This is a genomic window from Micromonospora sp. NPDC049645 (assembly GCF_040675155.1).
In the GTDB taxonomy this organism is placed as follows: domain Bacteria; phylum Actinomycetota; class Actinomycetes; order Mycobacteriales; family Micromonosporaceae; genus Micromonospora.
In genome coordinates this window covers 114,890-168,072 of sequence record NZ_JBFAOI010000013.1, presented here as the reverse complement: position 1 = coordinate 168,072, position 53,183 = coordinate 114,890, and the positions used below count along the sequence as shown (strand labels likewise).

General features: G+C 72.6%; 46 protein-coding genes (1 of these 46 cut by a window edge). 31 read left to right on the top strand and 15 right to left on the bottom strand.

Features of this window, described 5'->3' with window-relative positions; translation table 11 throughout:
- Nucleotides 1-705: 705 nt before the first annotated feature.
- Nucleotides 706-4,317, top strand: a complete 3,612-nt coding sequence (locus tag AB0J33_RS25435) for an ABC transporter ATP-binding protein (protein WP_363616613.1) — start codon at nt 706-708, stop codon at nt 4,315-4,317.
- A 64-nt stretch (nt 4,318-4,381) separates the two neighbouring features.
- Here AB0J33_RS25435 and AB0J33_RS25430 read toward each other — a convergent pair whose 3' ends face one another.
- The 4 genes from AB0J33_RS25430 to AB0J33_RS25415 form a co-directional block, all read right to left on the bottom strand.
- Complete coding sequence (locus tag AB0J33_RS25430) at nt 4,382-5,449, bottom strand: NADH:flavin oxidoreductase/NADH oxidase (protein ID WP_363616611.1); 1,068 nt, start codon at nt 5,447-5,449, stop codon at nt 4,382-4,384.
- A gap of 69 nt (nt 5,450-5,518) precedes the next feature.
- Nucleotides 5,519-6,811 (bottom strand): dicarboxylate/amino acid:cation symporter, encoded by a 1,293-nt coding sequence (locus AB0J33_RS25425; RefSeq protein ID WP_363616623.1) that lies wholly within the window; start codon nt 6,809-6,811, stop codon nt 5,519-5,521.
- Between the two features lie 168 nt (nt 6,812-6,979).
- Complete coding sequence (locus AB0J33_RS25420; protein ID WP_363616609.1) at nt 6,980-7,663, bottom strand: DUF998 domain-containing protein; 684 nt, start codon at nt 7,661-7,663, stop codon at nt 6,980-6,982.
- Nucleotides 7,656-8,621 carry a glutathione S-transferase C-terminal domain-containing protein gene (locus tag AB0J33_RS25415; RefSeq protein ID WP_363616607.1) on the bottom strand — a complete coding sequence of 322 codons (966 nt, stop codon included), beginning with the start codon at nt 8,619-8,621 and terminating at the stop codon, nt 7,656-7,658. Before AB0J33_RS25415 ends, AB0J33_RS25420 begins: the two co-directional genes overlap by 8 nt.
- Before the next feature lie 104 nt (nt 8,622-8,725).
- On the opposite strand from AB0J33_RS25415, the gene pcaF reads away from it, so the two are divergent.
- The 11 genes from pcaF to AB0J33_RS25360 all read left to right on the top strand — a co-directional run bounded on the left by pcaF (nt 8,726) and on the right by AB0J33_RS25360 (nt 24,486).
- Nucleotides 8,726-9,931, top strand: coding sequence for a 3-oxoadipyl-CoA thiolase (gene pcaF, locus AB0J33_RS25410; protein ID WP_363616605.1), 1,206 nt, complete (start codon nt 8,726-8,728; stop codon nt 9,929-9,931).
- Between the two features lie 110 nt (nt 9,932-10,041).
- Nucleotides 10,042-10,854 carry an SAM-dependent methyltransferase gene (locus tag AB0J33_RS25405; protein WP_363616603.1) on the top strand — a complete coding sequence of 271 codons (813 nt, stop codon included), beginning with the start codon at nt 10,042-10,044 and terminating at the stop codon, nt 10,852-10,854.
- Nucleotides 10,855-10,858: 4 nt separating this feature from the next.
- On the top strand, nt 10,859-13,021 hold the full coding sequence (locus tag AB0J33_RS25400) for an EAL domain-containing protein (protein WP_363616601.1): 2,163 nt from the start codon (nt 10,859-10,861) through the stop codon (nt 13,019-13,021).
- A 46-nt stretch (nt 13,022-13,067) separates the two neighbouring features.
- On the top strand, nt 13,068-13,568 hold the full coding sequence (locus AB0J33_RS25395) for a DUF456 domain-containing protein (protein WP_363616599.1): 501 nt from the start codon (nt 13,068-13,070) through the stop codon (nt 13,566-13,568).
- Between the two features lie 408 nt (nt 13,569-13,976).
- Entirely contained in the window at nt 13,977-15,560 is a 1,584-nt protein-coding gene (locus AB0J33_RS25390) for an amino acid permease (protein WP_363616597.1), read from the top strand.
- A 114-nt stretch (nt 15,561-15,674) separates the two neighbouring features.
- A complete protein-coding gene (locus tag AB0J33_RS25385; protein WP_363616595.1) occupies nt 15,675-17,039 on the top strand; it encodes a glutamine synthetase family protein in 1,365 nt (454 codons plus the stop codon).
- Between the two features lie 118 nt (nt 17,040-17,157).
- Nucleotides 17,158-18,513 carry an aldehyde dehydrogenase family protein gene (locus AB0J33_RS25380; protein ID WP_363616593.1) on the top strand — a complete coding sequence of 452 codons (1,356 nt, stop codon included), beginning with the start codon at nt 17,158-17,160 and terminating at the stop codon, nt 18,511-18,513.
- 5 nt (nt 18,514-18,518) lie between these two features.
- Nucleotides 18,519-19,286 (top strand): 3-oxoacyl-ACP reductase, encoded by a 768-nt coding sequence (locus AB0J33_RS25375; protein WP_363616591.1) that lies wholly within the window; start codon nt 18,519-18,521, stop codon nt 19,284-19,286.
- Nucleotides 19,287-19,351: 65 nt separating this feature from the next.
- Nucleotides 19,352-20,035, top strand: a complete 684-nt coding sequence (locus AB0J33_RS25370; RefSeq protein WP_363616589.1) for a gamma-glutamyl-gamma-aminobutyrate hydrolase family protein — start codon at nt 19,352-19,354, stop codon at nt 20,033-20,035.
- A gap of 47 nt (nt 20,036-20,082) precedes the next feature.
- On the top strand, nt 20,083-20,634 hold the full coding sequence (locus AB0J33_RS25365) for a pyridoxamine 5'-phosphate oxidase family protein (RefSeq protein WP_363616587.1): 552 nt from the start codon (nt 20,083-20,085) through the stop codon (nt 20,632-20,634).
- Between the two features lie 192 nt (nt 20,635-20,826).
- A complete protein-coding gene (locus AB0J33_RS25360; RefSeq protein WP_363616585.1) occupies nt 20,827-24,486 on the top strand; it encodes a SpoIIE family protein phosphatase in 3,660 nt (1,219 codons plus the stop codon).
- A gap of 28 nt (nt 24,487-24,514) precedes the next feature.
- Here AB0J33_RS25360 and AB0J33_RS25355 read toward each other — a convergent pair whose 3' ends face one another.
- A complete protein-coding gene (locus AB0J33_RS25355; RefSeq protein ID WP_363616583.1) occupies nt 24,515-24,829 on the bottom strand; it encodes an STAS domain-containing protein in 315 nt (104 codons plus the stop codon).
- 95 nt (nt 24,830-24,924) lie between these two features.
- Between AB0J33_RS25355 and map the strand changes: the two genes are divergently transcribed.
- Both map and AB0J33_RS25345 read left to right on the top strand, forming a co-directional pair.
- Nucleotides 24,925-25,782: a type I methionyl aminopeptidase gene (gene map, locus AB0J33_RS25350; protein WP_363616581.1), complete on the top strand. Its 858-nt coding sequence runs from the start codon at nt 24,925-24,927 to the stop codon at nt 25,780-25,782.
- 114 nt (nt 25,783-25,896) lie between these two features.
- Complete coding sequence (locus AB0J33_RS25345; protein ID WP_363616579.1) at nt 25,897-26,610, top strand: VIT1/CCC1 transporter family protein; 714 nt, start codon at nt 25,897-25,899, stop codon at nt 26,608-26,610.
- A gap of 6 nt (nt 26,611-26,616) precedes the next feature.
- Here AB0J33_RS25345 and AB0J33_RS25340 read toward each other — a convergent pair whose 3' ends face one another.
- The 7 genes from AB0J33_RS25340 to AB0J33_RS25310 form a co-directional block, all read right to left on the bottom strand.
- A complete protein-coding gene (locus AB0J33_RS25340) occupies nt 26,617-27,354 on the bottom strand; it encodes a nucleotidyltransferase domain-containing protein (protein ID WP_363616577.1) in 738 nt (245 codons plus the stop codon).
- 150 nt (nt 27,355-27,504) lie between these two features.
- A complete protein-coding gene (locus AB0J33_RS25335; protein WP_363616575.1) occupies nt 27,505-28,005 on the bottom strand; it encodes a nitroreductase/quinone reductase family protein in 501 nt (166 codons plus the stop codon).
- Nucleotides 28,006-28,109: 104 nt separating this feature from the next.
- Entirely contained in the window at nt 28,110-30,887 is a 2,778-nt protein-coding gene (locus tag AB0J33_RS25330) for an FtsX-like permease family protein (protein ID WP_363616573.1), read from the bottom strand.
- Nucleotides 30,884-31,642 carry an ABC transporter ATP-binding protein gene (locus AB0J33_RS25325; protein WP_363616571.1) on the bottom strand — a complete coding sequence of 253 codons (759 nt, stop codon included), beginning with the start codon at nt 31,640-31,642 and terminating at the stop codon, nt 30,884-30,886. The genes AB0J33_RS25330 and AB0J33_RS25325 overlap by 4 nt, the downstream gene beginning before the upstream one ends.
- The gene (locus tag AB0J33_RS25320; protein ID WP_363616569.1) at nt 31,615-32,217 is read right to left on the bottom strand and encodes a PadR family transcriptional regulator; all 603 of its coding nucleotides are present in this window, start codon (nt 32,215-32,217) and stop codon (nt 31,615-31,617) included. Before AB0J33_RS25320 ends, AB0J33_RS25325 begins: the two co-directional genes overlap by 28 nt.
- 52 nt (nt 32,218-32,269) lie before the next feature.
- The gene (locus AB0J33_RS25315) at nt 32,270-32,707 is read right to left on the bottom strand and encodes a ferritin-like domain-containing protein (RefSeq protein ID WP_363616567.1); all 438 of its coding nucleotides are present in this window, start codon (nt 32,705-32,707) and stop codon (nt 32,270-32,272) included.
- Nucleotides 32,704-33,228: a hypothetical protein gene (locus tag AB0J33_RS25310; protein WP_363616565.1), complete on the bottom strand. Its 525-nt coding sequence runs from the start codon at nt 33,226-33,228 to the stop codon at nt 32,704-32,706. Before AB0J33_RS25310 ends, AB0J33_RS25315 begins: the two co-directional genes overlap by 4 nt.
- Before the next feature lie 155 nt (nt 33,229-33,383).
- On the opposite strand from AB0J33_RS25310, the gene rimP reads away from it, so the two are divergent.
- The 10 genes from rimP (at nt 33,384) to AB0J33_RS25260 (ending at nt 43,169) form a co-directional block, all read left to right on the top strand.
- Nucleotides 33,384-34,073 (top strand): ribosome maturation factor RimP, encoded by a 690-nt coding sequence (gene rimP / locus AB0J33_RS25305; protein WP_363616563.1) that lies wholly within the window; start codon nt 33,384-33,386, stop codon nt 34,071-34,073.
- Nucleotides 34,070-35,113, top strand: a complete 1,044-nt coding sequence (gene nusA / locus AB0J33_RS25300; protein ID WP_363616561.1) for a transcription termination factor NusA — start codon at nt 34,070-34,072, stop codon at nt 35,111-35,113. The genes rimP and nusA overlap by 4 nt, the downstream gene beginning before the upstream one ends.
- A gap of 16 nt (nt 35,114-35,129) precedes the next feature.
- Nucleotides 35,130-35,462, top strand: a complete 333-nt coding sequence (locus AB0J33_RS25295) for a YlxR family protein (protein ID WP_081884157.1) — start codon at nt 35,130-35,132, stop codon at nt 35,460-35,462.
- 93 nt (nt 35,463-35,555) lie between these two features.
- Nucleotides 35,556-38,582, top strand: coding sequence for a translation initiation factor IF-2 (infB, locus tag AB0J33_RS25290; protein ID WP_363616559.1), 3,027 nt, complete (start codon nt 35,556-35,558; stop codon nt 38,580-38,582).
- Nucleotides 38,583-38,672: 90 nt separating this feature from the next.
- The gene (locus AB0J33_RS25285; RefSeq protein ID WP_363616557.1) at nt 38,673-38,969 is read left to right on the top strand and encodes a DUF503 domain-containing protein; all 297 of its coding nucleotides are present in this window, start codon (nt 38,673-38,675) and stop codon (nt 38,967-38,969) included.
- A gap of 125 nt (nt 38,970-39,094) precedes the next feature.
- Nucleotides 39,095-39,595: a 30S ribosome-binding factor RbfA gene (rbfA, locus tag AB0J33_RS25280; RefSeq protein WP_363616555.1), complete on the top strand. Its 501-nt coding sequence runs from the start codon at nt 39,095-39,097 to the stop codon at nt 39,593-39,595.
- Nucleotides 39,592-40,641, top strand: a complete 1,050-nt coding sequence (locus AB0J33_RS25275) for a bifunctional oligoribonuclease/PAP phosphatase NrnA (RefSeq protein WP_363616553.1) — start codon at nt 39,592-39,594, stop codon at nt 40,639-40,641. The genes rbfA and AB0J33_RS25275 overlap by 4 nt, the downstream gene beginning before the upstream one ends.
- Nucleotides 40,642-40,743: 102 nt before the next feature.
- Nucleotides 40,744-41,151, top strand: coding sequence for a hypothetical protein (locus AB0J33_RS25270; RefSeq protein WP_278137990.1), 408 nt, complete (start codon nt 40,744-40,746; stop codon nt 41,149-41,151).
- Nucleotides 41,151-41,360: a DUF6186 family protein gene (locus AB0J33_RS25265; RefSeq protein ID WP_363616621.1), complete on the top strand. Its 210-nt coding sequence runs from the start codon at nt 41,151-41,153 to the stop codon at nt 41,358-41,360. The genes AB0J33_RS25270 and AB0J33_RS25265 overlap by 1 nt, the downstream gene beginning before the upstream one ends.
- 483 nt (nt 41,361-41,843) lie before the next feature.
- Nucleotides 41,844-43,169 carry an MATE family efflux transporter gene (locus tag AB0J33_RS25260; protein WP_363616551.1) on the top strand — a complete coding sequence of 442 codons (1,326 nt, stop codon included), beginning with the start codon at nt 41,844-41,846 and terminating at the stop codon, nt 43,167-43,169.
- 26 nt (nt 43,170-43,195) lie between these two features.
- Here AB0J33_RS25260 and AB0J33_RS25255 read toward each other — a convergent pair whose 3' ends face one another.
- Nucleotides 43,196-44,185 carry a hypothetical protein gene (locus AB0J33_RS25255; protein ID WP_363616549.1) on the bottom strand — a complete coding sequence of 330 codons (990 nt, stop codon included), beginning with the start codon at nt 44,183-44,185 and terminating at the stop codon, nt 43,196-43,198.
- A 10-nt stretch (nt 44,186-44,195) separates the two neighbouring features.
- Complete coding sequence (locus AB0J33_RS25250) at nt 44,196-44,498, bottom strand: hypothetical protein (RefSeq protein ID WP_363616547.1); 303 nt, start codon at nt 44,496-44,498, stop codon at nt 44,196-44,198.
- A 189-nt stretch (nt 44,499-44,687) separates the two neighbouring features.
- Here AB0J33_RS25250 and truB point away from each other — a divergent pair, with 189 nt between their 5' ends.
- The 7 genes from truB to AB0J33_RS25215 all read left to right on the top strand — a co-directional run bounded on the left by truB (nt 44,688) and on the right by AB0J33_RS25215 (nt 52,526).
- On the top strand, nt 44,688-45,572 hold the full coding sequence (gene truB / locus AB0J33_RS25245; RefSeq protein WP_363616545.1) for a tRNA pseudouridine(55) synthase TruB: 885 nt from the start codon (nt 44,688-44,690) through the stop codon (nt 45,570-45,572).
- Between the two features lie 76 nt (nt 45,573-45,648).
- Complete coding sequence (locus AB0J33_RS25240; protein WP_363616543.1) at nt 45,649-46,578, top strand: bifunctional riboflavin kinase/FAD synthetase; 930 nt, start codon at nt 45,649-45,651, stop codon at nt 46,576-46,578.
- A 200-nt stretch (nt 46,579-46,778) separates the two neighbouring features.
- On the top strand, nt 46,779-47,048 hold the full coding sequence (rpsO, locus tag AB0J33_RS25235) for a 30S ribosomal protein S15 (RefSeq protein ID WP_030337594.1): 270 nt from the start codon (nt 46,779-46,781) through the stop codon (nt 47,046-47,048).
- Between the two features lie 227 nt (nt 47,049-47,275).
- Nucleotides 47,276-49,663 carry a polyribonucleotide nucleotidyltransferase gene (locus AB0J33_RS25230; RefSeq protein ID WP_363616540.1) on the top strand — a complete coding sequence of 796 codons (2,388 nt, stop codon included), beginning with the start codon at nt 47,276-47,278 and terminating at the stop codon, nt 49,661-49,663.
- 47 nt (nt 49,664-49,710) lie between these two features.
- Nucleotides 49,711-51,135, top strand: coding sequence for a pitrilysin family protein (locus AB0J33_RS25225; RefSeq protein WP_363616538.1), 1,425 nt, complete (start codon nt 49,711-49,713; stop codon nt 51,133-51,135).
- Between the two features lie 59 nt (nt 51,136-51,194).
- A complete protein-coding gene (gene dapB, locus AB0J33_RS25220) occupies nt 51,195-51,962 on the top strand; it encodes a 4-hydroxy-tetrahydrodipicolinate reductase (RefSeq protein WP_363616536.1) in 768 nt (255 codons plus the stop codon).
- 93 nt (nt 51,963-52,055) lie between these two features.
- Nucleotides 52,056-52,526 (top strand): GNAT family N-acetyltransferase, encoded by a 471-nt coding sequence (locus AB0J33_RS25215; protein ID WP_363616534.1) that lies wholly within the window; start codon nt 52,056-52,058, stop codon nt 52,524-52,526.
- Nucleotides 52,527-52,740: 214 nt separating this feature from the next.
- Here AB0J33_RS25215 and AB0J33_RS25210 read toward each other — a convergent pair whose 3' ends face one another.
- On the bottom strand, nt 52,741-53,183 hold the 3' end of the coding sequence (locus tag AB0J33_RS25210; RefSeq protein WP_363616532.1) for a glycogen debranching N-terminal domain-containing protein. The gene runs 1,663 nt beyond the window's last position; 443 of the gene's 2,106 nt are visible here — the last part of the coding sequence; the start codon falls outside the window, past its right edge; it ends in the stop codon at nt 52,741-52,743.

Here is a 53,183-nt window from a genome sequence, read left to right as displayed (position 1 = left end):
CGGTTACTCGGCGTCGGGGTCGGCGGCCTGACGAGCGGGGGCTCGTGGCGCCGGGACCGTGTGTAACGACCCGGGGGCCGGGGTCATTCCCGGGGGCTGGCCCCTAGCTCGGGCGGTGCCCGAAGGGGGCTGGGGACTGCAACGGCTTGGCCGTGGAGACTGCAACGTCCCGGGGGCCGGGGTCATTCCGTGGCCCACCTGCCGGCACCTCATTGTGGCGGTGTCCGGTCGGTCGTGGGGACCGCAACGACCCGGCGTGGGCTGGCATTCCAACCCGCGCGACCTGCACCCCGTGAGGGGGGAGCGGGCCGGTGGTGCTGCGATCGTCAGGGTGTGCAACGACCCCGGGCCGGCCACGATTCCGGCCCACGGGTGCGACCGGTCACAGGACAAAACCCCCCGAGCCGGGCGGCTATGCCAAGCGAAGTCGGGTCGCAGCGGCGTGATCCACTCGACTTTACGGAAGTCGGGGCATCCCGGACTCCCGGATACCCCGACTTCACCAAACCCGAGTCGATCACGAGGTTTGCTCGCGCCGTGACACGGCCAGGCCCGGCTTATCAGACAAAACGCCCGGCGGGTGATCCGCCGGACCGACCGAGCCGGATCGGTTGATGCCCTGCTCACAGCCGGAAAATCGGTTGAGTTGGCAGTTTCGGGCCGGCAGGCTGAGGTCTCCGCCACCCCCGTCCCGGAGGACTTTCCATGCGCCTGCTCCGTGATCTGTGGGGTACCTCGACCCGTCGTATGACGATCGTGGTCGTCCTCATCGTGCTGGGTGCCGTGGGGCAGGCGGGCGCGTCGGCGCTGGCCGGCGCGGTGCTGGTGCATCGCTCGGCTGGCTTCTTCGCCGTGCTGGCGGCGGCGCTGGTCGTCGTGGTCCTCAGCGACCTCGCGGTGAGCCTGCTGATGGCCGGTCTGACCGCCGACTGGTCCGCCGACGTGCGCCGCCGCCTGTGCCGTGTCGCCTTCGGGCAGGACCTGCCCACCCTGGAGACCACACCGGTGGGCGAGTTGCTGGACCGGATCGACGGGGACGTCTACCAGGTGGCGTCGGCGATCCGTAACCAGGGCACCCGGCTCGCCCAGGGGCTCTGCGTCGGCCTGCTGTCGATGGTGGTGGCGCTGGCCGTGTGGTGGCCGGCCGGGATCGCGATGCTGCTGCTCACGGTGGTGCTCGGGATCGGGTTGCGTCGGCCCACGGCGCGGATCGGCCCGGCTCGGATGGCCGAGGAGGAGGCGTGGTCCGACCTGGCCGCCGTGATGGAGGAGGCGGTGCACGGCCAGGACGATGTGCGTACCAGTCTCGCCCGGCCGTACGTGTTGCGGTTGTACGCCCGGCGGGCCGCCGCGGTTCTCTCCCGGGGCAGCGTGGTCTGGGTGTTGTCCGCGCGGGTGGCGACGGTGGCCACCGCGACGATCCGTGCCGGCATCGGCGTGGTGGTGCTCGGCGGGGCCTGGGCGTTGGCGACGGGTCGGATCGACGCGGCCCGGCTCACGGCCATCTGGTTGCTCGCCCTGGCCTTCGGGGCGACCGCGGAACATGTCAGTCGGATGGTGCCGGAGATCCAGGAGGCTCTCGGCGCGTGGGCTCGGGTGCAGTTGCTCCAGAAGGCTCGGCAGGAACCCGTCGGCGGGGCCAGCCCGAGCGACGGTGACGTGCGCATTCGAGACCTGACCTTCGGATACGAGCAGAGTGGCCGGGGGGCCGCGCTGCGCGGGCTCAGCCTCACCTTCGCGCGCGGCCGCTCGTACGCGCTGATCGGACGGACCGGTTCGGGAAAGTCGACTCTGGCGAAGGTGCTCACCCGGGCGGTGGACGTGCCAGCGGGCACGGTCTTCCTCGGTGGCACCGACCTGTGTGACCTGGACGTCGAGCAGCTGCGTCGCTGGGTGGCGCTGGTGCCGCAGCGCACCGAGATCCTGGCCGGCACGCTCGCCGAGAACGTCGCCCTCTTCGACCCGGAGTTGCTCGACGTGGCGGCTCGGGCGCTCGACGAGTTGGGGCTGGCCGGTTGGATCGCGGAGCTGCCGGACGGGTTGGCGACCCGGCTGGGCGAGGGCGGGCACGTGCTCTCCGCCGGTCAGGAGCAGTTGGTGGCGTTCGCGCGGATCCTGGTGCGGGACCCGCACGTGGTGATTCTCGACGAGGCCACCGCGCGGCTGGACCCGGTCACCGAGGCGCGGGTGCAGCGGGCCACCGAACGACTGCTGCGCGACCGGATCGGCATCGTCATCGCGCACCGGCTCTCCTCCGTGCGCCGCTGCGACGAGGTGGTCGTGCTTGCCGACGGTGCGGTGGTCGAGGCCGGTCCGATGGAGACGTCGACCCGCTTCGCCGAGCTGCTGGCGACCAGCCACGCCGCCGCGTACGCCACGGTGGCGCCGGCCGGTCGCGTCGGCCTCGGCACCGACCTGCTGGTCGGGCCCGACCCGTCGGACGCCTGGCCGAGCGAGCCGACGCCCGCCCCGGTCGAGCCGGTCGCGCAAGCTCGGGCGGCCGGGCGGATCGAGCCGGCTGAGCCGGCCGGGCGGGCCGAGCCGGCTGAGCCGGCCGGGCGGGCCGAGCCGATCGTGACGACAGGGCAGGCCGCACCGGTCGGGCCGACCCGCGCCGACCCGCCGCCGCTGCCACCGGTGCCGCCGGCCCGGACGCTGCGGGAGATCTTCCGACTCTGTCTCAACGACCCCCGCTACGGGGCGACCGCCATCGCGCTGTTCCTCGGGCTCAGCCTGCTGGGGTTGGACGGGCCGGTGCTGCCGTGGCTCTGGGCGGACCTGGTCGACGGGACCGGCAACCCGTACCTGCCCGCGGTGGGGATCGTCGCCGGGCTGCTGGTCACCCTGCCGCTGCCGTTCTACACCCATGTCTGGTTCCCCCAGTGGTGGGTGCGGCAGATGCTGCGCATCGGCCTGCGCCTGGTGCACGGCCAGACCGGGCCGCGCCGGGTCAGCTCACACACCCCCGCCGAGGTGGTGGCGCAGGGCGGCGACACCGAACGGGTGGTCCAACTCGCCGACAACGTGCTGGACCAGACCGTCGCGCTGGTGCTCGTGGTCGCCATGACGGCGGTCACCGGCAGCGTCGTACCGGGGCTGTTCTTCCTCGGCACGATGGTCGTCTCGGGGCTGGCCGCGACGTTGTTCGGGCCGAAGCTGGAGCGCGCGGCGCGGGCGACGGTGGCGGCGCGGGCCGCGTTCGCCACGGCCCTGGTCTCCGCGCTCTCCGCGGCGCGGACGGTGAAGCTCGCCGGCGCGACCGCGGCGGTGCTGCGCCACCTGGCGGGCCTGGACGTGCTGCGCAGCGACCGGCAGCGGCGGGAGATCTCGGTGCAGGTGTGGGCGCGCTCGACGCCGTCGATGGCCAGCGGGCTGTTGCCGATCGGGGCCTGGGCGCTCTACCTGAACGGCTCACTCTCCGCCGGGGCGGTGCTGGTTGCCGTGTCCACCCTGGGCGCGGCCCGCTGGTTCGCCTGGACGACCGCGTCGTTGATCTCGCAGTTGCCGTCGGCGCGGGTCTGGACCCGGCGCACGGTGGCGATGACCGGGGTGAGCACCTATTCCGCGGGGGTGCCGGAGGTCGACCTGACCGCCGGGACGGCGCCCGCGCCGACCATGCCGCCCCGGCATCCGCTGCGCCGGCTGGAGCTGCGCGGCTTCGGGGTGGTGCACTCCGACGGTACGGTGGCTGTCCGGGACGTGGACCTGACCGTGCAGCGCGGGCAGTTGGTGCTGGTCGTCGGGCCGGTGGGGTCGGGCAAGTCCTCGTTGCTGCGGGCGCTGGCCGGGATCGTGCACCACACCGGCGAGCTGGCCTGGAACGGCGACCCGGTCACCGAGCCGGAGTTGTTCCTGCGGCCCAACCAGGTCGGCTACGTCGGTCAGCTGCCCCGGGTGCTCTCCGGCACGGTGGCCGACAACATCGCGCTCGGGCACCAGGTGGACGCGGCCGGGGCGGTCAGCACCGCCCAGCTCGACCATGACCTGGCCGCCGCCGGCGGCGGGCTGGGTCTGCTCATCGGGCACAAGGGCACCCGGCTCTCCGGCGGGCAGTTGCAGCGGTTGGCGCTGGCCCGGGCGCTCGCGCCGCGTACCGAACTGCTGGTCGCCGACGACGTGTCGTCGGCGCTGGACGTCACCACGGAGCTGGCGCTGTGGCAGGCGTTGCGCGGCCACGGGGTGACCGTGGTCGGCTCGACGGCGAAGCGCGCCGCGTTGGTCCGGGCCGACCACGTGGTGGTGCTGCTCGGTGGCACGGTGGCGGCCCAGGGCACCTGGCAGGACCTGGAGGGTGACTGGTCGCACCTGGCCGGCTGAGGGGCTCGGAGTCGCGCCGACGGTCGGGCGGCTGCTCAGGGGAGCAGCCGCCCGACCGCGTGGATCAGGCGGCGCGGGCGTACTGGGCGGGCCCGGAGTACGCGACGCCGAGCTTCGCGGCGGCGCGGCGCGGCCAGTACGGGTCACGCAGCAACTCCCGGCCGAGCAGCACCAGGTCGGCGTCGCCGCTGGCGACGATCTGCTCGGCGTGCTCGGGCTCGACGATCAGGCCCACCGCTCCGGTCGGGACGCCGGCCTCGCGGCGGATCTGGGCGGCCAGCGGCACCTGGTAGCCGGGGCCGAGCGGGATGCGCTGGTCCACGCTCACCCCGCCGGAGGACGCGTCGACCAGGTCGACGCCGACGGCGGCCAGCTCACCGGCGAGCACCACGCTGTCCTCGATCGTCCAGCCGCCCTCGACCCAGTCGGTGGCGGAGATCCGGGTCAGCACCGGCACGTCCTCGCCGACCGCGGCGCGCACCGCGCGGGCCACCTCCAGGGTGAGCCGCATCCGGGCGACCCGGTCGCCGCCGTACGCGTCGGTGCGGTGGTTGGTCAGCGGCGAGAGGAACTCGTTGAGCAGGTAGCCGTGGGCGGCGTGGATCTCCACGGCGGCGAAGCCGGCATCCAGCGCGCGCTCGGCACCGGCCGCGAACGCCTCGACCACACCGGCGATGCCGGCCTCGTCGAGGCTGGTCGGCGTCCGGTAGCCGGCGGTGAACGGCTCCGCGCCGGGGGCGACCGGCGTCCAACCGCCCTCGGCGTCCGGCACGCCACCGCGCTCCGGCGCCCACGGCCGGTAGGTGGAGGCCTTGAAGCCGGCGTGTGCGAGCTGCACGGCCGGCACCGCGCCGTGCGCGGCGACGAACGCGGTCACCGGCCGCCAGGCGTCGACGTGGGCACCGGACCACAGCCCGGTGTCCTGAGGGCTGATCCGACCCTCGGGGAGTACGGCGGTCGCCTCGGTCAGCACCAGACCGGCGCCGCCGACCGCGCGACTGCCCAGGTGGATCAGGTGCCAGTCGGTGGGCAGACCGTCCGGGCCGGCGGAGTACTGGCACATCGGCGCCATGGCGATCCGGTTGGGCACCGTGACCGCGCGCAGGGCCAGGGGAGTGAACAGGGAACTCATGGGGTCATCCTCTCCGACACGGCGACGGGCCCCCGGGGAGAGGGGCCCGTCGCCGGATGGGTGAACTGGTCAGGCGGGGAGAGGTGCCAACTCGGGCCGGGGCTCGGCGACCGGCTCCGGGTCGGTCAGGTCACGCCGGCCGGCGGACTCGTACGCCTCGCGGTCGAGGGTGCCCTCGCGGGCGGCGACCACGGTCGGCACCAGGGCCTGCCCCGCGACGTTGGTGGCGGTGCGGATCATGTCCAGGATCGGGTCGATGGCCAGCAGCAGGCCGGCGCCGGCCAGCGGCAGGCCCAGCGTGCTGAGGGTCAGGGTGAGCATCACGATCGCGCCGGTCAGGCCGGCGGTGGCCGCCGAGCCGACCACCGAGACGAAGGCGATCAGCAGGTAGTCGCCGACGCCGAGGTGCACACCGAACACCTGGGCCACGAAGATCGCGGCGAGCGCCGGGTAGATGGCGGCGCAACCGTCCATCTTCGTGGTGGCGCCGAAGGGCACCGCGAACGAGGCGTACTCGCGGGGCACGCCGAGGCGCTCGACGGAGCGCTGGGTCACCGGCATGGTGCCGACCGAGGAGCGGGACACGAAGGCCAGCTGGATCGCCGGCCAGGCGCCGGCGAAGAAGCGCAGCGGGTTGAGACGGCCGGCGAGGATCAGCACCAGCGGGTAGACCACGAACAGCACGATGGCGCAGCCGACGTAGACGGCGGTGGTGAACTTCGCGAGGGGGGCCAGCAGGTCCCAGCCGTACGACGCGACGGCGTTGCCGATCAGGCCGAGGGTGCCGATCGGGGCGAGCCGGATGACCCACCAGAGCGCCTTCTGGACGATCTCCAGCAGGGAGCGGTTCAGCGCCACGAACGGCTCGGCGGCGTCACCTACCAGCAGGGCGGCGGCACCGATGACGACGGCGAGGAAGACGATCTGGAGGACGTTGCCCTCGACGAACGCGCCGACCGGGTTGGTGGGCACGATGCCGGTGAGGAAGTCGGTCCACGAGCCGGTGTTCTTCGGCGGCGCGGCGCCACCCAGGTCGAGGGTCACGCCCTTGCCCGGGTTGGTGAGCAGGCCGAGGCCGATGCCGATGCTCACCGCGATCAGCGCGGTGATGCCGAACCACAGCAGGGTCTTGAGGGCGAGTCGGGCGGCGTTGGCGACGCCGCGCAGGCTGACCACGCTGACCACGATGGCGGTGAAGACCAGCGGCGGCACGGCCAGCTTGAGCAGCTGGACGAAGAGGCTGCCGACGGTGTGCAGGGTGCTGGTGAGCCAGCTCAGGTCGTTGGTGCGGGCCAGGAAGCCCAGCGCGACGCCGAGCACGAGGCCGAGCAGGATCTGCACGGAGAAGGGAATTTTGCGCAGGCTGAAGGGCATGAGGATGTATCCAATTGTCCGGTCCGATCGGGGTAGGCGTGGGAACGCGGCTAGCCCGGACAGATGCCACTGGCCTGCAGTCGGAGATCGACATACAGGCGGACAGTGAGGCCCCAGACGTTGGTCATCGTTGGCCGACGATACGCCGATTTCCGCTCATCGGAAGGACCCGACGGGGTGAGGCTCCTTACAGAGGGCCAGCGTGGTGGCGGTGCTCAGGCCCCACAGCACCGCCACGGTGAGGATCAGCCGTTCCAGCACGCCCACCACCGGGCCCCGGCCGATGACGAGCATCGCCAGCCCCACCGCGGCGCAGAGCGGCAGCGCCAACGCGGCGGCCACGCCGGCCAGCCGGCGGACCGTCGCGCCGGCCGACGCCGACACGGCGAGCGTGATCATGGCGAAGACCACCGCCGCGGTCGCCCCGATGCTCGCGCCGCCGTGCACCAGATCCGCCGCCGTCGCCCGCTCGAACGGCGGCAGCGGGCAGCCGTCGGAGCAGGTCACCGCGCCGGACACGGCGGTGAACACCGCCCCGGTGGCGAGCAACGCCGGGGCCGCCGCCCACACCCCAGGGGGCAGCGCCGCGCCGATCAGCAGCAACGCGCCGGCGAGGGCCAGAATCCCGATCCGGTACGTCGAGGCGTGCTCGCTGCCGGCGATGCCCGCCTCACTGACGTACCCGGTGAGCCCTGGACCGGGACCGGCGACCACGGCGAGGGTCACCGCCACCGCACCGGCGACGATGCAGCCTGCGCCCGCGGACCCGGCGGCGCGGCGGGCGACGTCGCCGCGGGCGGTCGACGCGGTCGTGACGGCCGGCCCGCCCGGCTCAGCCACGCCCGTGCGGGATGCCCCAGCCGGACTCGTCCGGCCCGAGCGGCACGATGCCGCTGGGGTTGATCTCCCGGTGCGTGCCGTAGTAGTGCCGCTTGATGTGGTCGAAGTCCACGGTCTCGCCGAAACCCGGCGTCTGGAACAGGTCCCGGGCGTACGCCCAGAGCACCGGCATCTCGGTCAGCTTGTCGCGGTTGCACTTGAAGTGCCCGTGGTACGCGGCGTCGAAGCGGACCAGCGTGGTGAACAGCCGCACGTCGGCCTCGGTGATCGCGTCGCCCATCAGGTAGCGCTGCCCGGCCAGCCGTTCGGAGAGCACGTCCAACCGGGCGAAGAGCGCCCGGAACGCCTCGTCGTACGCCGCCTGTGAGGTGGCGAACCCGCACCGGTAGACGCCGTTGTTCACGTCGGTGTGGATCTCGGCCATCAGCGCGTCCATCTCCGGGCGCAGCGCCTCCGGGTAGAGGTCCGGCGCCCCGGCCCGGTGCAGCGATCGCCACTCGGTCGAGAAGTCGAGGGTGAGCTGCGGGTAGTCGTTGGTGACCACCCGGCCGGTCCGGGTGTCGACAAGCGCCGGCACGGTCACCCGGCCGGTGTAGTCCGGGTCGGTGGCCAGGTACGCCTCGGACAGGAAGCTCACGCCGAGGACCGGGTCGAAGCCGTCCGGGTCGAGGGCGAAGGCCCAGCCGCGCTCGTCCCGGATCGGGTCGACGGTGCCCAGCGAGATCGCGTCGTCCAGCCCGAGCAGACCGCGCACGATCCGCGCCCGGTGCGCCCACGGGCAGGCCCGGCACCAGATGAGCCGGTAGCGGCCGGCCTCCAGGGGCCAGCGGTCCTGCTCGTCCGGGCCGCCGCCCGGCGGCGAGGTCGAATCGGCGGTGACCCGACCGGTGAACCGGTTCGGCTGGCGGACGAACGCGCCGCCGCCGCTGGTCTCTGCGCTGAACTGGGCCCGAGCCATGCCGTCAACCTATCCGCTGCCGGCGCGGATATCCTGGCGCCGGCAGCCCTCGCGACCCGGTGGGCGTGCCCCACCCCCGCCGTCTGCACCCCTAAGGACTCGCGATGACCGTGGCATACCTGGTGGCCGGTGTCCGCACCCCGATCGGCCGGTACGCGGGCGCACTGGCCGGCGTCCGCCCCGACGACCTGGCCGCCCACGTGATCCGTGAGCTGGTCGCCCGCCACCCGTCGGTGGACTGGGCGCGGGTGGACGACGTGGTGCTCGGCTGCGCCAACCAGGCCGGCGAGGACAACCGCAACGTGGCCCGGATGGCGGCGCTGCTGGCCGGCCTGCCCGAGGGGGTGCCGGGCAGCACGGTCAACCGGCTCTGCGGCTCGGGCCTGGACGCGCTCGCCACCGCCGCCCGATCCATCGTCGCCGGGGACGCGGAGCTGGTGATCGCCGGGGGAGTGGAGAGCATGAGCCGGGCACCGTTCGTCATGCCGAAGGCGACGTCGGCGTACTCCCGCTCGGCCGAGGTGTACGACACCACCCTCGGTTGGCGGTTGGTGAACCCGTTGATGCGCGACGGGTGGGGGGTGGACTCGATGCCGGAGACGGCGGAGAACGTGGCCGCCGAGTACGGCGTCAGCCGGGCCGAGCAGGACGCCTTCGCGTACCGCTCACAGCAGCGCGCGGCGAAGGCGCAGGCCGACGGCCGCTTCGCCGAGGAGATCGTGGCGGTGTCCGTGCCGGCCGGTCGCCGGGAGACCCGGCTGGTCGAGGTCGACGAGCACCCCCGGGAGACCACGCTCGCGAAGCTGGCCGCGCTGCCCACCCCGTTCCGCGACGGCGGCACGGTGACCGCCGGCAACTCCTCGGGCGTCAACGACGGCGCGGTCGCGTTGCTGGTGGCCAGCGAGGCGGCGGTCGCTCGGTACGGCCTGACGCCGCTGGCCCGGATCGGTGGCGCGGCGGCGGCCGGCGTGCCACCCCGGATCATGGGCATCGGCCCGGTGCCGGCCACCCGCAAGCTGCTCGACCGCGTCGGCGTCGAGTTGGGCGCGGTGGACGTGGTGGAGCTGAACGAGGCGTTCGCCGCGCAGTCCGTGGCGGTGTTGCGCGAGTTGGGGTTGCCGGTGGACGCCGACCACGTCAACCCGAACGGCGGCGCGATCGCGCTGGGGCATCCGCTCGGCGCCAGCGGCGCGCGGCTGGCGTTGACCGCCGCGCTGGAGCTGCGCCGCCGCGGGGGCCGGCGGGCTCTGGCCACCATGTGCATCGGCGTTGGTCAAGGCATCTCGCTGTTGCTGGAGTCAGCCGCCTAGAGTGGTCCACACCACACGACCCGCGGGTCGACCGGTGCTCGCGCGTGCCCGCGGCACGCACCGGCACCGGTGCCGTCCCGCGCCGCGGCGATGAACTGGGGAGCACGCTGATGCCGGACGGACTGCCGACCGAGATCGATCTGACCAGGCCGAGCGCGGCCCGGGTGTACGACTACTTTCTGGGTGGGGCGCACAACTTCGAGATCGACCGGCGGCTGGCCGAGCAGATCGCCAGCATGACCCCGAATCTCGCGGCCACCATGCGCTCGGGCCGGGAGTTCCTCCGCCGGGCCGTCCGGGTGCTGCTCGACGCGGGCATCGACCAGTTCCTCGACATCGGCTCCGGAATTCCCACCGTGGGCAACGTGCACGAGGTGGCGCAGGGGGTGAACCCCAAGGCCCGCGTGGTGTACGTCGACATCGACCCGGTGGCCGTCGCGCACAGCCGCGAACTGCTCGCCGGCAACGAGCTGACCGGGGTCATCCACGCCGACCTGCGGGAGCCGGAGCGGATCCTCGCCGAGACCCGACAGCTCGGGCTGATCGACTTCGGTCGACCGATGGGCATACTGCTGGCCGGGGTGGTGCACTTCATCCCGGACGCGGACCGTCCCGAGGAGATCCTGGCCGCCCTGCGGGACGTCGCCGCGCCGGGCAGCTTCCTGGTCATCTCGCACTCCACCTTCGAGGATCAGCCGCAGGAGATGCTGGACGCGCAACGCCTCTCCGCCCGGACCGACACCGAGATCACCCTGCGCTCCCGCGCACAGGTCACCGGCTTCTTCGGCGACTGGACGGTTCTGGAGCCGGGCGTGGTGCACATGCCGCTCTGGCGCCCCGACGCACCGTCCGACGTGGACGAGCACCCGGAACGGTTCGGCGCCTTCGGGGGCGTCGCCCGGTACGACCAGCCCGCCGGCTGATTCCGTGGCCGCCGTCCCGGACCCCGCAGGGGTCGCCGCCGGCCGGGCCGACGCCCAGGGGTACGCCGCCGAGTGGGCCCGCGCGGTTCGCCGTCTCGGTTTCGTGCCGCTCAGCTTGGCCGAGACCGAGCGGCTGCTGCTGGTGCACACCATCCGGCTGGCCCAGACGGTGCGGGCGGAGCCCTTCACCGCCCGTCCGGCCGAGGAGATCGGGCGGGCGCTGGTGGAGGCGCACCTCACCGAGCCGCAGGCCCTCGACTGGACGCTGCACGCGCTCGGTGCGGACTTCTCCCGCCAGGTCCTGGGCGACGGTGACCGACCGGCGGACCTCGCCGACCGGATCGCGGCGCTGCAGGGCGGGCTGGCCGCCGGGTTCGCCCGCGCGCTGCGCGACCGCACGTTCAGCCAGCAGGAGCGGATCGCCCGGTCGGCCTGGCAGGCGCGCGACGAGGTCGAGCAGGCGCTGCGCGAGAGCGAGGCCCGGTTCCGGGCGGTGTTCACCGGCGCGGCGATCGGGATCGGGATCGCCGGCGTGGACGGTCGGATCATCGACGTCAACCAGGCGTTCGCCGACATGCTCGGCTACTCGATCGAGGAATTGCGCGAGATCAACGTGGCGGGGCTGTTCCACGCCGACGACGCCGTCGGGATGTGGGAGCTGTACCAGGAGCTGATCGAGGGCAAGCATGACGCGGCCCGGGTGGAGAAGCGCTATTACCGCAAGGACGGCAGCGTGGTCTGGACGGATCTGGCCGTCTCCCTGATCCGGCACGAGGGCCGACCCCGTTTCACCGTCGCGATGATCGAAGACATCACCGAGCGGTACGAACTCCAGCAGCGGCTGCGGTTCCAGGCGCTGCACGACCCGCTGACCGGGCTGCCGAACCGGACGCTGTTCTTCGAGACGTTGGGGCGGGTGCTCGACACCGCGGGCGCCGGGCAGCGGGTCGGGGTGTGCTTCCTCGACCTGGACGGCTTCAAGGCGATCAACGACAGTCTCGGCCACGACCTCGGTGACCGGCTGCTGGTGATGATCGGCCGGAGGTTGGCCGAGTGCGTGGCCGACCACGGCCACCTGGTCGCCCGGATGGGTGGCGACGAATTCGTGATCCTCGTCGACGGTGGCGACGACACCGACGACGCGATCGCGGTCGCGGAGGCCGCGCTGGCCGCCGTCGCGGCTCCGGTGCACGTCGGTGACCACCAGTTGGCCGTCTCGGCAAGTGTCGGCATCGTGCAGTGCCCCATCTCGGAGACCAGCGCGTCTGAGCTGATGAAGGCGGCGGACACCACGCTCTACTGGGCCAAGGCGGCGGGTCGGGGCCGGTGGGCGCTCTACGACCCCGAGCGCGGCGCCCGCGACATCGCCCGCTCGGCGCTGGTCGCCGGGCTGCCCGCCGCGCTGGACCGGGGCGAGTTCGTGCTGCACTACCAGCCGATCGTGTCGCTGCTGGAGGGCAGCATGCTCGCGGTGGAGGCGCTGGTCCGGTGGGAGCACCCGGAGCTGGGCCTGATCGGGCCGGACCGGTTCATCGGCCTCGCCGAGGAGACCGGCCTGATCGTCCGGCTCGGCGAGTGGGTGCTGCGGCAGGCCTGCGCGGACGCCCAGCGATGGTGGCGGGAGTTCCCCGACGCCAGGCTCGTGGTCAGTGTCAACCTGGCGGCGCGGCAGGCCGACGAGCCGACCATCGTGGACACCGTGGCCGACGCCCTGCACACCAGCGGGCTGCCCGCGGAGCTGCTCCAACTGGAGCTGACCGAGAGCGCGGTGATGGGCAGCGCCGGTGAGCCGCTGCGTAGCCTGCACCGGCTCGCCGCGCTCGGCGTCCGGCTGGCCGTGGACGACTTCGGCACCGGGTACTCCAACCTGGCGTACCTGCGGCGGTTGCCGATCCACTGCCTGAAGCTCGCCGGCCCGTTCGTGGAGGGCATCCGCGCGGACGGCACCGACGTGGTGGCCGACCACCGCGACGAACGGATCGTCGACGCGTTGGTCCGGTTGGCGCACGCCCTGGAGTTGTGGGTGACGGCCGAGGCGGTGGAGACGGGCGTGCAGGCGGAACGGCTGCGGGCGCTGCGCTGCGACACCGGGCAGGGCCGATACTTCGGCGCGCCGGTCCCGGCCGACGCGATAACCGCCCGGCTCCGCGACGGGGTGCTGGCGTGAGCGGGCCACCGTTCCGGCCCGGGTGGTGGCGACGGAAGGCGACGGCGTGGACCTGACGGACTCGCAGACGGCGGTGACCGTGGTGGCCGGGCTGGCCATCCTGGCCGGGTTGGCCGGCGTGGTGGTGCCCGGCCTGCCGGCGCTGCCGCTGTGCTGGGGTGGGGTGCTGGTCTGGGCGGTCTTCGGCGGTGCCGGCCCGGGCGGTTGGGCGGTGTTCGCCGCCGCCACCCTGGTCACCGCCGGCGGCACCGTGATCAAGTACGCGTGGCCGGGCCGGAACCTGAAGCGCACCGGCGTGCCGACGTCCACGCTGCTCGCCGGTGGGGTGCTCGGCATCATCGGGTTCTTCGTGGTGCCGATCGTGGGGCTGGTGCTCGGCTTCGTCGCCGGGGTGTGGGCGGCGGAACGGCTGCGGCTGGGCAGCAACCAACTCGCCTGGCCGTCCACCCTGCAGGCCCTGAAGGCCGCCGGCCTGTCGATGCTCGTCGAGTTCCTGGCCGGCCTCCTGGTGGCCGCCCTCTGGGTAGCCGGCCTCCTCCTGACCTGACGCCCCCTCCTCTCCCTCCCGCCCTCCCCCTCCCGCCCTCCCCCTCCCCCCTCCCCCTCCCCCTCCGCCCCCGCGTTGATCAAGAGGTTCGCGTCAGAATTCGGGCCCCGTTTGACGCAAAGCTCTTGATCACGAGGGGAAGGGGGCGCGGGGCACTGTCGGGTACGGCGCAGCGCCGTACGTGAGAGAGAGGCGTGCCCCGCGCCACCGTGGTCGGGCGGTCCGAGCGCCCGGGGTGGGCCCTGATCGGGCCTGGTCACCGGTCCAGGATGCGGGCCGGGGCGGCCGGACGGCAACGCATTTAGGCCGACGGCGGTGAGATTCCCACCGACTACGTATTGACCGCCTTGATCGGCCGGGACGACACTTTGCCCACTCGCACGCGGAACCACCTCAGGGAGGTGTGCAGTGGCCACGACGCCCGTGCCGACCGCCGAGCAACCGATGGACGACGACGCCCGACGGCTCGCCGAACTCGGCTACAAACAGGAGCTGCGCCGCAAGTGGAGTGGCTTCTCCAACTTCGCCATCTCGTTCTCGATCATCTCGATCCTGGCCGGCTGCTTCACCACCTTCGGTCAGGCGTGGAACAACGGCGGGCCGGTCGCCATCTCCTGGGGCTGGCCGCTGATCTCACTGTTCATCCTGATCATCGGTTTCTGCATGGCGGAGCTGGTGTCGGCGTACCCGACGGCGGGCGGGATCTACTGGTGGGCGGCCACGATGGGCCGCCCGGTGCACGGCTGGTTCACCGGCTGGCTGAACCTGATCGGCCTGGTGGCGGTCACCGCCTCGGTCGACTACGGCTGCGCGACGTTCCTCAACCTCACCCTGTCGGCACTCTTCGACGGCTGGGCCGGGACGCTGCGGCAGGCGTTCGTCCTCTTCGTGATCATCCTGGTGCTGCACGGGCTGATCAACATCTACGGGCACCGGATCATCGACGTACTCCAGAACGTCTCGGTCTGGTGGCACGTGGCCGGCGCGGCCGTCGTGGTGGCCATCCTGGTTCTGGTGCCGGACAACCACCAGAGCTTCCAGTTCGTGTTCACCGAGCGGTTCAACAACTCCGGCTTCGGTGACGGCGACATCGGTGGGCTGACGTTCTGGTTCTACGTGCTGCCGCTGGGTTTCCTGCTGACCCAGTACACGATCACCGGCTTCGACGCCTGCGCCCACGTCTCCGAGGAGACCCGGGGCGCGTCGCAGGCGGCTGCCCGCGGACTCTGGCAGTCGATCTTCTATTCGGCGGTCGGCGGCTGGATCCTGCTGCTGGCGTTCCTCTTCGCGGCCACCGACGTCGAGGCGGTCAACGCCGCGGGTGGCTTCTCCGGGGCCATTTTCGAGTCCGCGCTCACCCCGGTCTTCTTCAAGGTCGTCATCATCATCTCGACCATCGGTCAGTTCTTCTGCGGCATGAGCTGCGTGACGTCGATGAGCCGGATGGCGTACGCGTTCAGCCGCGACCGGGCGGTGCCCGGATGGCGGCTCTGGTCGAAGGTCGACCGCAACGGCACCCCGGTCAACGCGATCATCGGCGCGACCTTCGCCGGCCTGGTGCTCACCCTGCCGGCGCTGTACGAAAGCTCCGCCGGCATCCCGATCGCCTTCTACGCGGTCGTCTCCGTCGCGGTGCTCGGGCTCTACCTGTCGTTCCTCATCCCGATCGCGCTGCGCCTGCGGATGGGCGACCGGTTCGTGCCCGGGCCGTGGACGCTCGGTCGCAGGTACAAGCTGCTGGGCTGGGTCGCGGTGATCGAGATCGCGATCATCGCCGTCTACTTCGTGCTGCCGATCGTGCCCGCCGGCGTGCCCGGCAACGAGGGGTTCACCTGGTCCGCGGTGAACTACGCGCCGCTGGCCGTCGGCGGGGTGCTGCTGGTGGTCGCCGTCTGGTGGTACGCCTCGGCCCGCAGGTGGTTCACCGGCCCGGTCCGTACCGTCGAGCAACCCGCGGCGGCCGACCCGGCGGCGGTCGACGGCCCGGCCTGACCGGCACCCGGCGGGACGGCGGCGCCGCCGTCCCGCCGGGTTTGCCGTACCTGCCGCCGGGGGCATTGACGGTGATCCGGTTTGCCAGTAGACCTTGGTGATGGAGGCCCGCGAATGAGGAAAGCTCCGCTCACGCTGGAACAACTGCGGGTGGCCGTCGCCGAGGGTGAGATCGACACGGTGGTGCTGGCCCTCGTCGACATGCAGGGCCGATTGCAGGGCAAGCGGTTCCACGCGCCCTACTTCCTCGACCAGGTGGTCGCCAACGGCAGCGAGGGTTGCAACTACCTGCTCGCCGTGGACGTCGACATGAACACCGTCGACGGGTACGCGATGTCGAGCTGGGATCGCGGCTACGGCGACTTCGCGATGGTGCCGGACTTCGCCACGTTGCGCCGGATGCCCTGGCAGCCCGGCTCGGCGATGCTGCTGGCCGACCTGACCTGGCTCGACGGCTCCGGTGACGTGGTCGCCTCGCCCCGGCAGATCCTGCGCCGACAGCTGGACCGGCTGGCCGAGCACGGGCTGACCGCGTACGCCGGCACCGAGTTGGAGTTCGTGCTGTTCCGTGACTCGTACGAGGACGCCTGGCAGCGCGGCTACCGGGACCTCACCCCGGCCAACCAGTACAACGTCGACTACTCGCTGCTCGGCACCGCCCGAGTGGAGCCGCTGCTGCGCCGCATCCGCGTCGAGATGGCCGCCGCCGGCCTCACCCCGGAGAGCGCCAAGGGCGAGTGCAACCTCGGGCAACACGAGATCGCCTTCCGGTACGACGAGGCGGTGGCCTGCGCCGACCACCACGTGATCTACAAGAACGGTGCCAAGGAGATCGCCGCCCAGGAGGGGATGGCGATCACCTTCATGGCCAAGCCGAACGAGCGGGAGGGCAACTCCTGCCACATCCACTTCTCGCTGCGGGACTCATCCGGCTCGTCGGCAATGCTCGGCGACGGCCCGGCGCACCTGTCGCCGACCGGGCAGCGGGTGCTCGCCGGGCTGTTGGCCACCATGCGGGAGTTCAGCCTGCTCTTCGCCCCGAACATCAACTCCTACAAGCGCTACCAGCCGGGTTCGTTCGCCCCGACCGCGCTGCGCTGGGGGGTGGACAACCGCACCTGCGCGTTGCGGGTGGTCGGGCACGGGCAGGGCATGCGGGTGGAGAACCGGGTGCCGGGCGCGGACGTCAACCCGTACCTGGCGATCGCCGGGCTGGTCGCCGGGGCGCTGCACGGCATCGACGGCGAGTTGGAGCTGGGTGCGGAGTGCACCGGCAACGCGTACGACGACCCGGAGGCCGAGCGCGTCCCCGGCACCCTGCGCGACGCCCTGGCCCTCTGGGAAGACTCGGCGGTGGCCCGCGAGGCGTTCGGCGGAGAGGTGGTGGCGCACTACGCCAACCAGGCAAGGGTGGAGATCGCCGCGTACGACGCGGCGGTGACGGACTGGGAGCTGACCCGTGGCTTCGAGCGCCTCTGAGGGCGCCCGACCGCGATGTCCGGGGTCGATCATGGAGTTGTGGTGGCCGGAGTGCGGTGGATTGCGGCTTACGCGAGGCACCACAACTCCATGATCGGCGGCGAGGGGGGTGGGGGACGTGACGGTGGTTGTTGATCCGGCTTCGGGGGTCGGGTTTCGGGAGGTTCGGGGGGCATCCCTGGACGAGGTCGATTCGGCTATTTCCCGGGCGGCCCGGGCGTTCGAGACCTGGCGGAAGGTGGGGGCGGGGGACCGGGCGCGGTTGTTGCGCCGGTTCGCCACCGTCGTCGACGCGCATGTGGACGAGTTGGCCCTGCTGGAGGTACGCAACTCCGGGCACACCATCGGCAACGCCCGGTGGGAGGCCGGCAACGTCCGCGACGTCCTGGACTACTACGCCGGCGCGCCCGAGCGGCTGACCGGACGGCAGATCCCGGTGCCCGGCGGGCTGGACGTCACCTTCCACGAGCCACTCGGCGTGGTCGGCGTGATCGTGCCCTGGAACTTCCCGATGCCGATCGCCGCCTGGGGCTTCGTCCCGGCCCTCGCCGCCGGCAACACCGTGGTGCTCAAGCCCGCCGAACTCACCCCGCTCACCGCCCTGCGCCTGGCCGACCTGGCCCGCGAGGCCGGTCTGCCCGAGGACGTGTTCACCGTGATCCCGGGCGAGGGCTCGGTGGTGGGGGAGCGGTTCGTCAGTCACCCGGCGGTCCGCAAGGTCTGCTTCACCGGCTCCACCGAGGTCGGCACCCGGATCATGGCCGGCTGCGCCGCCCAGGTGAAGCGACTCACCCTGGAGTTGGGCGGCAAGAGCGCGAACATCGTGTTCGCGGACGCCGACCTGGAACGCGCCGCCGCGACCGCGCCGGGCGCGGTCTTCGACAACGCCGGCCAGGACTGCTGCGCGCGGTCGCGGATCCTGGTCCAGCGTTCGGTGTACGACCGGTTCCTGGAACTGCTCGAACCGGCGGTCCGCGCGGTGCGGGTCGAGGACCCGTCCCGGGACACCGCCGAAATGGGTCCGCTGATCTCGGCGGCCCATCGGGACCGGGTCGCCGGTTACCTGACCGGGGCGACCGTCGCCTTCACCGGCTCCTGCCCCGACGGCTCCGGCTTCTGGCACGCGCCCACCGTGCTGCTGGCCGACTCGCCGGCCGACCGGCACTGGCGCGAAGAGGTCTTCGGCCCGGTCGTCTCGGTGCTGCCGTTCGACGACGAAGCCGACGCGGTCCGGCTCGCCAACGACACCGAGTACGGCCTGTCCGGCTCGATCTGGACCCGGGACGTGGGTCGGGCCCTGCGCCTGGCCCGCGCCGTCGAGGCGGGCAACCTCAGCGTCAACTCGCACTCCTCGGTGCGCTACTGGACCCCGTTCGGCGGGATGAAGCGGTCCGGGCTCGGCCGTGAGCTGGGCCCGGACGCGTTGCACTCCTTCACGGACGTCAAGAACGTGTTCATCGCGACAGAGGAGTGACGCCAGTGCAGGGTCGGTTGCAGGACCGGGTGGCCGTGGTCACCGGAGCGGGCAGCGGCATCGGGTTGGCCACCGTGCGGCGGTTCGCCGCCGAGGGGGCCCGGGTGGTCTGCGTGGACATCGACGCGGCGGCCGGTTCGAAGGCCGCCGAGGAGTGCGGCGGCGAGTTCGTGGCCACCGACGTGGCCGACGAGTCGGCGGTACGCGACCTGTTCGACGGGGTGGTCGACCGGCACGGCCGGGTGGACATCGCCTTCAACAACGCCGGCATCTCACCGCCGGACGACGACTCCATTCTGGACACCGGTCTGGACGCGTGGGAGCGGGTGTTGCGGGTCAACACCACGAGCGTCTACCTGTGCTGCAAGTACGCCATCCCGCACATGCGTCGGCAGGGCAAGGGGTCGATCATCAACACCGCCTCGTTCGTGGCGTTGATGGGAGCGGCCACGTCGCAGATCGCGTACACCGCGAGCAAGGGCGGGGTGCTGGCGATGACCCGGGAGTTGGGGGTGCAGTTCGCCCGCGAGGGCATCCGGGTCAACGCGCTCTGTCCGGGCCCGGTGGCCACGCCGTTGCTGCTGGAGCTGTTCGCCGCCGACCCGGAGCGGGCCGCCCGTCGGCTGGTGCACGTGCCGATGGGTCGGTTCGGGCAACCGGAGGAGATCGCCGCCGCGGTGGCGTTCCTGGCCAGCGACGACGCCTCGTTCATGACCGCCGCGCAGTTCGTGGTCGACGGAGGCATCACGGGCGCCTACGTCACTCCCCTGTGAGCGCGAGGAGTGAGCCGGGTTTGCGAGCCCCGCAGTGGCGAACGATTCCGGCGCCGAGGAGGCCGTTGATCGGGGTCAGCGCGTACGTCGAGCCCGCCGACTGGGCGGCCTGGCGGGGTGTGCGGGCGGTGCTGGTGCCGGAGGCGTACACCCGGGCGGTGACGGTAGCGGGTGGTCGGGCGGTGGTCCTACCGCCGGACGACGTGGACGCGGACGTGCTGGCGGTCCTCGACGGGCTGCTGCTGGCCGGTGGCGCGGACGTCGGCCCGGGGCGGTACGGCCAGCCGCCCGATCCGCGTACCGAGGATCGGCCGGACCGGGACGCCGGTGAGCTGACCCTGTTGGCCGCCGCGCTCGCCGCCGAACTGCCGGTGCTGGGCGTGTGCCGGGGGATGCAGTTGCTGGCGGTCGCGTACGGCGGCACCCTGCACCAGCACCTGCCCGACGTGGTGGGGCACGAGGCGCACCGCCCGGCGCCCGGCGTGTACGGCGCCCACCCGGTGCGATTCGCCCCGAAAAGCCTGGCCGCGAGGGTGTTGGCGGGAGTCGACCGGGTCAACTCGTACCACCATCAGGCGGTCGCCGATCCGGGGCGGCTCACGGTGACCGGCTGGGCGGGGGACGGGGTGATCGAGGCGGTGGAGGATCCGGCCCTGCCGTTCGTGCTCGGGGTGCAGTGGCATCCGGAGAATGAACGCGATCCCCGCCCGATCACCGCGCTGGTACGGGCCGCCGGCCAGCGGGTGTGACTGAGATCGCCGCCGTCGGTCGCCGGGGCCGGTGGGAGGATCGGCGCATGGGCAAGGTCTATCCGGAGATCGACGGTCGTCTGCGTGACTTCATCGCGGCTCAGCCGCTTTTCTTCGTGGCTACCGCGCCGTCCGGTGCCGAGGGGCACGTCAACGTGTCGCCGAAGGGCATGCGGGGCACCTTCGTGATCCTCGGCCCGCACCGGGTGGCCTATCTCGACTACCACGGCAGCGGCGCGGAGACGATCGCCCACCTGCGGGACAACGGTCGGATCACGCTGATGTTCTGTGCCTTCGACGGGCCGCCGAAGATCGTCCGGTTGCACGGCCGGGGCAGCAGCGTCGCGGTCACCGAGGATGCCTTCGCCGATCGGCTCGCCGAGTTTCCCGCGCCGCCGGACGTGCACGCCGTCCGCGCGGTCATCACGGTCGAGGTGGAGCGGGTCAGCGACTCCTGCGGCTACGCGGTGCCGTTGATGGATTTCCGGGCCGAACGTGATCTGTTACTCACCTCACACTCCCGCCGCAGCGCCGACGACCTGGTGGTTTACCGGGCCACCAAGAACGCCGCGAGCATCGATGGGCTGCCTGTCTTCTGACTCGTCGGCGCGCCCAGCCACCGCCGTTCGACGCCCCCAACCGTGCGCACTGTCCGGTGCCTGACGGCTCAGGTGTGCGTAACCAGCGTCCACGTGTCGTGATGCGTTACGTTGCTGGTCCGCTGGGGTACAAGTCGGAGCACGGCGGGTGAAGATCAACGGTCGAGGGGTACGGCCGGAGCGGGAGGCTGCATGAGCTCGGCCCAGGGGGGCGCGGACGTCGGGCATGCCGACCTGTCCGGCCGTGAGACCCCTCCGATGCTGGCGGCCGCGTTCGCGGCCGGCGGCGAGATGGGCGACCGGCTGGCCCGCTTCGACTGGTCCTCCGGCCCCCTGGGTGAGCCCGGTCAGTGGCCCCCGGCGCTGTCCAGCGCGGTCGGCATGATGCTCGCCTCCAGCGCGCCGATCGTCATGTTCTGGGGCGACGAGCAACGCGCCTTCTACAACGACGCCTACCGGCCGACCATCGGCGACAAGCACCCGGACGTGATCGGCCAGCCGGCCCGCACCCACTGGGCGGAGACCTGGGCGGTGCTCGGTCCGCTGCTCGACGGTGTCCGCAGCACCGGGCGCTCCTATCGCGGCGAGGATCACCCCTTCCTGTTGAACCGGCACGGCTTCGTCGAGCAGACCTACTTCAACGTCTCGTACGACCCGATCCGCGGTGACGACGGTTCGGTCAGTGGCGTCTACTGCATTGTCAGCGAGACCACCGGGCGGGTGCTCGGCGAGCGCCGGCTGCGCGCGCTCTCCGAACTGGGCGCCGAGCTGAGTGACATCTTCAGCGCCGTGGAACTGGGGCGGACCGCCGCCGGGGTGCTCAGCCGGCACCGGGCGGACGTGCCGTTCGCCCTGATCTATCTGGCCGACGACAGCGGCCAGCTCACCCTGGCCGGTTGCACCGGCACCACCCCGCCCTCCAGCGATGCGACCTCGCAGATGCTGGCCCGGTTGACCGCCGATGGCGCGCCGGGGGCCGTCGAGGTGGCCGGTCTGCTCGACGTGTTGCCGGACGACGCCGCCGACCACGCGCTGGTGCTGCCGCTCACGGCGACCAACCAGACGGTCGGCGCGCTGGTCGTCGGCGTGGCGCGTCAACTGCCGCTCGGCGACGACTACCGCGACTTCCTCGGCCTGGTCGCCGCCCAGATCTCCCGGGCGGTCGGCGCTCAGCGGGCGTACGAGCAGGAACGGGCTCGCGCCGCCGAGTTGGCCGTGCTGGACCGGGCGAAGACCAACTTCTTCGCCAACGTCAGCCACGAGTTCCGCACCCCGCTGACCCTGGTGCTCGGCCCGCTGGAGGACATGCTGGCCGACCCGGAGCGGCCCGCCGCCGAGACCGACCGGCTCACCATGATGCACCGCAACGCGCTGCGCCTGCTCAAGCTGGTCAACACCGTGCTGGACTTCTCCCGACTGGAATCCGGTCGGCTCGCCGCCCGCTACCAGCCCACCGACCTCGCCGGTTACACCGCCCGGCTGGCCAGTACCTTCCGCTCGGCCACCGACCGGGCCGGGTTGCGACTGGTGGTGGACTGTCCGCCGCTGTCGACGCCGGTCTTCGTCGACCGGGACATGTGGGAGAAGATCGTCCTCAACCTGGTGTCGAACGCGGTCAAGTTCACCTTCGACGGCGAGATCCGGGTGCGGGTCCGGGCCGTGGAAGGCGCGGCCCGACTGGAGGTGACGGACACCGGCATCGGCATCGTGCCGGACGAGTTGCCGCACGTCTTCGAACGGTTCCACCGGGTGGCCGGGGTGCGGGCGCGCACCCACGAGGGCACCGGCATCGGCCTCGCGCTGGTCCGGGAGCTGGTCGAGATGCACGGCGGTGAGGTCGGGTTGACCAGCCAGGTCGACGAGGGCAGCACCTTCACGGTGACCGTTCCGTTCGGCTCGGCGCACCTGCCGGCGGACCGGGTGGCGGCGTTCGACCCGCTGCCCCTGGGCGAGCCCGAGCAGGCCCGGCTCTTCGTGGCGGAGACCGCGCTGTGGGCCGGTGTCGCGCCGACACCCGAGCTCGACCGTCAGCCGGCGACGCGTACCCCGGCCGGCCGGATCCTGGTCGTCGACGACAACGTCGATCTGCAGGAGCACGTCATCCGGCTGCTCTCACCGACCTGGGACGTGGTCACCGCGAACGACGGGCTCGAAGCCCTGCCGCTGGCCCGCGAGGGCGGGTTCGATCTGGTGCTCACCGACGTGATGATGCCTCGGCTGGACGGGTTCGGGCTGGTGAGCGCATTGCGCGCGGATTCGCGTACCCGGCATGTGCCGATCGTCCTGCTCTCCGCCCGCGCCGGCTCCGCGGAGGCCGTCGCCGGTCTCTCCGTCGGCGCCGACGACTACCTCACCAAGCCGTTCTCCGGGCAGGAGCTGATCGCCCGGGTGCGGGCCAACGTGGAGCTGGGTCAGCTGCGCGGGCAGATCATCCGCCGGCTCCGGGCGCTCGCCGACGCGGCGGTGGCCGTGAACACCGCCCGATCCACCGCCGACGTGCTCCAGGTCGCCGCCCGGCACGCGTTGAGCCTCGCCGAGGCGGCGCGGGTGGTGGTCACCGCGGCCGAGACGCGCTCCGAGGCGGACGCCGGCGGCACCACCGCCACCGATCCGTCCTTCGTGGCCGAGCTGACCGGCACCACCGGTGAGCGGCTCGGTGAGCTGCGGGTCTGGCGGGCGGCCGGTGACGAGGCGCAGGCCGACGATGCCGCGTTGACCCAGCTGGCCCGGCTGGTCGGGGTGCGCCTGGAGAACGCCCAGCTCTACGAGGCCGAACACCGCATCGCCACCACCCTGCAGCACAGCCTGCTACCCCGGTCGCTGCCGCAGTTGCCCGGCGCGGTGGTGGCCAGCCGCTACCTGCCCGGCAGCGCCGACGTCGAGGTCGGCGGCGACTGGTACGACGCGATCGCCCTGAACGGTGACGAACTGGTGCTGGTCATCGGCGACGTGGTCGGTAAGGGTGTCCGGGCCGCCGCCGCGATGGGGCAACTGCGCAACGCGCTGCGGGCGTACGTGCTGGAGGGTTTCGATCCGGGTGAGTCGCTGACCCGGCTCAACCGGCTGGTCGGCTCCACCGAGGGCCGATCCTTCGCGACCGTGGTGTGCCTGCTGTTCAACCCCCGCACCGGTCGGCTACGGTTCGCGAGCGCCGGTCACCCGTCCCCACTGTTGATCACCGGAGGCGATGTGGCGTTCCTGCACAACCGGGCGCTCGGCCCGCCGGTCGGCGCGCTCCCCGGCGCGACGTACGAGTCGGTCGAGGGTGAGTTGCCGGCCGGTAGTCGGCTGCTGCTCTACACCGACGGGCTGATCGAGGACCGTCAGCTCGGCATCGACGCGGCGCTGGCCCAGCTGCGTGTCGACGCGGCCGGCCCGAGCGAGCACGTGGCGGACCTGATCGACGCGGTGGTGGAGCGGGTCTCCGGTCGACCGCGCCGCGACGACGTGGCGGTCCTCGCCCTGGAGGCGGCGGAGCTGAACCGCTTCGCGCTGCGGCTGCCGGCGGACCCGACCCGGCTCAGCGTGCTGCGCAAGCGGCTGGAGGACTTCCTGGTCGCGCATGCCGTGGGTGAGACCGACCTGTTCGACCTGACCGTCGCCGTCTCCGAGGCCGCCGCCAACGCCATCGAGCACCCGGTGCACCCCGCCGAGGCCATGATCAGCGTGGAGGTTGCCATCGAGGGTCGGACGGTGACGGCCACGGTGCGCGACAGCGGGCAGTGGCGGGAGTCGACCGGCTCCGGCTTCCGGGGTCGCGGCCTGGCCCTGATCAGGGCGCTGGGCGAGCTGTCGGTACGGCGTACCGATGAGGGCACCGAGGTGACGCTGCGCCGGCAGCTGCGGGACTGACCGCGCGTCCGACGGCGGCCGGGGCGTCTCAGGCCGGTTCGAGCCAGCTCTGCTCGCCGAGGCCGGAGATCTCCAGCACGCGACGCACCTGTCGGGACGGACGAACGGTGAGCGTGCCGGAAAACTGCTGGGCGAGCCGGACCAGGGCGTGGATGGCGGCCGAGTCGAAGAAGGTGACCGCACTCAGGTCGAGGGTGATCTTCCTGGCGGGTTCGCGCAACGCGGTCTGGAGCATCGTGTCCGCGGTCGCCATGTCGACCTCACCGGCCACCACCACGTGGAGGTGATCACCATCGATCTCCGCGCTGGCGGAGAAGACGGGCGGTGCTCCCCCTTGATCCACGCAGACACCATGGCACAGCCACCCTGGCAGGGCAACAACCCCCACCGGACGGCCGTGGCGCGGGTCACCAGCGGCCCCGGCGATAGGCTTGCGGCATGACCGTCCGTCCGCCGCTGACACCAGGCACGCTCTCCCCGATGCGACCGGTGCCACCCCAGATCGCCCGCCCGGAGTACGTGGGCAAGAAGCGCCCGCTCCAGTGGCGTGGCTCGCACGTGCAGACGCCGGAGACCATCGAGAAGATGCGGATCGCCAGCCGGCTCGCCGCCCAGGCGACCCAGCTGGCCGGCGAACACTGCAAGCCCGGCGTGACCACCGACGAGATCGACAAGGTGGTGCACGAGTTCCTCTGCGACCACGGCGCGTACCCGTCGACGCTCGGCTACAAGGGCTTCCCGAAGTCCTGCTGCACCAGCCTCAACGAGGTCATCTGCCACGGTATCCCGGACTCCACGGTCCTGGAGGACGGCGACATCATCAACGTCGACGTGACCGCGTACATCGGTGGGGTGCACGGCGACACCGACGCCACCTTCTGCGTCGGTGCGGTCAGCGAGGAGGCCCGGCTGCTGGTCGAGCGGACCCACGAGGCGATGATGCGCGGCATCCGCGCCGTCGCCCCGGGTCGGCAGATCAACGTGGTGGGCCGCGTCATCGAGTCGTACGCCAAGCGGTTCGGCTACGGCGTGGTCCGCGACTTCACCGGCCACGGCATCGGCGAGGCATTCCACAGCGGCCTGTACGTGCCGCACTACGACAGCCCGCGCCCCACCGACATCATGGAGCCGGGCATGACGTTCACGATCGAGCCGATGATCACCCTCGGCACCTACCAGTACGACATGTGGGACGACGGGTGGACCGTGGTCACCAAGGACCGGAAGTGGACGGCACAGTTCGAGCACACCATCGTGGTGACCGACGACGGCCACGAAATCCTGACCCTCCCGTGAGCGCGAGGAACGCAGCGAAGCGAAGTCCCGCAGTCGCGAACGAAGGGCTGGCGCCGTGAGCGCGAGGAACGCGGCGAAGCGTAGTCCCGCAGTCGCGAACGAAGGGCTGGCGCCGTGACCGACACCCCGGCGGCGCTGCGCGAGGCGCACCACGCGGACGTCTCCGGCGGCTGGCTGCGCCCGGCCGTCTTCGGCGCGATGGACGGCCTGGTCACCAACATCGCCCTGATCGCCGGTGTCGGCGGCGGCGGGGTGTCGCCCCACAACATCGTGCTCACCGGCACCGCCGGCCTGGTGGCCGGTGCGATCTCGATGGGGCTGGGCGAGTACACCAGCGTGCGCTCCGCCAACGAGCAGGTCGCCGCCGAGGTGGCCAAGGAACGACGGGAGCTGGAACGGCACCCGGAGGCGGAGGCCCGGGAGTTGGCCGACGCGTGGGTCGCCCGGGGCCTGCCCCGGGATCTCGCCACCCAGGTCGCCGAGGCGGTGCGGCGCGACCCGGAGGAGGCGCTGCGGGTGCATGTCCGCGAGGAGTTGGGCGTCGACCCCGACGACCAGCCCAGCCCGTGGGCCGCGGCGATCTCGTCGTTCCTGTTCTTCTCCGTCGGCGCGCTGGTCCCGCTGTTGCCCTACCTGCTCGGCGCCACCGCGCTGTGGCTGGCGCTCGCCGTCGGCGGGCTCGGGCTGTTCGCCGCCGGTGCCGTGGTGGCCCGCTTCACCCGCCGTCCCTGGTGGACCAGCGGGCTGCGCCAACTGCTGCTGGGCGCCGCGGCGGCCGGTGCCACCTACCTGATCGGCTCGCTGATCGGCGTGCCGGGTGGGCTGTGACGCGCCTCAGGCGCTGAGCAGCTCGTCGACCGTGCCGTCGACCGCCCGACCACGGGCGGCCAACTCCTCGGCCTGCCGGGCCAGCACCGCGCCCACCTCGGTCATGTCCGCGCCGGCCAACCCGGTGCGCCGCACCGCGTCCCCCGGGTCACGGAAGTAGGTGCGACTCAACAGACCGGTCACCGTGGCCGCCGCCAGCCGGGCCTCCCCGAGCATCAGCAGCGCCTGGTCCGTCTCGTACCACTCGGCGAGCCGGGCAGCACGGGAGTGCGCCGCGCTTCCCCTGTACCACGCCTGCCGGGCCGCGGTGCTGAACTCCGCCGGCCGGGCCCGAGCCAACCGGCCGAGATGCTCGTCGCGCAGCGTCCGCAACCAGCCCGTCGGATCGTGTAACGCCTGCGTGGTGACGTACCTGTCGGCGGTCAGCGGCCACAGCGGGGAGAGCACCCGAGCCTGGGCCAGGTAGTCGTCGGCGGCAGCGACGGTCAGATCGACAAGCACACCGTCCACCCGGCGGGTCGCCGGCGGCGGACCTGTCCCGGGCTGGTAGGTGACCACCAACATGCCCGCCTCGTGGTCCCCACCGCCGTCGTCGTCACCGTGTGCCAGAGGCCCGTGCACCGCGATCGCGAGCACCTCGGCCGGAAACCGTCGCCGAGCCGCCTCGGCGACCCGCTCCGCGACCGTCCACCGTCGATCGTCGAGGCCCCGGTACCCACCGCCCTGTTCGCTGCTCGCGCTCACGGGTCCGCCTTTGTTCGCGACTGCGGGGCTCGCAACCCCGGCTCACTCCTCGCGCTCACGGGTCCGCCTTTGTTCGCGACTGCGGGGCTCGCAACCCCGGCTCACTCCTCGCGCTCACGGGTCCGCCTTCGTTCGCTACGAAGCGTCAGCCTAGCCAGCCGACTGCGGGCCGGCGGGCACGCCGCGCCCGGTCGGTACCAGCCGGAAGATGCGGATCTCCCGGCCGCCGGCCCGCTGCACGTAGGTGCGGTACGCGGGCCACGCGGCGACCAGCAGCTGCCACAACCGGTCCCGTTCGGCGCCGGTCGCCGGCTCGGCGCGCACCGCGACCCGCCGGCCCTTCACGTCCACCTCGGCGGCCGGATCGGCGAGCAGGTTCATGGCCCAGCCGGGGTGGTGGGTCTGCCCCCAGTTGGAGCCGATCACCACGTATGCGTCGCCGTCGGGCACGTAGAGCAGCGGATTACTGCGGGGCTTACCGGACCGGCGTCCCGTCGTGGTGATCACCAAAGAGGGGAGCAGGCCGAGCGCGACCACCCGCCCCCGGGTGAGTCGACCGACCACCCGGTCGGCCGGAACCAGCAGGCGCGCGGCGGCACCGAACCAGCGATGATGGCCGGCTCGACGGACGACGTTTCTGAGCACTGACACACGGATCAGTCTGCCGGTTGCCCGGTCCCGCCGGCACCCCCGTACGCGCCGGATCGTCGACCGGCCGGGCGCCGGATCGTCGACCGGCCCCGCCAGCCGCACGGTCAGTCCAGTCGCCGTTCGATCGGCAGCCGGGCCCGGGTGAACAGGCCCGCCCCGAGCATCGCCACCACCGGCACCAGCACCAGGACCCCGAGCGCCGGCCACGGCACCAGGAAAGGATACGGATCGGGTATCGGCCAGGCGCTGGCGTACTGTCGGTTCACCGAGATCAGCACGATGGCGTCGGTGCCGAGCCCGGCCACGATGCCGAGCACCGAGCCGAGACCGGCGATCACGCCGGCCTGGCAGATCGCCAGCAGCCGGCGTACCGCCGGCGCCGCGCCGACGGCCGCGAGGGTGGTCAACTCCGCGCGCCCCTCGGCGGCGGCGAGCGCGGTGGCGATGCCCGCCGCTCCCACCGTGATCAGACCGGCGGCCGCCGCGAGCAGCAGAAGCAGCGGCGACATGTCGCGCGGAGCGCCGCCGTACTCCACGCTCAGGCTGAGCGTCCCGAAGGGCCGCAGGGCGGAGACGAACCGCTCCTGTTCCTTGTCGTCGGGCGCGGTCGTGGTGCCGATCACCCAGCCCGTCGAGGACCAGGTGAGGCCGAGCTGTCGGGCCGCCGCGGCGGACAGCAGCAGGCGGGACTGGCCGGTCGCCCGGGGCAGCGCGTACCCCGGGAAGTCGCGGGCGGTGGTCGGTCGGTCCAACCCGGCGTCCACCTCACTGACCCGCACGGTCACCAGACCGTCGTGCAGGTAGCGCGGGTCGGTCACCACCACGCCGCCGGCGCGCAGCACCGCGGTGGCGGCGGCGGACGTCGCCGGATCCGCACCGGTGAGCAGCGGTAACGCGGTCCCGTCGTCGACACCGGGGGCCACCCAGCCGCCGAAGTGGTCGGACTCGCGGATCCGACAGCGAGGGTCGGCTCGGGCCTGCTGGCGGTGCGACTCGGAGAGGCGATCCCCGGGCTGCCAGGGGCACACCTGCTCGGGCGGGAGCACCGGTGCGATGTCGCAGTAGCCGGTGCCCGCCGTTCCGCAGCTCGGCGTCTGCACCGGTACGACCGCGCTGACCCCGAGCTGACTCCGGGCCGCGTCGACGACCTGGGCCAGCGTGGGCTGCCGGGCCGGATCGTTCGGGTTGACCAGCACGTGACCGGTCGGCAGCACCGGCTGGTAGCCCTGGGCGTCGCGGGCGCCGTCGCTGGCCAGGTAACCGCCGAGCGCCACGCTGCTCGCGACGGCGGCCATCACGGCGCAGATGGCCGGTGCCGCGGCGGCCCGGTTGCGGCTGGCGTCGCGCAACGCGATCCGGGGCGCCAGTGGCAGCACCCGGCCGAGGCGGGCGAGCGCCCCGATCAGCGTGGGCGTGCAGCACACCAGGCCCAACTCGCCGAGGATCAGCCCGGTGAGGATCACCGCCGGGGAGGTCCGGGTCGCCCCGAACGCCGCCAGCCCCGCCCCACCGGTCACCAGCGCCAACCCGAGGGCCAGCCACCGACCCGGGGACGCCGCCGGGGTGCGTCGTCCGGCGAGCCCGGCGCTGACGTCCTGCCGGGCGGCGGTCCAGGCCGGTGCCAGCGCGGCGAGCACTCCGGCCAGCACCGCGACGCCACCGAGCAGCACCAGCGCGGTCGGCCAGCAGCGGTAGCCGCCGAAGCGGGCGCCGAAGACGTACTGCTCGACCAGCGGGCGACCGGCGAACGCCGCGCCGACGCCGACGAGGAGACCGGCGGCGGCGCCCAGCACCCCCAGCACCACGCCGTCGGCCAGCACGACCCGGCGAAGCTGGGCGGCGTCCCCGCCGGCCACCGCGACCAGCGCCAGATCCCGCCGTCGGCGACGGACGCCGACGGCGAACGCCGGCCCGACCAGCAGGACGACCTCCAGCAGCCCGAGGCCGGCGATCAGGACGACGGTGCTCAGGTCGTTGGTGTCGCTTCCGCTGATCGAGCCGAGCCGCGTCCGCTGCGTTCCGGACCCGGCGCCGATCGGGTGTCGGGCGGAGACCACCACTCCCCGGTCGTTGAGCCGGGACCTCAGTGCGGCGTCCACGGGTCTGGGCAGGTCCGCCAGCCAGATGCTGTCCGGCTCCGGGCCGTTCGGCGGCGCGGCCCCCGGGTGCAGCGCCACGACCGGCCCGAGGTCGTCGGGGAACTCGACCACCCCCACCACCGTGTACGCCCTGCTCCCGTCGGCGGCGGCCACCGCGTGGCCGAGGCGCAGACCCAGGCGACGCAGCGCCGCCGGGCTGACCGCGACCTCGCCGGGTTGCTGCGGCGCCCGCCCGGCCCGGAACCGCACGAGCCCGCGCGCCAACGGGTCGGTGAGGTCCAGCACCCGCCCGTCCACGTCCTCGTCGCGGTCCGGACCGCGCAGCGTCAGCGGGACGTACGGACGCACCTCGGTGACCCGGCTGCCCGGCCCGAGGAGTGCGGTCAGCTGGGCCGCGGTGACCATCGCGGGAGGTTCGCCGTCGCGGGTGTACCAGCCCTCACCCCACTCGTCCTGCCCCACCGGGGCGTTGGCGATCCACTGCAACTGCGCGTCGGCGACACCGAGCCGGCGGTCGACGCGTTCGGACGGGGTCAGCTCGGCCATGTCGTAACTCGCGGCCAGGAAGGCCAGCACCGCCACCGGCAGGGCGATCATCGCGAGCACCAGGACGGTCCGCCGAGGGAAGCGGCGGGACTCCCGCCGGGCGATCCGCAGCGCCGCCCGCCAGGAGCCGGTCAGCTCGGCGAACCGCCGTCGGCCGATCCGGGCCGGCGGTGGGACCGGTGCGGCCGTGGGGGTGTCGACCCGACCAGGGGCCCGCGTCGTACGGCGGACGGTCACCGGTCGCTGCCGGACAGCAGCTGCTCGACGCTGCCCAGCGGTGCCGTCGTGTCGACAAGTACGCCGTCGCGCAGGAACACCACCCGGTCCGCCCAGCCCGCGTGTCGCGCCTCATGGGTGACCAGCACCCCGGCGGCCCCGGCGTCGATCCGGCGGCGCAGCAGGTGCAGGACCGCCTCACCGGTCTGCGAGTCCAGTGCCCCGGTTGGCTCGTCGGCGAGCACCAACCGTCGTTCGCCCACCAGCGCGCGGGCGATGGCCACCCGCTGCTGCTGCCCGCCGGAGAGCTGGTCGGGGAAGCGGTCACTGAGCGCGGGCAGGCCCACCTCGGTGAGCGCGATCTTGGCCAGCGCGCGGGCCCGCCGTCCACTGGTGCCGTCCAGCTCCAGCGGGAGTGCCACGTTCTCCAGGGCGCTCAGACTGCCCAGCAGGTTGAGCTGTTGGAAGATGTAGCCGATCCGGCGTCGGCGCAGCTGGGCCAACCCGCGACGGTCCAATGCCGCCAGCGGTTGCCCCTCGACCCGGACCTCACCGCCGGACGGACGGTCCAGCCCACCGGCGAGAGCCAGCAACGTCGACTTACCGGAGCCGGACGGCCCCATCACGGCGACCAGCTCGCCGGGCCGTACGACCAGGCTGACGCCGCGCAGCGCGTGCACCGCCGCCGGTCCGGCGCCGTGGGTGCGGTGGACGGCGCGTAGCTCCAGCACCGCGTCGTCCGACCCGCTCACCGTCGCGCCTCCTCGCCGGCCCATCGTGCCGCGTCCCGCGCGTCGGCGTCAGCGGGTCGGGGAGCGGGAGGCGCCGGGCCACTGGGCTGGTGTCGCACCAGACTGGTCTCGCAGTGGTCCAGCCAGCGCACCTCGGCCTCGGCCTGGAACACCATCGAGTCCAGCACGAGGCGCCAGGGCAGGTCCTCCGGTCGTTCGCTCCCGTACTTCAACCGGGTCAGCTCCTGCAGGGCCCGCATCGTCGCGCTGCGCTGGGCCTGCACCACCGAGCGGACGTCGACCCCGGGGGTGGTCAGCGCCAACGCCAGCTTGATCGCCAGCTCGTCGCGGGGGCGGTCGGTGCGGCTGATCGGGGTGGCGAACCACAGCGCCAGATCCGCCCGTCCGGCGTCGGTGATCTCGTACGGGCGCTGCCCGGCCTCGCTCTCCGGCAGCGGGCGGACCAGACCGTCGCGTTCCAACCGGGCCAGGGTGGTGTAGACCTGCCCGATGTTCAGGGGCCAGGTCGAGCCGGTCGACTCCTCGAACGCGGCGCGCAGCTGGTAGCCGTACATCTGGCCGCGTTCGAGCAGGGCGAGCAACCCGTGACGGATGGACATGGCAACGGAGTATGCATACCTGGTATGCGTACCGCAACCGGAGCGGACCGGTTCAGGTTGGTCGACCGGGAAACGGGACAGTCAGTGGGGTCTGCCCGGCCGTCCTGCGCCATCGGGTGGCCCGCACGGCGTACTCCACCAGGGCGGCGAGTGCCTGGTCCCGGTCGGCGCCGGTGGTGGAGGCCAGAGCGGCACGCCAGTGCGCCGCCGTGCGCTCCTCCACCTCGGCGGCGAGCCGCAGCGCGCTCGCCCGGTCGGTGACCGGGTACGGCAGCGCGTACCCGGCGCGGTCCGGCGGCACCACACCACCGGCTGTGGTGAGCTGCACCACCAGCGTGTCGCGCCGGCGTCGATGGGCGGCTTCCGCCTGGTGTGCCGCGTCCCGCGCCGCGCCGCTGAGCCGGACACCGATGCGTCCGTAGGCGTAGATGGCCGCGTACTCGGCGGACAGGGCGGAGGCGAGCGCCTCCCCGGCGGACGGCTGCCTCACTTCAGTGCCTCCTGGTGGGTGGCCCGGGCGGCGACGATCGACCCGAGCAGCGCCGCCCGTTCCGCTGGCGCGGCGGCGCAGGCGGCGGTGGCGGACTGCTGCGCGGTCTTCTCCAGCGCGCGCAGGGCGGTGAGCGCGCCGGCGGGATCGGCCGCCGGCGCGGTGGTCGCGGTGGGAGCCGCCGACGGCAGAGTCACGCCGATCACCCGGGCCAGTTCGGTGGCGTGCGCGGTGTGCGCCTCCGCGATCGGGTTGAGCCGGTCGGCGAGGTCGGGGTGGGCGGTCGCGCTCGTGCGGTACGCGGCAGCCAGTGCGAGTGACTCGTCCACCATCGGTCGCAGCGGGTCGGGCGGTGGCGCTGGTTGGTCGTCGCGGTCGAAAAGATCACAGCCGGTCAGCGGCGTCACGGCACCGCCGAGCACCAGCAGTGCCCCGGCGCTCAGGAGCTTTCGCCGGGAATGTCCGGATGCTTGGTCGCGCTGTGTCGTTCTGCCGATCCCCACCGGCCAAGTCAACACCATTCGCGCCGCCGCGGGGGTCACCGGCGTCGGTGCGCCGCCCGGTCCGCCGACGGGCAGGCGCGTTACGCTCTGCGCAGCCACCGGCGTGTCCACTCCGGTGGCGTGCCGGCATGGCGGGACGACGGGTCCCCGTCGACCAGGGAGAGGGTGCGGAGATGACACAGCGTGGCCGTGCCACCAGGCCGACGGGTCGACCCCGCGACGCCGCGGGTCCCCGCGGCGGTGACCTCGCCGCGCGGCGGGCCCGACTGCGGTCCGTGATCGAGCCGGTGGTCAACGGCGCCGGCTACGACCTGGAGGACCTTTCGGTTTCCCGGGCCGGTCGCCGGCACGTCGTGCGGGTGATGGTGGACGCCGACGGCGGGATCGACCTGGACGCCGTCGCGGACGTCTCCCGCGCGGTCTCGGCCGCGCTCGACGCCGCGGAGGAGACCGGCGGCGACATCGTCGCCGGCGAGTACCAACTGGAGGTCAGCTCGCCCGGCGTCGACCGGCCGCTCACCCTGCCCCGCCACTGGCGGCGCAACGTGGGCCGGTTGGTCAAGGTCACCGTCCGGGGCGCGACCGCGCTGCCGGGCCAGCGTGGCGAGCAGCCCGCCGGTGACCGTCAGCTGACCGGCCGGGTGGTCGCGGCCGACGACGAGGGTGTGCACCTGGAGACCGACGCCGGCCGCGCCACCTGGGCGTACGCCCAGCTGGGCCCCGGCCGCGTGCAGGTCGAGTTCACCCGGCTCGCCGAGCTGGGTGAGCCGGACGACGAGTTCGACGACGCGGACGATTCCGACGAGATCGACGATTCAGACGACATCGACGACGAAGATGATGTGGAGGACGAGGAGAGGTGAACATCGACCTCGCGGCGCTGCGCGCACTCGAGCGCGAGCGGGAGATCCCGTTCGACACGATTCTCGCGGCGATCGAGACCGCGTTGCTGACCGCCTACCGGCACACCGACGGTGCCGAACCGCACGCCCGGGTGGAGATCGACCGCAAGTCGGGCGCCGCCCTGGTGTACGCGCAGGAGATGGACTCCGACGGCAGCCTGGTGCGGGAGTGGGACGACACCCCGCACGACTTCGGCCGGATCGCCGCCATGACCGCCAAGCAGGTCATCCTCCAGCGGTTGCGGGAGGCCACCGACGAGGTGCACTTCGGCGAGTACGTGGGCCGCGAGGGTGACCTGGTCACCGGCGTGGTGCAGGCGCACGAGACGCGTACCGAGAAGGGCATCGTCAGCGTCGACCTGGGCAAGCTGGAGGGCGTGCTGCCACAGTCCGAGCAGGTGCCCGGTGAGCGGTACGCGCACGGCGAGCGGGTCCGCTGCGTCGTGGTGCACGTGGCCAAGGGCATGCGCGGGCCGCAGATCACCCTGTCCCGGTCGCACCCGGCTCTGGTCAAGAAGCTGTTCGCGCTGGAGGTGCCGGAGATCGCCGACGGCACCGTGGAGATCGGCGCGATCGCCCGCGAGGCGGGCCACCGCACGAAGATCGCGGTCCGCTCGACCACCCCCGGGGTGAACGCCAAGGGCGCCTGCATCGGCCCGATGGGCCAGCGGGTGCGGGCCGTGATGAGCGAGCTGCACGGTGAGAAGATCGACATCATCGACTGGTCGGACGACCCGGCCACCTTCGTCGGCAACGCGTTGTCGCCGGCCAAGGCGCTGCGGGTCGAGGTGGTCGACCTGGCGGGTCGGGCCGCCCGGGTCACCGTTCCGGACTTCCAGCTCTCGCTGGCGATCGGCCGGGAGGGGCAGAATGCCCGTCTTGCGGCCCGATTGACCGGTTGGCGGATCGACATTCGGTCCGACGCGGAGCAGACCGCACCGGCAGCGCGTGGGGCAACTGATCACGTGCGGGAGCCGGGCGGCGCGATCTCGGGCAGCTAGGGGTAGACTTCCTCCAGTGGTACGACGCGCGCAGCCGGAGCGCACCTGTGTGGGTTGCCGGCAACGTGCGCCGGCCAGCGAATTGCTGCGGATCGTCGCGGTCAGGGACGAGGCTGGTCACAGTCTCCGGCCTGACCCGCTCCGCAGGCTGCCGGGTCGGGGAGCGAACATGCACCCGGATCCGGCCTGCTTCGCGCTGGCGGTGCGGCGCCGCGCCTTTGGGCGTGCGCTGCGCAGCACCGAGGTCCTCGACCACGGTGTGCTGGCGGAGCACGTCGATGCGCCAACCACTACGTCCGGTCAGCCCGACCGGGCGAGGGTCGCTAGCAGGGTAGGACGACCGACATGAGCACACGATGAAGTCCCTGAAATGACCAGGCTTCAAGTGCACGAGTGAGGTCGCTGCGGGTGCTGCCCGCACGACCTCGGAGTGAGGAGTGCAGTGGCAGGCAAGGCCCGCGTACACGAGCTTGCAAAAGAGCTCGGGGTCGAGAGTAAGACCGTTCTCGCCAAGCTGAAGGAAATGGGCGAGTTCGTGAAGTCCGCGTCCAGCACCGTCGAGGCGCCCGTCGCCCGGCGGCTGCGTAACGCATTCGTCGCGTCCGCCGGGGCTCCGGCTCCGGCTCCGGCCGCCGCGCCGTCGGCGCCCGCGCCGACCACGGCGTCAACCCCGACCCCGACGCCATCCCCGACCCCGGGCGCGCCCCGGGTCTCGGCCAAGCCGATGCCGCCTCGGCGGCCGGCCGCGCCGGCACCCGGTCCGAAGCCCAAGGGTCCGGTGCCCGGTGCGCCGCAGTCCGCGGCCCCGGTCGCCAAGCCGGCGAGTGCCCACGACATCGAGGTGGCGGCCGCGGAGGCGCGTGCCGCCGCGCTGAAGGCTGAGCAGGAGGCCGCGGTCAAGGCCGCGCAGGCCGCCCGCCAGCAGCAGCGGGACAACCCCGTCCGTCGGGAGCCTCCGGCAGACGGCGGCAACCGTCCCGGCCCTCGGCCGGGTCCCGCGGCGATGCCGCCCCGTCCCGGTTCGCCGGCAGCTCGTCCGAGCACGCCGGCTCCCGGTCCCGGTGCGCGGCCAGGCGGTCGTCCGCCGGCGCGCGGTGCCGGTAACAACCCGTTCGGCATCCAGGGTGGCCAGCAGCAGCGGCCCCCGGCCGCCGGTGCGGGTGGTCCCCGGCCCAACAGCCCGGCGGGCATGCCGCCGCGGCCGAGCCCGAACTCCATGCCGCCGCGGCCCAGCCCGGCGTCCATGCCGAGCCAGCGTCCGGCGGCCGGTCGTCCCGGCCCCGGTGGCGCTGGTCGTCCCGGTGGCGGCGCAGGCCGTCCCGGCGGCGGTGGCGGCGGTTTCCGTGGCGGTCCCGGCGGTGGCGCCGGCGGCGGTGGCGGTTACCGCGGTGGCCCCGGTGGCGGCGCGGGTGCCGGCGGTGGCGGTGGCTACCGTGGCGGTCCCGGCGGCGGTGGCGGTGCTCCCGGTGGCGGTTTCCGTCCGGGTGCTCCGGCCGGCGGTGGCGGTCGTCCGGGTGCCGGCGGCCGTGGCCGTGGCGGCGGCGCCGCGGGCGCCTTCGGGCGTCCGGGTGGCCGGCCGACGCGCGGTCGCAAGTCCAAGAAGCAGCGCAGACAGGAGTTCGACAACCTGTCGGCTCCGACCATGAGCTCGGGTGCTCCCCGGGGTCAGGGTCAGGTCGTCAGGCTCTCCCGTGGCGCCTCGCTGTCGGACTTCGCCGACAAGATCAACGCTAACCCGGGTTCGCTGGTCCAGGAGATGTTCAACCTGGGCGAGATGGTCACCGCGACCCAGTCCTGCTCTGACGACACCCTGCAGCTGCTGGGTGAGCACCTGGGCTTCGACATCCAGATCGTCAGCCCGGAGGACGAGGACCGCGAGCTGCTCGCGCAGTTCAACATCGACCTCGACGCGGAGGTGGCCGAGGAGCGTCTGGTCAGCCGTGCGCCGGTGGTGACCGTCATGGGTCACGTCGACCACGGTAAGACCAAGCTGCTCGACGCGATCCGTAAGGCGAACGTCGTGGCCGGTGAGGCGGGTGGCATCACCCAGCACATCGGTGCGTACCAGGTGCACGTGCCGCACGATGGTGTGGACCGCGCGGTGACCTTCATCGACACCCCCGGTCACGAGGCGTTCACCGCCATGCGTGCCCGTGGTGCCCAGGTGACGGACATCGTGATCCTGGTGGTCGCGGCCGACGACGGCGTGATGCCGCAGACCATCGAGGCGTTGAACCACGCCAAGGCGGCCGACGTGCCGATCGTGGTCGCGGTCAACAAGGTCGACAAGCCGGAGGCCAACCCGGACAAGGTCCGCCAGCAGCTGACCGAGTACGGCCTGGTCGCCGAGGAGTACGGCGGCGAGACCATGTTCGTCAACGTGGCAGCCAAGCCCGGCATCGGCATCGAGGAGCTGCTCGAGGCCGTCCTGCTGACCGCCGACGCGTCGTTGGAGCTGACCGCTCCGATCGACGGGCCGGCGCAGGGTGTGGCCATCGAGGCACACCTGGACAAGGGCCGCGGTGCGGTGGCGACGGTGCTGGTGCAGAAGGGCACGCTGCGGGCGGGCGACTCGATCGTCGCCGGTGGGGCGCACGGCCGGGTCCGGGCCATGCTCGACGAGAACGGCAACCAGCTCTCCGAGGCTGGGCCGGCGCGTCCGGTCATGGTTCTGGGTCTGACCGCGCCGCCCGGCGCGGGTGACACGTTCCTCGCCGCGGCGGACGACCGCACGGTGCGGCAGATCGCCGAGCAGCGACAGGCACGGCGGCGGGCGGCGGCATTCGCCAACTCCCGTGGTCGGGCCACCCTCGAGACGCTCATGGAGCAGCTCAAGGAGGGCGAGAAGACCTCGCTCAACCTCATCCTCAAGGGCGATGTCTCCGGTTCGGTGGAGGCTCTGGAGGACGCGCTGTTCAACCTCGACATCCCCGAGGAGGTCCAGCTCAAGGTCCTCGACCGGGGCGTCGGCGCGATCACCGAGAGCAACGTCATGCTCGCGAGCGCCTCGTCCGAGCCGGTCACGATCATCGGCTTCAACGTGCGGGCCTCGAACAAGGTCCGTGAGATGGCCGACCGCGAGGGCGTGGAGATCCGGTACTACACCGTCATCTACCAGGCCATCGAGGAGATCGAGGCAGCGCTCAAGGGCCTGCTCAAGCCGGAGTACGAGGAGGCCGAGCTGGGCACCGCGGAGATCCGCGACGTCTTCCGCTCGTCCAAGATCGGCAACATCTCCGGTTGCATCGTCCGGTCGGGCATCATCCGACGCAACGCGAAGGCTCGCCTGCTGCGGGACGGGACGGTCGTGGCGGACAACCTCACGATCACCTCGCTCAAGCGGTTCAAGGACGACGCCACCGAGGTCCGCGAGGGCTTCGAGTGTGGTCTGACCCTGGGTGGTTACAACAACGTCCAGGTCGGCGACGTCATCGAGACCTTCGAGATGCGGGAGAAGGTTCGCGCCTGATCCGGCAGTGACACGCTGATCAAGGGGTTTACGCCGAACGGCGTAAACCCCTTGATCATGCGGGGCGGGTTGGCGGTATCGTCCGGGGCGATGTTCACCGGAACCGCGGTCTTCGACCTGCTGCTGCCGGGCGACTCCCGGTCGCTCAAAGCCAAGAGATCATATGTACGGCCGATCGTGGCGGCGCTGCGCCGCTTCGAGGTGTCGGCCGCCGAGGTGGGTGCGCTCGACCTGCACGGTCGGGCGCAGCTGGCGGTGGCCGTGGTGGCCGCCGAGACGGCGCACGTCCGCGAGGTGCTCGACTCCTGTGAGCGCCTGGTGGCGAGTCGCCCCGAGGTCGAGTTGCTGTCGGTCCGGCGCCGGCTCTACGGCGTGGACGACGACTGACCACGGTGCCGGCTGTGCCGGGCGACCGGCGTGGCCGCGAAGGTAGTGTTCGAGATGTTGGCCGGTCGGCCGGCGGCCTGCGGGCCGCCGGCCGACCGGGAGCAGGACGCCGTGGAGGTGGCGAGATGTCTGATCCGGCCAAGGTACGCCGGCACGCGGAACGGGTGCGTGAGCTGGTCGCGTCGGTGGTGCGGAGCCAGATCAAGGACCCGCGGCTCGGGATGATCACCATCACCGATGCCCGGATTACCGCTGACCTGCGCGACGCGACGGTCTTCTACACCGTGCTCGGTGACCAGGTGGCCCAGGCGGACACCGCCGCGGCGCTGGAGAGCGCGAAGGGGCTGCTGCGCAGCACGGTCGGCAAGGCGCTCGGGTTGCGTCACTCGCCGACGCTCACGTTCGTTCTGGACGACGTGCAGGACCAGGTCAAGCACATCGACGACCTGCTCGCCGCCGCCCGTAACGCCGACGCCGAGGTGCAGCGGCTCGCCGCCCAGGCGAAGTACGCGGGTGAGGCCCAGCCGTACCGGGTGGATGACGAGTTGGACGAGGCCGACGAGACGGACGAGGCCGACGAGGCCACCGACGTCAAGGAGACCCCGCGGGGTGGGGAAACGCGGTGACCAGCACCGCCAGCGTCCCGCTCGCCGGGGCAGCCGGGGTCGGCCCCGCCGAGGCGGACTGGGCCGCGGCCGAGGCGTTGGTGCGGGCGCTCCCGCCGACCGCGCGGGTGCTGTTGATCTGCCATGTCAACCCGGACGGCGACGCCCTGGGCAGCATGCTCGGCTTCGGTCTGGGCCTGCGGCAGTTCGGCGTACGCGATCTGCAGGCGACCTTTCCGGGGCCGCCGGAGGTGCCGGATCCGTTCCGTGGGCTGCCCGGTCTGGACCTGCTGGTCCCGGCGGACGCCGCCGATCCGGCGCCCGATCTGGTGATCTGCTTCGACGCGGCGAGCGAGTCGCGCCTCGGCGAGTTGTCCGGGCGGTTGTCGTCGGCGGGTGCCGCGCTGGTGCTCGACCACCACGCCTCGAACCCCGGTTTCGGCACGGTCAACCTGGTCGACCCGGGTGCCGCGGCCACGTCGGTGGTGGCCGAACAGCTGCTGGCCCGGCTCGGGGTGGTGGTGGATCCGGCCATCGCCGAGTGCCTCTACGTGGCACTGACCACGGATACCGGCTCGTTCCGGTTCGCGGCGACGACCCCGGCGGTGCACCAGATGGCCGCCCGGTTGCTGGCGACCGGCATCTCGCCCGGTGACATCTCCCGGCGGGTCTTCGACACCCGACCCTTCGGCGCGGTCCGCCTCCTCGGCGAGGTGCTCGGCCGGGCCCGGCTGGAGCCGGCCGCCGCCGGCGGTCGGGGCCTGGTCTGGACCTTCGCCACGCTCGACGACCTGGCCCGCCACGACCAGCGGCCGTACGTGCTGGAGGCGCTGATCGACTCGGTGCGCTGCACCGCCGAGGCGGACGTGAGTTGCGTGGTGAAGCAGACCAGACCCACCGAGTGGGCGGTGTCGATGCGCAGCAAGGGCGCGGTGGACGTCAGTCGGGTGGCGGTCGCGTTGGGCGGTGGTGGGCACACGTTCGCCGCCGGGTTCACCGGTCGCGGCACCGTCGAGCAGGTGGTCGAGGCGATCCGGGATCAGCTGGACGCGGCGCTGACCGGCTGACACCGGACTCATCGCCGTCGATCTGGTCGGTGTGGAAGATCAGGGTCAGCTCCGGGGGGTGTTGGTCTTCCCGCGCTCCGTGAGACCGGGAAGAATTGCGGGATGGAGCAGCCGCACGACCTCACCGTGGAGGCCCCCCGCGCCTGGGACCGGCCCGCCGTCTCCGTCCCCGTTCTCGTCTGCCTGTCGCTGGTGGGTGGCCGGTTCGCGTCCTTCTCCACGGAGGCGAATCTGTTCACCCTCGGCACCGGTGGCGTGCTGATCTGGCTCGGTCTGAGCAACCGGGTGCCCCGCCGACCGGCGCCCCGCCGGCTGGGCGCGGGGGCGGCCTGGTGGGCGGTGCCGGTGGTGGTCTTCGGGGTCTTCGAGGGCGCGACCTTCGTGCTGGCTGCCGGCGATGACTTTCCCACCTTCTCCCGGCTGGCCGACCCGCTCCTGGAGGATCACCTGACCCGGTCGGCGGCCTGGTTCGCCTGGCTGGCCGCGTTCTGGGGGCTGGTGCGGCGATGATGCGGGCGTTGGCGATCGGCGGGTTCGTCACCGCGTTGGCCCTCTTCGCGGTGGTGGAGTGGATGGCCCGGCGGGAGGGTTCCCGGATCCCCACCCTGGGCGAGGTCTGCGCGTACGTGATGCGCTACGAGGTGGGCTCGGTGCCGGTGGGCCGGATCGGACTGTTCGGGTTCTGGTGGTGGCTGGGGTGGCACTTCCTGGCCCGCTGAACCGGGTTGCCAACTGTCCAAATGGCGGGAACCGTGAGCAGCATGTGGACCTGAACGATAGCTTGGGAGAGGGCCGGCGCCGCCTGACGGCGCAGGTCATGGGCGGTGGTGCCACACCCCGTGCCGCCTCCCTCCAGGGTCGGACCGACCCGGGCTCACGCTGCCCAGTCGGCTGCTCCGGTAATCCCGGACCGCCGTGGGGCGCTCAGCACGACCGCCCGTGAGGGTCGCCGCGTTGCCGGCGGCTCGCGCCCTGGAAGAGGAGCGTCACCATGCCGAACAAGCCCAAGCCCGAGACCACCACCGACGACGCCCGCGAGCAGGCCCGCCGTGCGTTGCAGACGTCGATGGACACCCGTCAGTGATCCGACCCGTCCGGCGCTGATTCCCCTCGGGTCGGCGCGGCCGGAGGAGGCGGACGTCGAGGGGTAAGTCCTGAGCGGGATTGCGATCCTTACCGCAGTCGTGCCAGGATCGGCGGCGATGAGCCAGACCGCCGCCAGCACGCACCGCGCCGCCTCGCCTCGGCGGATCGCCGGCCTCGCCCTGCCGGCTCTGGTGGTGCTCGCCGCCGAGCCGCTCTACGTGCTGGTCGACACGGCCGTCGTCGGTCACCTCGGCCGGGTGCCACTCGCCGCGCTCGCCGTCGGTGGCACGGTCATGACGCTGACCGCCTGGGTCGGCACCGTGGTCGCCTACGGCACCACCGGGCGGGCGGCCCGTCGGTTCGGCGCGGGCGACCGGGCCGCCGCGGTCGCCGAGGGCGTCCAGTCGTCCTGGTTGGCGTTCGGTGTCGGCCTGCTGATCGCGATCGGCATGCAGTTCGGCGGGGGCGCGCTCGCGCGTACCCTCGCCGGCGGTGGTGGCGAGGTGGCCGACGCCGCCGCGCAGTGGCTGCGGATCGCGGCCGTCGGCGCCCCCGGCCTGCTGCTCGCCGCCGCCGGCAACGGCTGGCTGCGCGGCGTGCAGGACACTCGCCGCCCGTTGTACTTCGTGCTCGGCCCCAACCTGCTCTCCGCGCTGCTCTGCCCGCTGCTGGTCTACCCCGGCGGGCTGGGGCTGGTCGGCTCGGCGGTGGCGAACGTCGCCGCGCAGACGCTCTGCGGGGTGCTCTTCGCCGCCGCCCTGGTCGGTGAGCGGGTGTCGCTGCGGCCCCAGCCCCGGGTGATCCGCCAGCAGCTGGTGCTCAGCCGGGACCTGCTGATCCGTGGGCTGGCGTTCCAGGCCAGTTTCCTGTCCGCGACCGCCGTCGCCGCCCGCTTCGGCGCCGCCGCCGTCGGCGCCCACCAGATCGCCCTGCAACTCTGGTTCTTCACCGCGCTGGTGCTCGACGCCCTCGCCATCGCCGCGCAGTCCCTGGTGGGCGCCGCGCTCGGCGCGGGCGACGACCTGGGCGCGCGGGCGCTCGCCCGCCGGATCGGGCTGCTCGGCGGCGTCTGTGGCGTCGGCTTCGCGCTGCTCATCGCCGCCGGCGCCGGCGTCGTGCCGTCGTGGTTCAGCTCCGACCCGGGGGTACGCGAGCAGGCCATGGTGGCCTGGCCGTGGTTCGTCGTCATGCTGCCGCTGGCCGGGGTGGTCTTCGCCCTCGACGGTGTGCTGATCGGCGCCGGCGACGTGCGCTACCTGCGCAACCTCACCATCGTGGCAGCGCTCGGCGGCTTCCTGCCGGCCATCTGGCTGGCGTACGTGCTCGACCTCGGGCTGGGCGGCATCTGGGCCGGGCTCACCCTGTTCGTGGTGATCCGACTGGTCGCCCTGCTGCTGCGACTACGCACCGGCGGCTGGGCGGTGACCGGGGCCGTCCGCTGACCTGGGTCGCCGGGGCCGCCCGCCGGTCAGCAGCGCGTGCTGGTCGGCGCGGGCGCGTCGAGGTCGAAGATCGCGCCCGGGTCGCCCGCGGGTAGCCGCTTCCCGTGCAGGTCAGCCAACCAGTACTGCTCCCGGACCCAGCCGTCGCGCAGTTGGGCGCAGTCCGCGTTCCAGGTCACCACCTCGGCTGAGGCGATGTACAGACCACGAGCGGCAGCCGGCACGTCGTCCGGGTGCGGCACCTGCCACACCACGCGGTCGCGAAGTGCCACCACTTGGGCGCCGGCGGGCGCCCGCGAGTCCACGTCGAACGGGTACGCCCACACGAACTCGGTGGATACCTCCAGCAGCCGGATCCCCTTCTCCTCGGTGGCCCGGTAACTGATCCGGCCGTCGGCCCGGGCGCCAGGCTCCCATTCCGACGGTGACGCCATCCGGGTCGCGTACCGCAGGAAGCTGTTGTTGGAGAAGTCCGGCCGGAGCTGTTCGCGGGCGTCCGGGGCCAGCAGCGCCAGGAACGGCTCCGGGTCCCCCATGAACATCGAGATGTCGAGCCGGCTCTCGATCAGTGCCTTGCGCACCGACTCCAGCGCGGTCCGCACCTGGGCCGCGGTGAAGGGCCCGGTGCCCCTGGCCGCCGGCACGCGCACGGCTTCCTCACCCGGCTTGAAGGTGGCCGCCGGCGACCCGGCGAACAGGTCCCGTGGCTCGCCGACCCTGCTGAGCGGCGGGGTGGGGCTCGGCGTGGGGCTCGCCGAGGGGGACGCGCTGACACCGTCGGCGACCCGACCGACCAACACCACCCCGCCGATGACCATCAGCAGAGTCAGCACCAGGCCGAAGCCGAGCAGTAGCGCCCAGTTGTGCCGGGCCGAGAAGAAGCGGATCCGATCCCATCCGGTGGGCTGGTGCTCGGTCTGCGATGACCGCAGCCACTCCGGTAGCTGCACCGGGTTGACTTCGGCGACCGCTACCGGCGGCGACGGGTCGACCGGCTCCGGCGACGTGTTCTCCATGGTTCCTCCATCAGTATTCGCCGCTGGTGGCCAGCGCGAGCAGGTAATAGGCGCCGGTCACCAACGCGGTCCCGAGGACGGCGGCCACGGCGAACGACAGCACGGCGACGAGGTGCGGATGCGACTCGCTCCACCGGGTCCGGCCGCGCCAGTGCCACACCGCCCGGCGGGCGGCCCGCAGAGCCGGCCAGCTCTCGATCAGGTCGTCGAGGTAGCGTGCCGGTGTCCGCCGCCGGGGCGTCGGATGCCGCATCCAGTCCGGAAGATCGACCCGAGCGCGGTGCTCGTGGCCCGGAGGTCGGTCGGAGGTCATCGGTGGTCCTGATCTCAGGGCGAAGGCTAGCGGGTCGATGATCTTCGCACCCGCAGGGGTTCGCCGGCTGCCCCGCGCGACAAACCGCCGAACCCACGCCTCGTCTCGGCAACGGAGTGCGGAGGCTCGGGTCACGGTGGGCCCGCCCACGCACTCCGGGGTACGGGTCATCTGGCAGGCTTGGCCGACGTGAGCACCGATGGTCTGATCGTGGTCGACAAGCCCGGCGGCATGACGTCGCACGACGTGGTGGCGCGGATCCGCCGACTGGCGAAGACCCGGCGCGTCGGGCACGGCGGCACCCTCGACCCGATGGCGACCGGCGTGCTGGTGATCGGTGTCGGCCGGGCCACCCGGCTGCTGACCTACGTGATCGGCGCGGGCAAGAGCTACACCGGCACCATCCGGCTCGGCCAGAGCACCGTCACCGACGACGCCGAGGGCGACGTGATCGCCACCGCGCCGGCCGGTCAGGTCACCGACGACGCCATCCAATCCGCGTTGGCCGGGTTGAGCGGCGAGGTCGACCAGGTGCCGAGCGCGGTCAGCGCCATCAAGATCGACGGGCAGCGGGCGTACAAGCGGGTGCGCGACGGGGAGAGCGTCGAGCTGCCGTCGCGGCGGGTCACCATCTCCCGGCTGGCGGTGCTGGCGATCCGTCGTACCGAGCCGGACGTGGTGGACGTGGACGTCGACGTGACCTGCTCCTCCGGCACGTACATCCGGGCCATCGCCCGGGACGCGGGCCTGGCGCTCGGCGTCGGCGGGCACCTCACGGCGCTGCGCCGCACCGCCGTGGGTGGCTTCACCCTCGCCGAGGCGGCGACCCTGGACGAGTTGGAGCAGCGCGCCCCGGACGTGGTGAACCTCCCGCTGGACGCGGCGGCCGACCGGTTCTTCGCCCGCCGGGAGGCCACCCCCGACGAGGCCCGGGTGCTCGCCCACGGTGGCCCGCTGGACCCGACCGGCCTCGCCGGGCCGTACGCCGTCTTCGGGCCGGCAGGCGGCCTGATCGCTATCGTCAGCGAGCGGGACGGGCGGGCTCGCGCGGAGATCGTGCTCGCCCCGGCCTGACGGCGGGGCGCAGGTCCGCCGGCCCGCAGCCGGCGGTGTCGACCCGCCGGCCGGCGGGACAGCAGGGAGGAACGGCATGCAGCGGTGGCGGGGCTACGACGCGGCGCCCGGCGGGTGGGGACGCTCGGTGGTCACCATCGGCGTCTTCGACGGCGTGCACAAGGGGCACCAGGCGACGATCGGGCACGCCGTGGCCCGGGCGCGGGAGTTGGGCGTGCAGTCGGTGGTGGTCACCTTCGACCCGCACCCGGCCGAGGTGGTCCGCCCCGGTTCGCACCCGGCGGTGCTCACCGAGCCGGCCCGCAAGGCCGAGCTGATCGAGGCGCTCGGCGTCGACGTGCTCTGCGTGGTGCCGTTCACCCCGGAGTTCTCCCGGGTGCCGGCCGAGCAGTTCGTGCACGACGTCCTGGTCGAGCACCTGCACGCGGCGTTGGTCGTCGTCGGCGGCAACTTCCGGTTCGGGCACCGGGCGGCCGGCGACGTGGCGCTGCTGCAACGGCTGGGGGAGACCTTCGGCTTCGGCGTGGAGGGCGGCCCGCTGGTCGCCGAGGACGGCACCGTCTTCTCCTCCACGTACATCCGCTCCTGCGTCGACGCGGGCGACGTGGGCGCGGCGGCGGGCGCGCTCGGCCGCCCGCACCGACTGGAGGGCGTCGTGGTCCGCGGCGACCAGCGGGGCCGGGAGCTGGGCTTCCCCACCGCCAACCTGCTCTGTCACCGGTACGCGGCGGTGCCCGCCGACGGGGTGTACGCGGCCCGCCTGATCCGCCGTGGGCAGCGTGAGCCGCTGCTGGCCGCGGTCTCCGTGGGCACCAACCCGACCTTCTCCGGCCGGGAGCGGCGGGTGGAGGCGTACGCCCTGGACTTCAGCGGCGACCTGTACGGCGAGCGGCTGGCCCTGGACTTTGTGGCGCACCTGCGCGGTCAGATCCGGTACGACTCGATCGAGCCGTTGATCGCCCAGATGAATCAGGACGTCGAGCGCACCCGGCGCGCGCTGGCCTGATCGGCGCGGGGGTGACCGGGCGCCACCGAGGCCCTTCGCCGGGTGTTACCGGCGAGTGCTGGTAGTCTTGCCGGGACGTCGGGTGACCGGCGTGGGGCCTCGCGTGCCTGCTCGACGCCGCGGGTGCGAGGTACCGGTCCGTTCCCGGTCCACCGGGACGACGGACACCCACTTGATCAACCCACTGAAACAGGGAGAACATGGCGCTCGATCAGGAAGCCAAGGCCAGCATCCGCGCGGAGTACGCGACCGCCGAGGGCGACACCGGTTCGCCGGAGGTCCAGGTAGCGGTCCTCACCAAGCGGATCGCCGAGCTGACCGAGCACCTGAAGGTGCACAAGCACGACCACCACAGCCGCCGTGGGCTGCTGCTGCTGGTCGGCCGGCGCCGTCGGTTGCTCAACTACGTCCAGAAGAAGGACATTGCCCGCTACCGGTCGCTCATCGAGCGGCTCGGTCTGCGCCGGTGACGTGACGGGGGAGTGGCCGGACGGCCGCTCCCCCGTACCGCGTCCCACCTGAGGAAACACGGGCCGCGCGACCACCCGAGAGGGAGCCGGTCAGCGTACCGGTCTCCGGTAGTGGCCCCCGGGAACCCCGGCATCATGCCGGCCACCCGGGCGCTTCGATCGAAGACCGGCCGGCTGAGCAGCTCCCCGATGTCGTGGGCCCACGACGCGAAGGAGCACGACAGCACATGACCGAGACCAAACTCGGCACCGAATCCCGCACCGCCGTGATCGACAACGGGTCCTTCGGCACCCGCGAGATCACCTTCTCCACCGGCCGGCTGGCCCGCCAGGCCGCCGGCTCCGTCATCGCCCAGCTGGGCGAGACGGTCGTTCTCTCCGCCACGACCGCGGGTAAGCACCCGAAGGAGCAGTTCGACTTCTTCCCGCTGACCGTCGACGTCGAGGAGCGGATGTACGCCGCGGGCCGCATCCCCGGCTCGTTCTTCCGCCGCGAGGGTCGGCCCAGCGAGGACGCGATCCTCACCTGCCGGCTGATCGACCGCCCGCTGCGCCCGTCCTTCGTCAAGGGCCTGCGCAACGAGGTCCAGGTCGTCGAGACCATCCTGGCGCTCGACCCGCAGCACCCGTACGACGTCGTGGCGATCAACGCCGCCTCGATGTCGACCAAGCTGTCCGGCCTGCCGTTCTCCGGCCCGATCGGTGCGACCCGCGTCGCCCACATCGACGGCCAGTGGGTCGCCTTCCCGACCCTGGAGGAGCTGGCCCGCGCCACCTTCGACATGGTCGTGGCCGGCCGCACGCTCGACGACGGCGACGTCGCGATCATGATGGTCGAGGCCGAGGCCACCCCGAACGCCGTCGCCCTGATCTCGGCCGGCGCCACCGCCCCGACCGAGGAGATCGTCGCCAGCGGCCTGGAGGCCGCCAAGCCGGCGATCCGCGAGCTGTGCCGCGCGCAGAGCGAGCTGGCCGAGGTGGCCGCCAAGCCGGTCACCGAGTTCCCGGTCTTCCTGGACTACCAGGACGACGTCTACGACGCCGTCTCCGAGCTGGCTCGCGCCGACGTGGCCGAGGCGATCACCATCGCCGGCAAGGCCGACCGCGAGGAGGCCCTGGACCGGGTCAAGGCCCGGGTCGCCGAGGAGTTGGGCGCTCGGTTCGAGGGTCGGGAGAAGGAGCTCAGCGCCGCCTTCCGGTCGCTGACCAAGTCTGAGGTGCGCAACCGCGTGCTGCGCGAGCAGGTCCGCATGGACGGGCGTGGCCCGCGCGACATCCGGGCGTTGACCGCCGAGGTCGGCGTGCTGCCCCGGGTGCACGGTTCGGCGCTGTTCGAGCGGGGCGAGACCCAGATCCTGGGCGTCACCACGCTGAACATGCTCCGCATGGAGCAGATGGTGGACACGCTGTCCCCGGAGAACCGCAAGCGCTACATGCACAACTACAACTTCCCGCCGTACTCGACCGGTGAGACCGGCCGGGTCGGCTCGCCGAAGCGTCGCGAGATCGGCCACGGTGCTCTCGCCGAGCGGGCGCTGATCCCGGTGCTGCCGTCGCGCGAGGAGTTCCCGTACGCCATCCGGCAGGTGTCCGAGGCGCTCGGCTCCAACGGTTCCACCTCGATGGGTTCGGTCTGCGCCTCGACGCTGGGCCTGCTCTCCGCGGGTGTTCCGCTGAAGGCGCCGGTCGCCGGCATCGCGATGGGGCTCATCTCCGACGAGGTGGACGGCAAGACCCAGTACGTGACGCTGACCGACATCCTCGGTGCCGAGGACGCGTTCGGTGACATGGACTTCAAGGTCGCCGGCACGCCGGAGTTCGTCACCGCGCTCCAGCTCGACACCAAGCTCAACGGCATCCCGTCGGACGTGCTCGCCGCCGCGTTGCAGCAGGCGAACGAGGCCCGGCAGGTCATCCTCGGCGTGATGAAGGCGGCGATCGAGGCTCCGGCCGAGATGTCGGACTACGCGCCGCGGGTCACCACCGTCAAGATCCCGGTGGACAAGATCGGCATGGTGATCGGCCCGAAGGGGCAGACCATCAACGCCATCCAGGACGAGACCGGCGCCGAGATCTCCATCGAGGACGACGGCACGATCTACGTCGGCGCCACCAACGGCCCGTCGGCCCAGGCGGCCGTCGACCGGATCAACGGCATCGCCAACCCGACGCTGCCGAAGCAGGGCGAGCGGTTCCTCGGCACGGTGGTCAAGACCGCCGCGTTCGGCGCGTTCATCTCGCTGCTGCCGGGCCGTGACGGCCTGCTGCACATCTCCAAGGTGGGCGACGGCAAGCGGGTCGAGCGCGTCGAGGACTTCCTCAACGTCGGTGACCGGGTCGAGGTCGAGATCGCGGACATCGACGCCCGCGGCAAGATCTACCTCGACAAGGTCCGCCCGGAGGGCTCCGAGGCTCCGGCCGCCGGTGAGGCCGCCGGCGGCGACCGACCGGCTGGTCGGGACCGGGGCGACCGGGGCCCGCGTGACCGCGGTGACCGTGAGCGTGGCGGCGACCGTGGCGGTCGTGGCCCGGAGCGCGGCGGCGAGGGCGGCAACGGCGGCGGCGAGGGTGGCGAGGGCGGCGAGCGTCCGCGCCGCCGGACCCGGCACAGCTGATCGTCGTACCACGCATCACCCACCCCTCGTCGAACCGGGAGCAAGACGTGAGTCGGGCCATCAGCGCGCCGTTTCCACCGGATCGACGGGGGGTGGCCCCCGGCTGGCGAGCCAGCCAGGAGAGTCGAGCCCGGGACACCGGGGCGGGCCGCTCCGGCGGCACCGCCCGCGCGGTGACCCGGACGCTCAGCGACGACCCGCTGGGCGGCACGGTACGACGTACCGTGCTGCCCAGCGGTCTGCGCGTCCTCACCGAGGCGATCCCGGCGATGCGCAGCGTGTCGTTCGGCATCTGGGTGGCGGTCGGCTCGCGCGACGAGACCGGCCCGCAGGCCGGTGCCGCGCACTTCCTCGAGCACCTGCTCTTCAAGGGCACGCACAAGCGCACCGCCCTGGAGATCTCCTCGCAGATCGAGGCGGTGGGTGGTGAGACCAACGCCTTCACCACCAAGGAATACACCTGCTACTACGCCCGCGTGCTGGACGAGGACCTGCCGCTGGCCATCGACGTCATGTGCGACCTGGTCGCCGACTCGCTGTTGGAGCCGGCCGACGTCGAGACCGAGCGTGGCGTGATCCTGGAAGAGATCGCCATGCACGACGACGAGCCGGGTGACGAGGTGCACGACCTCTTCGTCCAGGCCGTCTACGGCGATCACCCGCTGGGTCGGCTGATCTCCGGCACCGCGGAGACCGTCACCCCGATGACCCGCCGGCAGATCCAGAACTTCTACCGGGGTCGCTACACCGCGCCGCAGATCGTCATCGCCGCCGCCGGCAACCTCGACCACGCCGCGGTGGTCAAGCTGGTCCGCCAGGCCGTGCGCGGCACCCCACTGGACAGCGACCCGGCCAGCCCCGCGCCGCACCGCGCGGCGACCCCGGCGGTACCCACCAAGCCGGCGACCACCCTGGTCGAGCCGAAGGAGACCGAGCAGGCGCACGTCATCATCGGCTGCCCCGGCATCGACCGGCTCGACGATCGGCGCTTCGCCCTCGGCGTGCTCAACAACGTGCTCGGCGGCGGCATGTCCAGCCGCCTGTTCCAGGAGATCCGAGAGCAGCGCGGCCTGGCGTACTCGGTCTACTCCTACGCCAGCCAGTACGCCGACAGCGGCCTGTTCGCCGTCTACGCCGGCTGCGCGCCCGGCAAGGTGGACGAGGTGCTGGCCCTGACCCGCGCCGAGCTGGCCCGGGTGGCCGCCGACGGGTTGACCGAGGCCGAGGTGGCCCGGGGCAAGGGAATGAGCAAGGGTTCCTTCGTGCTCGGTCTGGAGGACACCGGTTCCCGGATGAGCCGGCTGGCCAAGGGTGAGCTGCTCTACGGCGACCTGATGCCGGTCGACGAGCTGCTCCGCCGGGTCGACGAGGTCACCGTGCAGGACGTCAACGTCCTCGCCGCCGAGCTGCTCAGCCGACCGATGTCGCTGGCCGTGGTGGGCCCGTTCGGCGCGGGCGACTTCGCGGTCTGAGGGCTGTCGCCGCCGGTCCCGCCGCCGGGGCGCGCCCTGGTTGGGATAGGTTGTGCCCCGTGACTGACGAGCAGGAGAAGACCCCGGCTGAGCCGCTGCGGGTCGGCGTGTTGGGTGCGCGCGGCCGGATGGGCATCGAGGTCTGCAAGGCGGTCGACGCCGCAGGTGACCTCACCCTGGCGGCGACGATCGACCAGGGCGACAGCCGCTCCGCCGTCGCCGCCGCCGACGTGGTCGTCGACTTCACCACGCCGGACGTCGTCATGGACAACCTCCAGTGGTGCATCGGGCAGGGCATCAGCGCGGTGGTCGGCACGACCGGCTTCACCGAGCAGCGGTTGGAGCAGGTGCGCGGCTGGCTCGCCGACAAGCCCGAGGTGGGCGTGGTCATCGCCCCGAACTTCGGCATCGGCGCGGTGCTGATGATGCAGTTCGCCGCGCGCGCCGCCCGACACTTCGAGTCCGTCGAGATCATCGAGCAGCACCACCCGCGCAAGCTGGACGCCCCGAGCGGCACCGCCACCCACACCGCCCGGCAGATCGCCCAGGCCCGCGCCGAGGCCGGTCTCGGCCCGGTGCCGGACGCCACCAAGGACGAGGTGCCAGGTGCGCGCGGCGCGGAGATCGACGGGGTACGCGTGCACGCGGTGCGGGCCACCGGCCTCGTCGCCCATCAGGAGGTGCTGTTCGGCACCACCGGCGAGACGCTGACCATCCGACACGACTCGTACGACCGGGCGTCCTTCATGCCCGGCGTGCTGCTGGCCGTCCGGGCGGTACGCAACCGCCCCGGACTCACCGTCGGCCTGGACGCCCTGCTCGACTGACTCACCCGAGCGGGCGCCTGGTGGGTGCGCGCCTGGTGGGTGTGCGGCCGGAAACTGCTCGCTCCTGGTCCGGGCCGGTCCTAGGCTGCCGCGATGATCGATGCGGGACACCTGGACCGGGCCGGGCGGCGGATCACGCTGCGCCCGGTCGACGACGACAACTGGCGGGCGGTGGCCGACGTCGCCCCGCGCGACGACCAGCGCCGGTTCGTGGCCGCGCTGGGCGCGCGGTACCTGCTGCTGAGTAGCCGCTCGCAGGTGTGGACCTCGCTCGCGGTGTACGCCGACGAAACCGTCGTCGGCCACGTCATGTGGGGCGTGGACGACGACGGGTCGCACTGGATCGGCGGAATGCTGATCGACGCCGCGGAGCAGGGCCGGGGCGTCGGCCGGGCCACCGTGCAGACGCTGGCCCCCTGGCTGGCGGCCCGAGACGGCAACCCCCCGGTCCGCCTTTCGTACCACCCGGACAACACCCCGGCAGCCGCCCTCTACGCCTCCCTCGGCTTCCACCCCACCGGCGCCATGGACGACGACGAGCTGATCGCCGAACAAACCCCCTGACCCGCCCCCCACCCCACCCCGCCCCACCCCGTCCCCGCCCTGACCGGCGTCGCTCATGGAGTTGTGGTGCCCCGCAAAAGGGGCGCACGTAGATCTCTTGCCCACCACAACTCCATGATCGACGGATGGGGTGGACGGGGCGGGGCGGGATGGGTGGGGCGGGTCGGGGTGGGGGCGGGGCGGGGCGGGGCGGGGCGGGGGGTCGGGTGGGGGGTTAGTGGGGGAGGGTTTGGGTTGTTTGGTGGCGTTGGGTGGGCAGGGTTGGGGTTACCGGGGTGGGGAGGCCGGTGATGGTGGCCTTGCCGGTGCGGTCCACGGACACCTGGACCGGGGTGTTGGCCACGCGGAAGCCGTCGACCGCGACGGCGCCGAGTTCGGCTCCCGCCAGCGGGTTGAGTTGGACCGTGCCACCCGGTACGTCCGGGTAGAGCCCGGTGGCGGCCTGGAGCAGCAGCACCGCGCCCGCCGCGGCCCACGCCTGCGGTCGGCAGGCGGCTGGGTAGGGCACCGGGCGGTTGACCACCGAGCGGTCGTCGCCCCCGTACAGCTCCGGCAGCCGGTAGTCGAACGCCTCGGCCGCGGCGAGCAGCCCGTCGGCCAGGCCGAGCGCGGCCTCGCGGTGCCCGGCGCGGGCCAGCCCACCGAGCACGATCGCGG

What these genes read in the sequence shown, in the direction of transcription:
- AB0J33_RS25435 (WP_363616613.1), top strand. Translation starts at nt 706, where the DNA reads ATGCGCCTGCTCCGTGATCTGTGGGGTACCTCGACCCGTCGTATGACG.
- AB0J33_RS25430 (WP_363616611.1), bottom strand. Translation starts at nt 5,449, where the DNA reads ATGAGTTCCCTGTTCACTCCCCTGGCCCTGCGCGCGGTCACGGTGCCC.
- AB0J33_RS25415 (WP_363616607.1), bottom strand. Translation starts at nt 8,621, where the DNA reads ATGGCTCGGGCCCAGTTCAGCGCAGAGACCAGCGGCGGCGGCGCGTTC.
- pcaF (WP_363616605.1), top strand. Translation starts at nt 8,726, where the DNA reads ATGACCGTGGCATACCTGGTGGCCGGTGTCCGCACCCCGATCGGCCGG.
- AB0J33_RS25405 (WP_363616603.1), top strand. Translation starts at nt 10,042, where the DNA reads ATGCCGGACGGACTGCCGACCGAGATCGATCTGACCAGGCCGAGCGCG.
- AB0J33_RS25385 (WP_363616595.1), top strand. Translation starts at nt 15,675, where the DNA reads ATGAGGAAAGCTCCGCTCACGCTGGAACAACTGCGGGTGGCCGTCGCC.
- AB0J33_RS25365 (WP_363616587.1), top strand. Translation starts at nt 20,083, where the DNA reads ATGGGCAAGGTCTATCCGGAGATCGACGGTCGTCTGCGTGACTTCATC.
- AB0J33_RS25360 (WP_363616585.1), top strand. Translation starts at nt 20,827, where the DNA reads ATGAGCTCGGCCCAGGGGGGCGCGGACGTCGGGCATGCCGACCTGTCC.
- map (WP_363616581.1), top strand. Translation starts at nt 24,925, where the DNA reads ATGACCGTCCGTCCGCCGCTGACACCAGGCACGCTCTCCCCGATGCGA.
- AB0J33_RS25325 (WP_363616571.1), bottom strand. Translation starts at nt 31,642, where the DNA reads ATGGGCCGGCGAGGAGGCGCGACGGTGAGCGGGTCGGACGACGCGGTG.
- AB0J33_RS25320 (WP_363616569.1), bottom strand. Translation starts at nt 32,217, where the DNA reads ATGTCCATCCGTCACGGGTTGCTCGCCCTGCTCGAACGCGGCCAGATG.
- AB0J33_RS25310 (WP_363616565.1), bottom strand. Translation starts at nt 33,228, where the DNA reads ATGGTGTTGACTTGGCCGGTGGGGATCGGCAGAACGACACAGCGCGAC.
- rimP (WP_363616563.1), top strand. Translation starts at nt 33,384, where the DNA reads ATGACACAGCGTGGCCGTGCCACCAGGCCGACGGGTCGACCCCGCGAC.
- AB0J33_RS25285 (WP_363616557.1), top strand. Translation starts at nt 38,673, where the DNA reads ATGTTCACCGGAACCGCGGTCTTCGACCTGCTGCTGCCGGGCGACTCC.
- rbfA (WP_363616555.1), top strand. Translation starts at nt 39,095, where the DNA reads ATGTCTGATCCGGCCAAGGTACGCCGGCACGCGGAACGGGTGCGTGAG.
- AB0J33_RS25270 (WP_278137990.1), top strand. Translation starts at nt 40,744, where the DNA reads ATGGAGCAGCCGCACGACCTCACCGTGGAGGCCCCCCGCGCCTGGGAC.
- AB0J33_RS25265 (WP_363616621.1), top strand. Translation starts at nt 41,151, where the DNA reads ATGCGGGCGTTGGCGATCGGCGGGTTCGTCACCGCGTTGGCCCTCTTC.
- AB0J33_RS25260 (WP_363616551.1), top strand. Translation starts at nt 41,844, where the DNA reads ATGAGCCAGACCGCCGCCAGCACGCACCGCGCCGCCTCGCCTCGGCGG.
- AB0J33_RS25255 (WP_363616549.1), bottom strand. Translation starts at nt 44,185, where the DNA reads ATGGAGAACACGTCGCCGGAGCCGGTCGACCCGTCGCCGCCGGTAGCG.
- AB0J33_RS25250 (WP_363616547.1), bottom strand. Translation starts at nt 44,498, where the DNA reads ATGACCTCCGACCGACCTCCGGGCCACGAGCACCGCGCTCGGGTCGAT.
- AB0J33_RS25240 (WP_363616543.1), top strand. Translation starts at nt 45,649, where the DNA reads ATGCAGCGGTGGCGGGGCTACGACGCGGCGCCCGGCGGGTGGGGACGC.
- rpsO (WP_030337594.1), top strand. Translation starts at nt 46,779, where the DNA reads ATGGCGCTCGATCAGGAAGCCAAGGCCAGCATCCGCGCGGAGTACGCG.
- AB0J33_RS25230 (WP_363616540.1), top strand. Translation starts at nt 47,276, where the DNA reads ATGACCGAGACCAAACTCGGCACCGAATCCCGCACCGCCGTGATCGAC.
- AB0J33_RS25215 (WP_363616534.1), top strand. Translation starts at nt 52,056, where the DNA reads ATGATCGATGCGGGACACCTGGACCGGGCCGGGCGGCGGATCACGCTG.